At 40.4% G+C, this 57,671-nt stretch carries 42 protein-coding genes (1 of these 42 only partly in view); 24 read left to right on the plus strand and 18 right to left on the minus strand.

Translation table 11 applies throughout. The features are described 5' to 3' along the window. Positions 1-215 precede the first annotated feature (215 nt). The 8 genes from ABWU87_RS00225 (at position 216) to ABWU87_RS00260 (ending at position 11,888) form a co-directional block, all read left to right on the plus strand. Positions 216-1,157: a T9SS type A sorting domain-containing protein gene (locus ABWU87_RS00225; protein ID WP_353332142.1), complete on the plus strand. Its 942-nt coding sequence runs from the start codon at positions 216-218 to the stop codon at positions 1,155-1,157. A 116-nt stretch (positions 1,158-1,273) separates the two neighbouring features. Next, entirely contained in the window at positions 1,274-3,754 is a 2,481-nt protein-coding gene (locus ABWU87_RS00230) for a fibronectin type III domain-containing protein (RefSeq protein WP_353332144.1), read from the plus strand. An 85-nt stretch (positions 3,755-3,839) separates the two neighbouring features. Next, positions 3,840-5,804 (plus strand): NPCBM/NEW2 domain-containing protein, encoded by a 1,965-nt coding sequence (locus tag ABWU87_RS00235; RefSeq protein WP_353332146.1) that lies wholly within the window; start codon positions 3,840-3,842, stop codon positions 5,802-5,804. A gap of 9 nt (positions 5,805-5,813) precedes the next feature. Beyond that, a complete protein-coding gene (locus ABWU87_RS00240; RefSeq protein WP_353332148.1) occupies positions 5,814-6,890 on the plus strand; it encodes a DUF4434 domain-containing protein in 1,077 nt (358 codons plus the stop codon). 10 nt (positions 6,891-6,900) lie between these two features. Further along, a complete protein-coding gene (locus tag ABWU87_RS00245; RefSeq protein WP_353332150.1) occupies positions 6,901-8,304 on the plus strand; it encodes a sialate O-acetylesterase in 1,404 nt (467 codons plus the stop codon). A gap of 20 nt (positions 8,305-8,324) precedes the next feature. Then, positions 8,325-9,230, plus strand: a complete 906-nt coding sequence (rbsK, locus tag ABWU87_RS00250) for a ribokinase (protein WP_353332152.1) — start codon at positions 8,325-8,327, stop codon at positions 9,228-9,230. Positions 9,231-9,241: 11 nt separating this feature from the next. Continuing rightward, positions 9,242-10,795, plus strand: coding sequence for an ADP-ribosylglycohydrolase family protein (locus ABWU87_RS00255; protein WP_353332153.1), 1,554 nt, complete (start codon positions 9,242-9,244; stop codon positions 10,793-10,795). Between the two features lie 82 nt (positions 10,796-10,877). Further along, the gene (locus tag ABWU87_RS00260; RefSeq protein ID WP_353332155.1) at positions 10,878-11,888 is read left to right on the plus strand and encodes a GRP family sugar transporter; all 1,011 of its coding nucleotides are present in this window, start codon (positions 10,878-10,880) and stop codon (positions 11,886-11,888) included. 133 nt (positions 11,889-12,021) lie between these two features. Here ABWU87_RS00260 and ABWU87_RS00265 read toward each other — a convergent pair whose 3' ends face one another. From ABWU87_RS00265 to ABWU87_RS00280, 4 genes are all read right to left on the minus strand, one after another. Beyond that, complete coding sequence (locus tag ABWU87_RS00265) at positions 12,022-12,654, minus strand: cation transporter (RefSeq protein WP_353332157.1); 633 nt, start codon at positions 12,652-12,654, stop codon at positions 12,022-12,024. A gap of 85 nt (positions 12,655-12,739) precedes the next feature. Beyond that, entirely contained in the window at positions 12,740-13,153 is a 414-nt protein-coding gene (locus ABWU87_RS00270; RefSeq protein WP_353332159.1) for a Fur family transcriptional regulator, read from the minus strand. Positions 13,154-13,179: 26 nt separating this feature from the next. Continuing rightward, positions 13,180-13,728: a 3'-5' exonuclease gene (locus tag ABWU87_RS00275; protein WP_353332160.1), complete on the minus strand. Its 549-nt coding sequence runs from the start codon at positions 13,726-13,728 to the stop codon at positions 13,180-13,182. Between the two features lie 4 nt (positions 13,729-13,732). Continuing rightward, on the minus strand, positions 13,733-14,728 hold the full coding sequence (locus ABWU87_RS00280; protein ID WP_353332162.1) for a DMT family transporter: 996 nt from the start codon (positions 14,726-14,728) through the stop codon (positions 13,733-13,735). Between the two features lie 209 nt (positions 14,729-14,937). On the opposite strand from ABWU87_RS00280, the gene ABWU87_RS00285 reads away from it, so the two are divergent. The 14 genes from ABWU87_RS00285 (at position 14,938) to ABWU87_RS00350 (ending at position 39,817) form a co-directional block, all read left to right on the plus strand. After that, complete coding sequence (locus ABWU87_RS00285) at positions 14,938-17,181, plus strand: aconitate hydratase (protein ID WP_353332164.1); 2,244 nt, start codon at positions 14,938-14,940, stop codon at positions 17,179-17,181. Positions 17,182-17,208: 27 nt separating this feature from the next. Then, a complete protein-coding gene (icd, locus tag ABWU87_RS00290; protein ID WP_353332166.1) occupies positions 17,209-18,393 on the plus strand; it encodes an NADP-dependent isocitrate dehydrogenase in 1,185 nt (394 codons plus the stop codon). Between the two features lie 12 nt (positions 18,394-18,405). Then, on the plus strand, positions 18,406-19,755 hold the full coding sequence (locus ABWU87_RS00295; RefSeq protein ID WP_353332168.1) for a citrate/2-methylcitrate synthase: 1,350 nt from the start codon (positions 18,406-18,408) through the stop codon (positions 19,753-19,755). A 5-nt stretch (positions 19,756-19,760) separates the two neighbouring features. Further along, positions 19,761-21,017, plus strand: coding sequence for a mechanosensitive ion channel family protein (locus ABWU87_RS00300; protein ID WP_353332170.1), 1,257 nt, complete (start codon positions 19,761-19,763; stop codon positions 21,015-21,017). Positions 21,018-21,085: 68 nt separating this feature from the next. Next, positions 21,086-21,979 (plus strand): AraC family transcriptional regulator, encoded by an 894-nt coding sequence (locus ABWU87_RS00305; RefSeq protein WP_353332172.1) that lies wholly within the window; start codon positions 21,086-21,088, stop codon positions 21,977-21,979. A gap of 711 nt (positions 21,980-22,690) precedes the next feature. Further along, the gene (locus ABWU87_RS00310) at positions 22,691-25,807 is read left to right on the plus strand and encodes a SusC/RagA family TonB-linked outer membrane protein (protein WP_353332174.1); all 3,117 of its coding nucleotides are present in this window, start codon (positions 22,691-22,693) and stop codon (positions 25,805-25,807) included. 14 nt (positions 25,808-25,821) lie between these two features. Continuing rightward, positions 25,822-27,327, plus strand: coding sequence for a RagB/SusD family nutrient uptake outer membrane protein (locus ABWU87_RS00315; RefSeq protein ID WP_353332176.1), 1,506 nt, complete (start codon positions 25,822-25,824; stop codon positions 27,325-27,327). An 18-nt stretch (positions 27,328-27,345) separates the two neighbouring features. After that, on the plus strand, positions 27,346-28,305 hold the full coding sequence (locus ABWU87_RS00320) for a hypothetical protein (protein WP_353332178.1): 960 nt from the start codon (positions 27,346-27,348) through the stop codon (positions 28,303-28,305). A 422-nt stretch (positions 28,306-28,727) separates the two neighbouring features. After that, the gene (locus ABWU87_RS00325) at positions 28,728-29,915 is read left to right on the plus strand and encodes a glycoside hydrolase family 26 protein (RefSeq protein ID WP_434533895.1); all 1,188 of its coding nucleotides are present in this window, start codon (positions 28,728-28,730) and stop codon (positions 29,913-29,915) included. 320 nt (positions 29,916-30,235) lie between these two features. Next, a complete protein-coding gene (locus ABWU87_RS00330) occupies positions 30,236-31,921 on the plus strand; it encodes a DUF5060 domain-containing protein (protein WP_353332180.1) in 1,686 nt (561 codons plus the stop codon). A gap of 352 nt (positions 31,922-32,273) precedes the next feature. After that, positions 32,274-35,789 carry a glycosyl hydrolase 2 galactose-binding domain-containing protein gene (locus ABWU87_RS00335; protein ID WP_353332182.1) on the plus strand — a complete coding sequence of 1,172 codons (3,516 nt, stop codon included), beginning with the start codon at positions 32,274-32,276 and terminating at the stop codon, positions 35,787-35,789. Positions 35,790-35,985: 196 nt separating this feature from the next. Then, positions 35,986-37,164, plus strand: coding sequence for a glycoside hydrolase family 130 protein (locus ABWU87_RS00340; RefSeq protein ID WP_353332183.1), 1,179 nt, complete (start codon positions 35,986-35,988; stop codon positions 37,162-37,164). Between the two features lie 65 nt (positions 37,165-37,229). Continuing rightward, positions 37,230-38,618, plus strand: a complete 1,389-nt coding sequence (locus ABWU87_RS00345) for an MFS transporter (protein ID WP_353332185.1) — start codon at positions 37,230-37,232, stop codon at positions 38,616-38,618. A gap of 5 nt (positions 38,619-38,623) precedes the next feature. Next, a complete protein-coding gene (locus ABWU87_RS00350) occupies positions 38,624-39,817 on the plus strand; it encodes an AGE family epimerase/isomerase (RefSeq protein ID WP_353332186.1) in 1,194 nt (397 codons plus the stop codon). 350 nt (positions 39,818-40,167) lie between these two features. Here the strand turns inward: ABWU87_RS00350 and ABWU87_RS00355 are convergent, their stop codons facing one another. From ABWU87_RS00355 to ABWU87_RS00370, 4 genes are all read right to left on the minus strand, one after another. Then, the gene (locus tag ABWU87_RS00355; RefSeq protein WP_353332188.1) at positions 40,168-40,518 is read right to left on the minus strand and encodes a carboxypeptidase-like regulatory domain-containing protein; all 351 of its coding nucleotides are present in this window, start codon (positions 40,516-40,518) and stop codon (positions 40,168-40,170) included. Between the two features lie 89 nt (positions 40,519-40,607). Further along, complete coding sequence (locus tag ABWU87_RS00360) at positions 40,608-41,087, minus strand: toxin-antitoxin system YwqK family antitoxin (protein ID WP_353332190.1); 480 nt, start codon at positions 41,085-41,087, stop codon at positions 40,608-40,610. Positions 41,088-41,178: 91 nt separating this feature from the next. Next, entirely contained in the window at positions 41,179-42,432 is a 1,254-nt protein-coding gene (locus ABWU87_RS00365) for a hypothetical protein (RefSeq protein ID WP_353332192.1), read from the minus strand. A 45-nt stretch (positions 42,433-42,477) separates the two neighbouring features. Continuing rightward, a complete protein-coding gene (locus ABWU87_RS00370) occupies positions 42,478-45,195 on the minus strand; it encodes a TonB-dependent receptor domain-containing protein (RefSeq protein WP_353332193.1) in 2,718 nt (905 codons plus the stop codon). A 419-nt stretch (positions 45,196-45,614) separates the two neighbouring features. On the opposite strand from ABWU87_RS00370, the gene ABWU87_RS00375 reads away from it, so the two are divergent. Next, positions 45,615-45,767, plus strand: coding sequence for a hypothetical protein (locus ABWU87_RS00375; RefSeq protein WP_353332195.1), 153 nt, complete (start codon positions 45,615-45,617; stop codon positions 45,765-45,767). A gap of 199 nt (positions 45,768-45,966) precedes the next feature. Here the strand turns inward: ABWU87_RS00375 and ABWU87_RS00380 are convergent, their stop codons facing one another. From ABWU87_RS00380 to ABWU87_RS00425, 10 genes are read right to left on the minus strand one after another with little or no spacing between them, the layout of a single operon-like run. Then, positions 45,967-47,388 (minus strand): NADH-quinone oxidoreductase subunit N, encoded by a 1,422-nt coding sequence (locus tag ABWU87_RS00380; protein ID WP_353332196.1) that lies wholly within the window; start codon positions 47,386-47,388, stop codon positions 45,967-45,969. A 20-nt stretch (positions 47,389-47,408) separates the two neighbouring features. Further along, the gene (locus tag ABWU87_RS00385; RefSeq protein ID WP_353332198.1) at positions 47,409-48,896 is read right to left on the minus strand and encodes a complex I subunit 4 family protein; all 1,488 of its coding nucleotides are present in this window, start codon (positions 48,894-48,896) and stop codon (positions 47,409-47,411) included. Positions 48,897-48,914: 18 nt separating this feature from the next. Further along, on the minus strand, positions 48,915-50,831 hold the full coding sequence (nuoL, locus tag ABWU87_RS00390) for an NADH-quinone oxidoreductase subunit L (protein WP_353332200.1): 1,917 nt from the start codon (positions 50,829-50,831) through the stop codon (positions 48,915-48,917). Positions 50,832-50,843: 12 nt separating this feature from the next. Next, a complete protein-coding gene (nuoK, locus tag ABWU87_RS00395; RefSeq protein WP_353332202.1) occupies positions 50,844-51,155 on the minus strand; it encodes an NADH-quinone oxidoreductase subunit NuoK in 312 nt (103 codons plus the stop codon). Positions 51,156-51,161: 6 nt separating this feature from the next. Then, on the minus strand, positions 51,162-51,674 hold the full coding sequence (locus tag ABWU87_RS00400; RefSeq protein WP_353332203.1) for an NADH-quinone oxidoreductase subunit J family protein: 513 nt from the start codon (positions 51,672-51,674) through the stop codon (positions 51,162-51,164). A gap of 6 nt (positions 51,675-51,680) precedes the next feature. Further along, positions 51,681-52,187, minus strand: a complete 507-nt coding sequence (locus ABWU87_RS00405; protein WP_353332205.1) for a NuoI/complex I 23 kDa subunit family protein — start codon at positions 52,185-52,187, stop codon at positions 51,681-51,683. 13 nt (positions 52,188-52,200) lie between these two features. After that, on the minus strand, positions 52,201-53,277 hold the full coding sequence (gene nuoH / locus ABWU87_RS00410) for an NADH-quinone oxidoreductase subunit NuoH (protein WP_353332207.1): 1,077 nt from the start codon (positions 53,275-53,277) through the stop codon (positions 52,201-52,203). Between the two features lie 16 nt (positions 53,278-53,293). Then, positions 53,294-54,913 carry an NADH-quinone oxidoreductase subunit D gene (locus ABWU87_RS00415; RefSeq protein WP_353332209.1) on the minus strand — a complete coding sequence of 540 codons (1,620 nt, stop codon included), beginning with the start codon at positions 54,911-54,913 and terminating at the stop codon, positions 53,294-53,296. 3 nt (positions 54,914-54,916) lie between these two features. Then, a complete protein-coding gene (locus ABWU87_RS00420) occupies positions 54,917-55,498 on the minus strand; it encodes an NADH-quinone oxidoreductase subunit B (RefSeq protein WP_353332211.1) in 582 nt (193 codons plus the stop codon). After that, positions 55,489-55,839, minus strand: a complete 351-nt coding sequence (locus ABWU87_RS00425) for an NADH-quinone oxidoreductase subunit A (RefSeq protein ID WP_353332213.1) — start codon at positions 55,837-55,839, stop codon at positions 55,489-55,491. Before ABWU87_RS00425 ends, ABWU87_RS00420 begins: the two co-directional genes overlap by 10 nt. 671 nt (positions 55,840-56,510) lie before the next feature. Here ABWU87_RS00425 and ABWU87_RS00430 point away from each other — a divergent pair. Then, on the plus strand, positions 56,511-57,671 hold the 5' portion of the coding sequence (locus ABWU87_RS00430; RefSeq protein ID WP_353332215.1) for a right-handed parallel beta-helix repeat-containing protein. The gene runs 675 nt beyond the window's last position; the window shows 1,161 of its 1,836 coding nt (coding positions 1-1,161); the start codon lies at positions 56,511-56,513; its stop codon lies beyond the right edge, outside the window.

A 57,671-nucleotide genomic window follows, 5' to 3' on the forward strand; every position in this document is an offset into this window, starting at 1 on the left:
AATCGAATGCAACGTTCTTGAAAGTTTGTATCCTATGGCTAGACAATCCATTCGGATATGTTTTTTTGAGAATGTTACATGTGAATTGGAATCCTCCAATAAGTGTTCTTTTCCGAACAAAAAAGAACTATCAATTTCTCTTGTAAAATTCTATAGATATAGAATATAACCTACATTTCTTCTAAACATTGTTTTAATCTCTTAAATTGAATTTTATGAAAAAAATAATTTTTACTCTTGTAATTCTTAGCCTTAATATTTGTTTTTCTTATAGTCAAAATAGAGTAGGCTGGTGGAAATTTGACGATTCAAATAACTTCTTGAAAGCAGAAGTAGGCAAACCACTGACTTTGGTTGGAACCGGAATTCAGCAAGCATCCGGCATTGATGCAAATAATGGTGCTATAACTATTAAGAAAGGCTCTTATTTTATTGTAGATCACGGCATTACTCCTAAGGAAAATGAACAATTGGTGAACAATTTTTCTATAGTGATAGATTTCAAGGTGCCTTTTATAAATACGTGGTACACATTCATTCAAACTGATTCAACCAATGTTTCTGACGGTGAATGCTTTATTAACACTTCCGGACACATTGGTGCATATGCACCAGGATACTCTGATGCATCAGTTTCTCCAAATGTCTGGTATCGGTTGGTAATTACTGCCTATTTAAATTCTCCTTATATTTCCCAAAAGTACTATTTAGATGGAAATTTGGCAAAAGTATGTAATGATCAATATATGGATAACCGTTTTTCTTTAGATAAAAAGTTATTGCTATTTGCTGATAATGATGGAGACGATGCAGATTTTGATATTGCTGAAGTTGCATTGTATGATGGCACTTTGAGTGATACTCAGATTGCAGTTCTAGGCGGAGCAGGAAACACCCCGACTGGCATCTTGAATGCTCAACTTAATGAAGAAAGTGATGCCATAATATTAAATCAGGCATCGGACTTCATTTCTATTATTACATCAAATAATAAGGAAATTCAAAATGTTGTAATATACGATTTAAATGGGAAGGCACTTATTAAATCAATGACAAACGACACAAAAGTAAATGTGTCGGGACTTGAAAAAGGTATTTATATTGTTAAAGTTAAAGTAGATGGAAAAGATCATTTCATGAAATGTCTCAGAAACTAAATCATTCCATTTGGGAATAAGAACACCTCTCCATATACATCATTTATTCTTATGCATAATTGTTTATGGAGAGGGTTTGTTTATTACCAATTTTAATTTCCATGAATTTATAAGATATGAAAAAGTTAGTAATAACACTGATATTATTCAGTTTGAATTTTTGTTTTTCTTTCAGCCAAAATAGAGTGGGATGCTGGAAGTTTGATGACTCAAATAATTTCCTGAAAGCAGATGCGGGATTTCCATTAACTTTAATTGGAACAGGGTTGCAAAAAGTTGACGGACCAGATGCATCAAATGGGGCTGTTACGATTAAACCTGGTACATATTTCGCTGCAAACAATAGTGTACTTCCAAAGAGCGGTGAGAAAAACGTAAATGATTATTCTATTGTAATTGATTTTAAGGTTCCTAAGTTAAATACATGGTATACTTTTTTCCAAACAGATATGACAAATGTTTCTGATGGAGATTGTTTTGTTAATCTCACAGGAAATATTGGTACCTACGATACTGGATACAGTACATTTGCAATTTCTCCAAATCAATGGTATCGATTAGTAATATCCGTTGGTTTGGGCTCTTCTTATAAGTATTATCTGGATGGCAACTTAATTAAGATATGCAATAATCAATATCGCGATGCCCGTTTCTCATTAGATAAAAAAATATTATTATTTGCAGACAATGATGGCGAGGATGGAGCTATAGATGTAGCCGAAGTATCGATCTACGACGGAGCATTGAACGATGCGCAGGTATCTGAAATGGGAGGTTATGGTCATACAAGCAAATATGTGTATGATATTCCTGTAGTTAAACCCTACTTGCAAACTCCGGGTTCTGATTACATGTACATATCCTGGCAGGATACATCGACAGTAAAAACTCAAGTGAATTATGGAACCACTACATCTTTAATTGATAGCAAAACCGGCGGTAATGAAATGGTGTATTGTTACCCTTATATATGGCATACTGTGAAGCTAACAGATCTACAACCTAATACTAAGTATTATTATCAAGTGGTCAGTGGTAGTGGAACTTCTCCGGTATATTCATTTAGAACCCAGCCCGATCCGACTTATTCCGATGGTCACATTCGCTTTTTGCTTTTTGGCGATACCCAGCAAAATCCAAATCTGACAACGATTGTTGTAAACAGTGCTGTAAATCAAATGAAAAACCTGTTTGGAGAAAATTATGCTGATAGTTTGAATTTTGTTTTGCACACAGGCGATTGCTTACAAGACGGCAATAATATTGGAGCATATACAACCGAATTCCTGCATCCGATGGAACCCCTTAGTTGCCGATTGCCATTTGCTATAGCTGCGGGAAATCATGAAATGGATAGTCCTCTCTTTTATAGATATATGAAGTTCGATGATATATCGCCATTTTCTACTCCTGAAGGAATAGCGGAACGTTTTTGGTCTTTTAAAGTTGCAAGAACCTTATTTGTTGGGCTTAATGCAAATATTGTCTACACATTTGGTGATCAGGAAAAAAACTGGTTTGAACAGGTACTGAATGATGCCGAAAATAGTCCTTCCATAGACCGTGTATTTTGTTTTGTTCACCAATGCCCTTACAGTGAGTTGTGGCAAGCTGGGCAGTCCCAATATTCGCAGCAGATTCTGAGTATAATGCAGAAATATTCGAAAGCTCAACAGCTCTCCTACGGTCATACGCACGCATATGAGTACGGAGTCGCATCTTCTTTGGCTGCCAATTCAAACGGTGACATAAGTTTTGCTTGCAACGGTGGTGGTGGTGGTGACAGGGATTATTTCTCTGCTTCGGCTGTTGATCTGCCTTTGGTAAATATGTCTTATGGCAGAAACTTTTTTGTATATGCTGATATTGACGTAAAAAACAAATCGCATGTGTTTAAAGTTTACGATGTAGGTGACTTGGCCAAGAATTCTGTCCCCAAAATCACATTGATGGACTCTTGGTACCGTAAGCTGAATCAACCTAAGCCTGAAATGCCTTCGTGTGTGTCGACAATTCTAAAGAATGATAGCATTTATTTATTGTCTACTCCATTTAACGGGGCTGATAGTTTAATGACCATTCAATTTCAAGCCACCTCAGTTCCTGGAAATTATTCTGCCCCCATGTTAGATCTCACCAAAGATTGGAGAAATATTTTTGGTATTGACAATAAAGGTAGTTTGATTGATTTAAATAAAGGATTAAATTTGCTTAAACAGACATTTTCTGTTGCTCCATTAACAGATGGTAATATGTATGGGTGGAGAATCAGGTATCGTGATCACAATTTGAAATGGAGTGATTGGTCTAATGAGCAGTCTTTTAAATATAACTCCTCAACAGGCATTAATTGCATTCAAAATAATGATGAAAGCAACATAAGGATTGTGAATCCTATGAGTGATTTTCTTTTAATATCAATTTCTGAAAATCAGGTAGTTAAAAATGTTGTTCTTTATGATATTAATGGGAAGGCTGTGTTACAATCAATGAATAACAATGTACGAATTGATATAACAGGAATTAAGAACGGTATTTATATTGTTAAAATCAAAACAGATAAAAAAGATTATTATCTTAAATGTGTAAAAGAATAATTTTATAGTAATTAATAAAAACATCTTTTCATCAGAGATATCTTGAATTGTTCGTGAAAAGATGTTTGATAAAAAAGATCGTATTATGAAAAAATACAACTTTTTATTGATTCTTCTATTTTTGCCTCTTTGTGCCTTTTCTAAAAAAGTTTGGTTAGATGAACTGAACGTTAATTATCTGTTGCAGGATTGGGGGAGTGCCCAAGTAAACAAATCTGTTCTAGGAACTTCTTTGGAGGTGGCAGGAACAAAATATGAGCGAGGAATTGGTACACATTCAATCAGCCGTTACCTATTGAACTTGCACGGTAAAGCTAAGTCAATATCAGGTTTGGTTGGAGCAGATGATAAAAATGATTTTGGCGGGAAAATGGAATTTATGATTATTGCCGATAAAAAGATTATATGGCAGAGTGGAATCATGCAAAAAGGAACACCTGCAAAACCATTTTCTGTTAATCTAAAGAATGTTCAAAAAGTAGCCTTGCTAGTAACTGAAGGGGGAGATGGGATTATGTATGACCATGCCGATTGGTTGAATGTGAAATTTGAAACATCCGGCAACATAACCCCTGAAAGTGTTTTGCCTGAAAAAATAACAACAGAAAAGTATATATTAACCCCTAAAGAAAAAGAAATCCCCAAAATAAATTCTCCAAAAGTTTTTGGTGTAAGACCCAATAGCCCATTTTTATATACCGTAGCCGCTACAGGAAAAAGGCCGATTGCATTTACGGCGTATCAGCTTCCTGACGGTTTGTCTATCGATAAAGAAACGGGTCGGATAACAGGTCTCTTAAAAAAAAGAGGTACATATAATGTGGTTGTCAGGGCTGATAATGAGCTAGGCGGTGATTTCCGGATTGTTAGGATAATTGTTGGTGATAAGATATGCCTGACTCCACCTATGGGCTGGAACAGCTGGAATTGCTGGGGATTAAGTGTCAACGATCAGAAAGTGAAGAATGCTGCCGATTTTATGAGTCGAAATTTGATAAATCATGGATGGACATATGTTAATATCGATGACGGATGGGAAGCTGAGAAAAGAACGGAAAACAACGAGCTTCTTGGTAATAGTAAGTTTCCCGACTTTAAGGACTTAAGTGATTATATTCATTCTAAAGGGTTGAAGTTTGGCATATATTCATCTCCGGGTTCGAAAACCTGTGGTGGTTACTTGGGCAGTTATAAGCATGAAGAACAAGATGCCCGGACTTGGGCCAATTGGGGAGTTGACTATCTTAAATATGATTATTGCTCATACAACGAAGTTGTTCCTGTTCCAACAGAAGATCTGATCAAGGAACCTTATGCCATAATGAAAAAGGCATTGGATCGGGTTAATAGGGATATTACTTATTGTGTGGGGTTTGGTGCGCCTAATGTATGGAATTGGGCACAAGAAGCTGGTGGCAATTTTTGGCGAACCACAAGAGATATTACCGATGAGTGGAATGTTGTTACCGCCATAGGATGCTTCCAGGATGTATGTGCTTCGGTAACCAAACCTTCATGTTTCAACGATCCGGATATGCTGGTAGTAGGAAGATTAGGAATGGGATGGGGAGCAAAAGCCCATGATTCTTATTTGACTCCGGATGAACAATACTCTCATATTAGTCTTTGGTGCTTGTTGTCTGCCCCATTGCTTATTGGGTGCGATATGGACAATATGGACGATTTTACTTTGAATCTGCTTACGAACGATGAAGTTATCGCTATTGACCAGGATCCAGCAGCAATGCCGGCAAAAAAAATACTTACAGAAAACGGACAGATATGGTATAAACCGCTGGAAGATGGTTCTGTTGCAGTTGGATTTTTCAATATTGATCCGTATGCTATAGTCTGGGATCAAAATGAAAGTGTTCAGATTCAGACTATTAAATATAAAATGGCCTTGAATATGACTCAACTGGGTCTGAAAGGGAATTATATGGTACGTGATTTATGGAGGCAGAAAGAACTTGGTCTTTATAACGACTATTTCGAGACCGATGTACCTTATCACGGGGTTACTTTAGTGAAATTTAGTCCAATTAAATGAAAATAAAAAATGAACAGACGAGATTTTTTACAATTAATGGGTGTTGGCTCAGCAGCATGTCTTATTCCGGGAGAATTACAGGCCAGTTTGTTTAATTCAGCTACAAAATCTCCTAATATCAAACCAATCTCAGGGTCTTGGTTTGAGTTCCAACATTGTTTGCCCTCTGAAGGGAAGTATTGGGACCCGGCATTAGCTAAATTTACTGCAGAACAATGGAAAGAGAAAATTCGCGAAATAAGTGAGATAGGATTCGAGTATCTGGTTTTACAGGAAATCGCTCAGGATGGAGAAGCTTATTACCCATCTAAATTAGCACCTCAACGTAGGTTAGGTTGCGATGATCCGTTTGAAGTCATTCTTTCTGCCGCCGACGAAGTGGGTATCAAATTCTTTGTTGGGAATGATTTTTGGGGCGATTGCCAGAAAGGAGATTTCCTAATGTCGGATCCTGGGATAAGGAAGTTTCGAGCTAAAACAATGGAAGAAATTACAGAAAAATACGGACATCATAAAAGTTTCTACGGATGGTATTTCCCGAATGAATCATACCTCTTACCTTATTTTAGCGATGCATTCATTGATTATATGAACGATTGTTCGAAGACGGCAAAGATGTTAATGCCTAATAGCGTAAACATAATAGCCCCTTACAATATTAAGGCTGAAAAATGTGATGATCATTTCATAAAACAGCTGGAACGGATGAATATCGATATCATAGCATATCAGGATGGGGTAGGAGTCAATTCAACTAGATTGGGTGAACCGGCAAAATATTTTGAGAATTTGCATAAAGCCCATCAGAAAGCTTCAAGATCGAGAATATGGGCCGATATGGAACTGTTTTATTTCGAAGAAGGAACCAAAGGAAATCTATTGCCGGCTGATTTTGAAACACGGATATTGAAACAGATGGAAGATCTCTCTCCATTTGTTGATAAAATACTGTGTTATCAATATATCGGATGTATGAATAAACCTGGTTCAAAAGCTTATGCCGGTCATGAAAACCAAGAGTCTGTAAGACTATATAATCAATACAAACAGTGGCTGGATTCTAATCGTGTCACTGATAAAAAATGAATTTGAAATAATGAAGAAGTTAATTAAAGTATCAGCGTTGATAATCTCTTTCTTTCTGCCTGAAGCAACTTGGGCTCAAGTGCAACTTCGTTTGCCTTCCATATTAAGTGATCATGCTGTTTTGCAGGAATCATCTGATTGTAAATTGTGGGGATGGGGACCGGGAGCTCAGACACTGAAAATTGTTTGTAGCTGGAACGATAAAGATACAACCTATGTACCTATTGATGCAAGTTGTATTTGGGAGGCAACGATTAAAACTCCTGCAGAACCGGGACCATTTAATATTAAATTCATCTGCGGAAAACAATTGGTTACTATCCAAGATCTCCTTTTAGGCGAGGCTTGGTTGTGCTCCGGGCAATCAAATATGGAGTTTAATAGCAAATGGGGACTTAGCAATCCGGTAGATTTAAATACTAGCGCGAATAATTCCATTCGTTTTTTTGAAATTGAGAAAGATTATGATGAATATCCCCGCAGCGATTGCAAAGGTAAATGGGTGGTTTGTGACAAAAACACAATACCCAATTTCAGTGCGATAGGTTATTTCTTTGGTAAGAAATTGAATAAGGTAATAAATAAACCAGTAGGATTAGTGGGCTCGTATTGGGGAGGAACATGTATCCAGGCCTGGATGCCTAAAGAATCTTTTGAGAGTGATAGTATAAAAATGTTTGCATCCAATATTGAGGCGTGGGGCTGGGCTCCCAAAGGGGCTTCCGGATTGTATAATTCAATGATAAATCCCGTATCCAAATATAAATTTGCAGGAGTTCTATGGTATCAGGGTGAAGCAAATGTGGATAGCGATTATAATGACTACTCAAAACTTCTTTCTTCTATGGTTACAATGTGGAGAAGCAAATTCAAAAGTGATCTTCCTTTTTATTTAGTTCAGATTGCCCCATGGAATGGCTATGCAGGGATTAAGGCGGCATACCTAAGAGAGCAGCAGGAGCTGGCGTCTAAAAACCTTCCCGGTGTAGGAATGGTCTCAGTTGCTGATCTGGTTGATGATTTAAATGATATACATCCTAAAAACAAGGAAGATGCGGGAGAAAGGCTTGCGAATTTTGTTGTTTCAAAACAATATTTTCCTCAATCAGAGTTTAATCATCCCTGCATTGAAAGTTGGAATATTTCAGGCAGTAAAATTGTCTTGAATATTAAGTCATCGGATAAGTTACGAGTGTTCGGGAAGAATAAACTCGGTACTTTTCAGATTGCTGGTGATGATAAGATCTTTCATGAAGCAACAATTGTGAAAAATGTAAAGAATAAGATTGTTATTGAATCAAAAAAGGTAATCCGACCAGTTGCTTTCAGATATTGTTTCACAAACGATGCAATTCCTGATTTGTTTGATGTTAATGGTCTTCCTTTACTTCAATACAGATCAGATAATTGGTAATGAAATACAAATAAAATACTATGAAAAGATCAAAACTTTTAGTCGTTGGAAGTGTAAACACTGATATGGTTGTTAAAACTCATTGTTTACCTAAACCCGGAGAAACGGTTCTGGGAGGCACATTCTTAATGAATGGAGGCGGCAAGGGGGCCAATCAGGCTGTTTCCGCGGCACGGTTAGGTGCCGATGTCTCTTTTATATGCAAAGTCGGGAACGATACGTTTGGAGAGAGAGCAAAGAAAACATTCGAAGATGAGGGGATAGATACCTCGAATTTGTTGTTCGATCCTGAAAATGCTTCGGGTGTTGCTCTAATTACTGTGGATGATCGCGCTGAGAACTGTATTGTTGTTGCTCCCGGAGCAAATGCGAACCTGCATGCGTCAGACATTCCTGATTTGCCGGATTTGATCAAACAGGCCGATTATGTACTGATGCAACTCGAAATACCGATGACGACCATTCAGACTGTAGCTGATATAGCACATAAGAAGAATATACCTGTCATCCTGAATCCTGCCCCGGCTCAGAAGTTATCAAATAATTTGCTGGATAAATTATTCCTGATTACTCCAAATGAAACGGAAGCCGAGATTATCTCAGGAGTTAAAGTTACAGACGAGGAGTCGGCATTACAGGCTGCAAAAAAGATATGTGATTTAGGTGTTGCTTGTGTTGTAATTACCTTAGGGAAAAAGGGGGCATTGATCTACAAAGATTCTCAACATGAAATAGTTCCATCAATTAAAGTTGAAGCAGTCGATACAACCGCTGCCGGAGATGTGTTTAACGGGGCATTGGCTGTAGGGCTAATGGAGAAGATGCCATTAAAGGAAGCTGTTCGGTTTGCCTGTAAAGCAGCGGCCATATCGGTGACCCGTATGGGGGCTCAAACATCGGCTCCTTATAGAAACGAAATTGATTAAACTAAGATATTATGATTAAGAATAGATTATTGATATGTTTTTTTGTACTGGTCTATGTGGCTCATTCAGCGTCAGGTTTAACATTGAATGACGAAGGAGCAAATATTCCCCATAAATTGACAATGTCGAAAAGTACGCTTTTGGATAAAGTGAAAGGTGGATGGGCTGGAAAAACAATAGGTTGCACTTATGGAGGGCCGGTTGAGTTTCTATATAATGGAACAATGGTTCAGGACTATGTTCCATTGAAATGGAATGATGAAAGTGTTAAATGGTATTACGATAATTTCCCTGGACTTTATGATGATGTTTATGTGAATCTGACCTTTGTAGATGTCTTTGACCGTTTGGGCCTTAATGCACCTGCCGACTCCTTTGCCATTGCTTTTGCTCATGCCAGTTATCCTCTTTGGCATGCCAATCAGGTAGCCCGAAACAATGTTTTGAACGGTATAATGCCTCCAGCTTCTGGTAACTGGTTGAATAATCCTCATGCCGATGATATTGATTTTCAGATCGAATCTGATTTCGCTGGCATTATGTCACCTGGCATGCCGAATGCATCTTCTGCCATTGCTGATAAAGTAGGTCATATTATGAATTATGGAAATGGATGGTATGGAGGAGTTTTTGTTGCCGCCATGCTTTCAATAGCTTATACATCAGATGACGTAGAGTACATTGTTTCGCAAGCATTAAAAACAATACCTGCAAAGAGTACTTTCTATCAATGTATCAGCGATGTCATCAAATGGCATAAACTATACCCCAGTGATTGGAAACAGACCTGGTTTGAATGCCAAAAGAAATGGAGCAACGACATTGGATGTCCTGACGGAGTTTTTGTTCCTTTGGACATTGATGCTTTAATCAATAGTGCTTATGTTGCAATTGGTTTGTTATATGGAGGAGGAGATTTTGCTAAGTCATTGGAAATATCTACGCGTTGCGGACAGGATGCAGATTGCAATCCATCAACCGTAGGGGGTATTCTGGGGGTTATGCTTGGGTATAGTAAGATACCCGAAGTTTGGAAAAAACCATTATTGGGAGTGGGAGATCGGATGTTTTCACATTCAAACTTCTCTTTGAATAAAACCTACAGTGTAAGTTATAAACAGGCATTAGACGTAATCTCAGCGAATGGAGGTAAGGTAACAGCCAATAATGTTGAAATCAAATGCCAGACGCCAGTAGCTGTTAAATACGAACAAGCCTTCGAAGGGCATTTCCCGAAAGATAAGTTGTCTATCGGGAAAGCTTTGGATAAGGTCCTGGATGTTGCTTTTACCGGAAAAGGGGTTGTGTTTAAAGGATATGTGCAATGTTCGGATAATAACTATATCGCAGAACTTGGCGTAATGGTCGATGGAAAGGATATGGGAGTGATAAAATTGCCTGTTTCCACTCAAGATTCCAGAAAAGTAGATCTGTATTGGATATATCAATTGAAAGATGAGATGCATAAAGTCAGCTTTAAATGGCTGAATCCAAATCCAAATGCTCAGGTTTACTTTGGAGATGCCATAATTTATGCAGAGCCATCTGTGATTGACCAATTTTAGAATGCAGCTTCCCTAAAATGCATTTTAAATCACAACTATTTTAATTAGTTAACCCGATTATTTAATTATTAAATTGAAAAATATGTTTATTGTAGAGAATTATTTATTAGCGGTATTACTTTGTATAGTAACTATGTTTTGTTGGGGATCTTGGGGGAATACTCAGAAGTTGGCTTCTAAATCATGGCGCTATGAGCTTTTTTATTGGGATTATGTAATTGGTATACTCATTTTATCGCTTGTTTTCGGATTTACCCTTGGAAGCTTCGGCGAACATGGAAGAGGTTTTGTTGAGGACCTGGCGCAGGTGAATAGTGGAAATTTCTGGAGTGCGTTTATCGGAGGTATAATATTTAATGCATCGAATATCCTGTTGGCATCCGCTATTTCACTGGCTGGCATGTCTGTGGCATTTCCAGTAGGAGTTGGGCTGGCTTTGGTCTTAGGGGTATTTATAAATTATATCGGAGCCCCTAAGGGCGATCCGATAATCTTGTTCCTGGGCGTAGCGCTAATCATGGTTGCCATTGTATTTAATGGTGTTGCCTCAGGTAAAATGACGAAGAGCGATGAAGAAAGTAAAACGAAGAAAAAAGGCCTTATTGTAGCAATCTGTGCCGGTGTTTTGATGTCTTTCTTCTATCGTTTTGTAGCTGCCGCGATGGACTTGGAGAATCTTGAATCGCCAACCGCCGGCATGGCAACCCCCTATTCGGCTCTTTTTATTTTCTCATTGGGTATATTTGCCAGTAATTTCATCTTCAACACCATCGTCATGAAGAAACCTTTTGTTGGCGAGCCTGTTAGCTACAGCCAATATTTCAAGGGACACATCAAGACTCATGTCGTTGGTCTTTTGGGAGGAATTATCTGGGGACTTGGTACTGCTTGCAGTTACATTGCCGCAGGTAAGGCAGGTCCAGCTATCTCGTATGCATTAGGACAGGGTGCCACTATGATTGCGGCCATGTGGGGAGTCTTTATCTGGAAAGAGTTTAAAGGGGCTTCAAAAACAATCAATGCCTTGTTGACTCTGATGTTTGTCCTATTCATCACAGGTTTGGTCATGATTATTATTTCTGGAGGAAACTAATAATCTTTTTTGGATTTCGTGATAAAAACCAAGTAAATTAAAAGGGTTGAACTTGCAAAAAGTTCAACCCTAACTTTTGAGTCTAAATTAGCTTACCGGCCAGTAATTATTATTAAACTAACCGGATATGCTATTAACAGCAGCAACTGCATTCTATTCCTTTAGCCTTTTCAAAAGCCTCTTTCCCTTCGCTGACGGAGAAATATATCAGTCCGGCTGCACCAATCACATCAGCATATGCAAAGCCTGTAATTTCATATATAAGGCTGGATACAAGCAGAACTACAGACATGTACACACAAACTTTGGTGCAATTGCTGTCGGCAATAATAGGGTCGGAATTTAGTTTTTTACCAACTTTTCTCTTTGCAAGCATCAACCATACCATTGTGAGGATTGATAAGGATGATATAATTATCCCCCAGAGTGTTGTTTCCGGTTTGTGATGAGAAACTATGTTTGTTATTATTCCGGCTAGTAATCCTATCGATAAAAGATAAAAAGCAGTGCCGGTAATTTTTAATGCTGTTTTTTCGAATTTGCTTCTATGGCTTTGCGGATTCTGTTTGATACGCAAAATCATTACAGCTATTCCAATGCCGGATAAGACCTCAATAAAACTGTCAACTCCAAAACCAAATAAGGCAAGGGTCTCGTCCTCGTATCCAAAGAGCATTGAGAATACTCCTTCGGCAATATTATACAAGATTGTGAAAAGGCTTAATAGCCATGCTTGTTTATACAATTTTTGCTCTGAACTTGTCATGTCGATAAATCTGTTGTAGTTTATACTTATTAATAACAATTATTGTCACAAAAATAGGCATAAATAACATGCAACAGTAGTGCATTTATTTGTGGCACTGTGGACAGATTCCTTTTATTACAAAATTGGCAGTTTTGAATTCGAAATTATCAGGTAGTTGAACAAATGGAACCGGAATATTCTCTAGGCAGAATGTCTTTTTACATTTCATGCACAGAAAATGTACATGTAAGTCTTCTAGCTTGCAGGTGCAGTTTTCTTGGCATAAAGCATATTTGACGGCTCCTGAGCCATCGTCAATCTTGTGTATTAAATTGTTCTCTTCAAATGTGTTGAGTGTCCTGAAAAGGGTAGTCCTTTCTACTTTATTGAATTTCTGTTCCAGATCATATATACTCATAGCCTCTGATTGAGAATGCAATTCTTTCAGAACCAGAATTCGCATGGCTGTAGGTTTAATTCCTCTATTTTCAAGTATTTTTTCGAAGTCGCTGTTCATGACTGAATCCTTGTTTTCATTAAGCTTTAATAGTTCCGCTTTACAAAATCATGCAATTCCTCAAAACTCTCGGTCCGAGTTTCCTGAAACATGTTGATGGCAATCCTTGCGCAGGCTTCCGCATCGGCCAGGGCATGGTGATGCTGCTTTAAATCGTATCCACAATGTTGGGAAACAGTGTGCAGCTGATGATTTACCAATCCTTTGTGCATCTTTTTGGAGAGGCGGCAGGTGCAATAAAACTGGTAATCAGGGTAAGAGAGGCCATAGAGGTTGAAAACGGCTTTCAGGCACCCTTCATCGAAAGGACTGTTGTGGGCAACCAGCGGCAACCCGTTCAATCTGGATGAAACGTTTGCCCAGACATCGGGGAAATCGGGCGACTCCTTGGTGTCCTCAAATGTCATTCCGTGAACCTGGGTGGTCCAGTATGTATAAAAGTTGGGACGTGGACGGATAAAGCTGTGGAAGCGGTCGGTTATAATCCCGTCTTCTACTATAATGACCCCTACACTGCACACACTGCTGCGCTGTCCGTTGGCTGTTTCAAAATCGATGGCGGCGAATGATTCCATTTTCTTATGATTTAATATTTTGATTCAGATCTTTTCTATAGAGTTCTTCCGGTCTTTCTTCCTCTGTTCGTTGTCTGTTCTGTGTCAGAATATAGGCATCCATCTGTGCTTTGGACCGGCTTTGAGTCACAATGTAGACTCCCAGAAACACCAGCACAATGGCACCGGCTTTCGACCAGCCTAAAGTATCCATCCCGATGGTAACAGCAATAAACGAAGCGACGATGGGTTGGATATAATTATACATGCTCACAATGGTAGGACGTAAATTCTGCTGCCCAATCATCACTAGCAGATACGCCAGGCAAGTGGAGCCTAACACCACAAAAGCAATTCCTCCGTACACATGCAATGATACTGCAGAGAAATTGATTGCAGCCACATCTGAATAAGAGAAAGGTGTGAGGCAGATAGAAGAATAGATAAACATCCATTTCATGAGGGTAACAGTGGAGTATCTCCCGAACAGGTCCTTAAATACTGTAAGATAGATGGCAAAACTTAGCTGACTGGCAAGGCAAAGCAAATCGCCCCAGATATTGCCGGCTTTGCCGGTTGTGACACTGTGGCCGCTTAATATCAGTAGCATAGCACCTGTGGCACCCAGAAAAATACCAATAACCTTCTTTCCTGTCACTGGTTCTTTAAGATAGAGAGCAGCTACAATCATGGTGACAATGGGAGCCATTGTACAAATGATAGAGGCATTGATGGGGGAAGTGAGTGAAAGTCCGAAGACGAAAGTTCCCTGATTTAAAACAATGCCGAAAAGAGATGCGAAGAACAACCTCAGTAAATCTTCGTGGCATACATGTTCACGTTTTGTGAAAATAGAGAGCAGCCAGAATATAATTGCTGCGCCGAAACAACGAAAAGTAGTGAGAGACAAGGGTGTAATTGAAGAATCTAAAACCGATTTAGCAATAGGAGCATTCAATCCCCAGATAATATTTGCCATCAGTACAGTTATGTGACCCTTGTATTTCTTATCGTTATTCATATTGTCTCTATATATATTCCGGCAAAATTAATTCTTATTAATAAGATGGCAATATTGTTTTAATGAATTGTTTTCTATGAAAATATTAATTAACTTTGCGAAAGTGGCACTAAAAGGTGTTTTAGATGTTAAAAGGTGCAATAATATGCAATTAATAAAACAAAATGACGCCAATAACGCCTAATTGACAACATTAAAAAATAAATCTTATGGTGCATGATATTGAAATGCTAAAGAGATTTTACTCCACTTTTACAGACCGGGTATTCATTTCACGTAAGAACGTCGGCAGGTCTCTCACTTTAGCTGAAAAGATTCTATATGCTCACCTGTTTGACGAAAATCAGGAAACAAGTTATAAACGCGGTGAAGATTATGTAAACTTCCGGCCCGATAGAGTAGCGATGCAGGATGCTACTGCTCAGATGGCGCTATTGCAGTTTATGAATGCAGGAAAAGAGAAATCGGCCGTGCCGGCAACCGTGCATTGCGACCACCTGATTCAGGCATACAAAGGGGCGAGTGAAGATGTTGAAACGGCAAACGTTACAAACCGGGAAGTATACGACTTCCTGCGGGATGTTTCTTCCAAATATGGCATCGGGTTCTGGAAACCGGGTGCGGGAATAATCCATCAGGTGGTACTTGAAAATTACGCTTTCCCCGGAGGAATGATGGTTGGTACCGACTCGCATACGCCAAATGCAGGTGGATTAGGAATGATTGCCATTGGTGTGGGGGGTGCAGATGCTGTGGATGTAATGACTGGGATGGAATGGGAACTGAAAATGCCAAAACTGATTGGGGTGAAGCTGACCGGAAAACTCAGTGGATGGGCTTCTCCTAAGGATGTGATACTGAAACTGGCAGGAATATTGACCGTGAAAGGCGGAACCAATGCCATTATTGAATATTTCGGCGAAGGAGCAACTTCTCTTTCAGCTACCGGAAAAGCGACTATATGCAATATGGGAGCGGAAGTGGGCGCAACAACCTCTTTGTTTGCGTATGATGCTCAGATTTCCGACTATCTTCGTGCAACGGAAAGAGCGGAAATAGCCGATATGGCCGATGCTATTGTTACCGATTTACAGGCAGACCCGGAGGTGTATGCCAATCCGGAAAACTATTTCGATCGGATTATTGAAATTGATCTGTCTGCATTGGAACCCTATATTAACGGCCCGTTTACTCCAGATGCCGCGACTCCGATTTCGGAATTCGCAGCAAAGGTTATTGCCAACGACTATCCGCGGAAGATGGAGGTGGGACTGATTGGTTCATGCACCAACTCTTCCTATCAGGATATCAGTCGGGCGGCCTCAGTGGCGCGTCAAGCTATTGAAAAGAAAATAAAAGCAGAGGCTCCTTTGATTGTGAATCCAGGCTCAGAAAGAGTCTATCAAACTGCACTTCGCGATGGAATGATTGAGACTTTTGAGTCGGTAGGAGGAACCATAATGGCCAATGCTTGTGGTCCTTGTATTGGCCAATGGAAGCGTATAACAGATGATCCGACCCGTAAAAATGCAATCGTAACATCTTTTAATCGGAATTTTGCCAAACGGGCCGACGGCAACCCAAATACCTATGCATTTGTGGCTTCGCCGGAACTGACTATGGCACTGACCATTGCCGGTGACCTCTGTTTCAATCCGATGAAAGACAAGCTGACCAATGCTGATGGTGAGCAAGTGATGCTGGATGAACCAAAAGGAGAGAATCTCCCGATAAAAGGGTTTGCACAAGGAGACAGTGGATATATGGCTCCAGCTGGTGCTGCAACAGAGATAAAAATTGATCCTGCATCCACTCGCTTACAGGCGCTTCAGCCGTTCCCGGCATGGGATGGCAATGAACTGCTGAATATGCCCCTTTTGATTAAAGCACAGGGGAAATGTACAACAGACCACATCTCAATGGCCGGACCGTGGCTACGCTTCCGCGGCCATCTGGAAAATATTTCAGATAACATGTTGATGGGAGCGGTGAATGCTTTTAACGGAAAGACGAACACAGTTTATAACCGCTTGTCCGGAGAATACGGAGCGGTATCAGCCGTGGCAAAGCAGTACAAAACTGAGGGTATTTCTTCAATTGTAGTGGCGGAAGAAAATTACGGAGAAGGTTCTTCTCGTGAACATGCTGCCATGGAACCGCGTTTCTTAAATGTACGCGTGATTCTTGCCAAGAGTTTTGCACGCATTCACGAAACAAACCTGAAAAAACAGGGTATGTTGGCGGTTACTTTTGCCAATAAGGAAGATTATGATCGCATTCAGGAACATGATATTATTTCCATTGTGGGGCTCGGTTCTTTTGCTCCGGGACGCTCATTGATGGCGATTGTGAAGCATGAAGATGGAAAACAGGAGAGCTTTGAAGTGCTGCATACCTACAACCAGCAGCAAATTGGCTGGTTTAGAGCAGGATCGGCATTAAACAGTAAATAGAATTATTAGGTAGAAAAGGTTCAGGATATGAAAATTACGAAAGAAAACGGCCGGCTTATAATACCCGACTGTGTTACCGTACCCTTTATTATGGGAGATGGTGTTGGAGCGGAGATTACTCCTGCTGCACAAGCTATTGTCAATGCAGCAGTAAGAGCTGCATATCAAGGTAAAAAAGAGATTGAATGGATGGAGGTCTTGGCCGGTGAGAAAGCTTTCAATGCTACCGGTTCCTGGTTGCCTGATGAAACCATGCAGATGTTCAAGGATTACTATGTGGGAATAAAAGGTCCGCTAACTACTCCGATAGGCGGTGGAATACGTTCCTTGAATGTGGCGCTCAGGCAGGAACTCGATTTGTATGTTTGTCTGCGTCCGGTGCGTTGGTTCAGCGGAGTTGTTTCTCCAGTAAAGGAACCTCAAAAAGTGAATATGCATATTTTCCGCGAAAATACGGAAGATATCTATGCCGGTATCGAGTGGGAACAGGGTACACCCGAGGCGGAGAAGTTCTATCGTTTTCTTCGCGATGAGATGGGCGTAACCAAAGTGCGTTTCCCGGAAACCTCATCTTTCGGTGTGAAACCGGTTTCAAAAGAAGGAACCGAACGGTTGGTACGTGCAGCTATCCGCTACGCCTTGACCAACAATCTGCCAAGTGTAACACTTGTGCATAAAGGAAATATCATGAAGTTTACCGAAGGGGGATTCAAAAAGTGGGGATATGAACTCGCTGAACGGGAGTTCGGAAACGAATTGCGCGAAGGCAAAATCGTAATCAAAGATGTGATTGCCGATGCTTTTCTGCAAAACACATTACTTATTCCTGAGGAATATTCGGTTATTGCTACCCTGAACTTGAATGGCGACTATATATCTGACCAGCTTGCAGCCATGGTTGGCGGCATTGGTATAGCTCCGGGAGCCAATATAAACTATGACTCGGGACATGCCATTTTTGAGGCAACTCACGGAACGGCTCCGAACATTGCGGGACAGAATTGTGTTAATCCTTCGTCACTACTCTTGTCTGCTGTAATGATGCTTGAGTATTTTGGATGGAACGAAGCTGCCAATCTTATTACATCGGCTATGGAACAAGCTTTTGAAAAAGGTAAGGCAACTCATGATCTGGCTCGTTTCATGCCGGGAGGCATCTCCCTCTCCACAACAGAGTTTCGTGACTTATTAGTTTCTATCATTGAAAAATAAAATCGCACCATTATGAAAAAAGAATATGTTATTTATAAATTGTCAGAGTCGGTTAAGACCACGGCACGGATAGACAACGAACTGTTTACCCTCTATGGCGTAAAGCGTGGCTTACGCAACGAAGATGGTACGGGAGTTTTGGTGGGGCTGACCAAAATTGGTAACGTAGTAGGTTACGAGCGTATACCCGGAGGTGGGCTCGAGCCCATTCCCGGAAAGCTCTTTTACCGCGGACTGGATTTGGATGATATAGCTCATGCCGTAATGAAAGAACATCGTTTCGGCTTTGAAGAAGTAGCTTACTTGTTGCTTTCGGGTAATCTGCCCGATAAAGAAGAGTTGGTTTCATTCAAAGAACTGATTAATGAAAATATGCCCCTGGAACAGAAAATCAAGATGAACATACTTGATTTGGAAGGGAATAATATTATGAATATCCTGGCTCGCAGTGTGCTGGAAATGTATACCTATGATACTAACCCGGATGATACCTCGCGTGATAACCTGATGCGCCAAAGCATTGAACTGATTTCGAAGTTTCCTACGATTATTGCTTATGCCTACAATATATTACGGCATGCCACCTTTGGGCTATCCTTGCACATCCGTCATCCTAAAGAAGAACTTTCAATTGCCGAAAACTTCCTCTATATGCTGAAAAAGAAGTATACTGATCTGGAAGCACGCACGCTCGACTTGCTGCTGATATTACACGCAGAGCATGGTGGTGGTAACAACTCTACCTTCACCGTGAGGGTTACTTCTTCAACCGGAACAGATACCTACTCTTCCATTGCTGCCGGCATTGGCTCGTTGAAAGGTCCGTTGCACGGTGGTGCCAACATTCAGGTAGTGGATATGTTTAATCACCTGAAAGAGAATATTCAGGACTGGACCAACGTGGAAGAAATTGATACATACCTAAATCGGATTCTGAATAAGGAAGCTTATAACAAGAGCGGACTTATTTACGGTATCGGGCATGCGGTTTACACCATCTCCGATCCACGTGCAGTGTTGCTTAAAGAGATGGCGCGCGACCTTGCCAAGGAGAAAGGCAGAGAAGAGGAATTCAATTTTCTTGAACTGCTGGAAGAACGTTCGCTGGAATGCTTCAATAAGTTTAAGGGTGAAGGGGCCAAAAAGGTATGCAGTAACGTTGATTTCTATTCCGGATTTGTATACGAAATGATTGGCTTGCCTTCGGAAATCTATACTCCGTTGTTTGCCATGTCGCGTATTGTGGGATGGACGGCACATCGTATCGAAGAACTGAACTTTGAAGGAAAGCGAATCATTCGTCCTGCTTACAAAAATGTGTTGGATATTCAGGAATATGTACCTTTATCAGATAGGGTTTGATTAACATGGAGAATGTAATAACTCAATGGATAAATGATTTTCTTTGTCTGCTAGGTTTCTCAACCGGTGCGGCAAATACATGGGATCGGTGGGTGACAATAGCTTTAATTGTCGGGGTTGCGTTATTGGCAGATTTTATTTGTCGGATCATATTGCTAAAGGTGGTCAAAAAGCTGGTAACCAAAACCAAGGCAACCTGGGATGATATTATTTTTGATGAAAAGGTAATGACCAAACTGTGCCACATAGTGGCTCCGGTAATGATCTATTTCATGTTTCCTATTGCCTTTCCAAAAAGTTCCGACCTCTATACGCTGGTGCTGAAGATTTCGGAAGTTTATATTATCGCCGTAGTCATGCGGTTTGTGATGGAATTTTGTCAGGCAGTATACTTTGTATATAATGAGAATGAGAAGTATCGCGACCGGCCGCTGAAAGGCTTGTTGCAGACGGCTCAGGTGGTGATATTCTTTATAGGTGGCATTTTGATTTTCAGCGTGCTGTTTGATAAATCGCCCGGGTCGCTGCTGGCAGGATTGGGTGCTTCGGCAGCCATCCTGATGTTGGTTTTCAAAGACAGCATTATGGGCTTTGTATCGGGCATTCAGCTTTCGGCAAACAACATGGTGCGTCCGGGCGATTGGATTACCATGCCTAAATACAACGCCGATGGTACAGTGATCGAAGTTACCCTGAACACCGTGAAAGTGAGGAACTTTGATAATACCATCACCACCTTGCCACCCTATGCACTGATAAGCGACTCTTTTCAGAACTGGCGGGGAATGACAGAGTCGGGAGGACGACGGGTGAAACGGTTTATCAACATAGATATGAACAGTGTGAAGTTCTGCAGCCCCGAAATGCTTGAAAAGTTTCGTCGGATCTCTCTGCTGAGGAGCTACATAGATGAGACGGAAGAACGGTTGAAGGCTTATAATCAGGAGTGTGGTGTGGACGACTCCGTGCTGGTGAATGGCTTTAGACAGACAAACCTGGGTGTGTTCCGGGCCTATCTGGAGTTTTATTTGCGCAGTCTTTCGGGAGTGAATCAGGAGATGACTCTGCTGGTAAGGCATCTGCAGCCTACAGAGAAAGGAATCCCGATGGAACTCTATTTCTTTTCCAGCTCGAAAGAGTGGGCTGTTTATGAAAAGATTCAAGCGGATGTGATGGACCACGTGTTGGCTGTTGTTCCTGAGTTTGACCTCGCCGTGTTCCAGAATCCGACAGGAGCTGATTTCAGGATGTTGAAAAATTAACATAGAGAATATTGTATCTTTAGTAAAGTATTGTACTTTTGCTGTATAATACTTTATTAACCTATACAATGGTGAACTCAAACACAAGTCATATCATTCGTGAAATAACACCCTTATCTGACAAAGACTGTTTTTATATTGCTGAACGTTATAAGAAAGAATTTACCTATCCTATTCACAATCATCAGGAATTTGAACTGAATTTTACTGAAAAGGCATCTGGCGTTAGACGCATAGTAGGAGATTCTGTAGAAGTGATTGGAGACTACGATTTAGTACTGATAACCGGTAAAGACCTGGAGCATGTATGGGAACAACACGAGTGTCATTCTGAACAAATACGGGAAATAACGATTCAATTTTCATCCGATTTGTTCTTTAAAAGTTTTATAAACAAGAATCAATTCGACAGCATCCGAAAAATGTTGGAAGAGGCACAAAAAGGGCTTTCTTTCCCAATGTCTGCCATACTCAAAGTATATCACTTGCTTGACTCCCTGGCTTCCGAGAAAGAAGGGTTCTACGCTGTGATAAACTTTCTAACGATACTCTACGAACTTTCTCTTTGTAATGATGCGCACACCCTTTCCAGTTCTTCTTTTGCTAAGATCAGTGTTCATTCAGACAGTCGTCGCGTTCAAAAGGTACAAGATTATATCAATGAACATTATAAAGAAGAAATCAGGCTTACTCAATTAGCCGACATGGTTGGAATGACGTCGGTCTCTTTCAGCCGTTTTTTTAAACTTCGTACTGGTAAGAATCTCTCAGATTACATAATAGACATTCGTTTAGGGTATTCAATCCGCCTGCTTGTAGACTCAACTCAGTCTGTTGCCGAGATCTGTTATGAGTGTGGCTTCAATAATCTCTCCAATTTTAATCGAATCTTTAAAAAGAAAAAAGGATGTTCTCCCAAAGATTTCCGGGATAATTATCGAAAGAAAAAGATCGTTGTTTAATCATTCCTGATATATTTTTATTGTTCTGTACAAAAGATTGCATTCTTCTGTACAGAACAATTGTTTCTTTTGTACAAAAGAATGCAATCTTTTGTACAAGATCTTATTAATCATTCTCGTGTGGTTAAAATTGTATTATGAAAAGATAAATAATGCGTGGAATTTGCATTTTATAACCTCTAAATTTGTACCCATATTGATAGCTACATATGCTAAATTTTAAACCTTATACTATTATAGTCTATTTTATCTGTAATTCCTCGCTCTTTTTCTATTGCATATAGGAAGAATAATTTGGTGATGGAATTGTTTGTTTTCAAAAGTGGTAGCTTTGGACATTTATGAGAGGGTAAAAATATACTTTAGTTTATATTATAAACATGATTTAATTTTATTTTAATTGGCTAAGATGGTTGCCTTTCTTTTGGTCTAAGGTATTTTTAGGGATTGAACAGTCTTATCAGTCTTTCTACAGAATATCTTTTTCGGCAAAAAGAAATTGATTACAGTGGTGAATCTTTATTGAAAAAACGAATCCCATTTTTTCAACCAATGCAACAATTAAACCTATCAATATAATAATAGTGTTGTCACTTACAGATTGTTAAAATCGTATAACTAATAGATAAAATTATACTTGTTTTGGGGATTGTGGGGTGATACCTTTGTAATATCTTATAAAATAATTTCTATAAATTAATATCTAATAATATGAATAAAAAAACAAAAAAATGGCTGCATTTCATTTTATCCTACAAACTAGTGATATTATGTATGCTTTTTAGCTCTTTCCAAACAGCACATGCTGTTGTTAATCAAAATTCCGATAAAATTACAGTTTCAGGTAACGTAAAAGATGGAAAAGGAGATCCTCTGATTGGAGCTACTATAAAGATAAAAGGTCAGGCAGTTGGTACAATTACTGATTTTGATGGTAAATACCAATTAACCAATGTACCTAGAAATGCAATCCTTGAGTTCTCTTATATAGGAATGGTTGGTAAATCCGTTTCTGTTGGAGGAAATAGAGTAATAAATGTTGTTTTAGACGAGTCATCTGTTCAATTGGATCAAGTTGTTGTTATTGGCTATGGTAGCGTCAAAAAAAGTGATTTGACGGGGTCTGTAGCTTCTATAAAAACAGAAGCTTTAAAAGAGATCCCAGCCAACTCTGTTGAAGGGTTGTTGCAAGGACGTGCTGCAGGGCTTCAGGTTGTTAATTCTTCTCAAGACCCAGGAGCAGGTTCTACACTTCGTATTCGTGGTGGAAGTTCTCTTCGTGGATCAAATTCTCCTTTGGTTGTTGTTGATGGTTTTCCATTAGGAGATGCCGGAGACTTAAAACAAATCAATCCTGCAGATATTGTTAGTATGGAAATACTAAAAGATGCTTCTGCTTCTGCTATTTATGGTTCGCGTGGTGCGAATGGTGTTATTATGATTGTTACAAAGAGGGCTAAAAAGGGAATAACCAGTATAACTGTAAAGCAACAAATTACAGTTTCGGAGTTTACCTCTGACTTAAATTTATGGCGCGACCCGGTATTGATGGCATCACTTAGCAATGAAAGTAGAATCAATGGTGGTTTTACTCCTTTATATGTTGGTGAAAAAAGTTCAACTGGTATTTATTATCCTTCTATCGAAGAACTTCAAACTACATGGAAAACAAATACAAGGTGGGATGATCTTGTATTCAGAAATAAGCCGGTTTCAAACAATACCACTGTGACAGTTTCCAGCTCTAATGAAAAAACGGTCTTTAATTTAAGTGCAAACTATTATACTGATAAAGGTATGTATATTAAAGATGATTATGCGAAAGGTGGTTATAATTTAAGTGTAGATCATAATGTATACGATAACTTTAAAATTAAGTTTTTAAATATTCTTTCTCGAGGAACACGTAATTCTAATGGTGGATTATCATACTGGAGAAATCCTATTTTCCCGGTTTATGATGAAAAAGGAGATTATTACCTAACTAATGCAAATGACTTTGATCACCCAATAGCTATCAGTGACCACAGAATGAATAAAAGTAAAACATTAGATGTTATTTCTTCGGCTGCATTGGAGTGGCAGGTATTACCTTGTTTAAAATTGACTTCTCAACTAAATTATAAATATGGAACATCAGTGAGTGATAGTTATCAACCCAAAATATATACTGAAGGTGGACAATTTAATAATGGACTGGCAAGTATAAATAACTGGGAAGGACATAATTTGGTTTCGGAGAATTTTGCAAATTTCCAAAAGACATTTAATAAACATGACTTTGGAGCAATGCTCGGTTATTCTTATGAATATAATATGTCAAGAAGTTCTGGCTTGGTTGCAAAAGATTTTGTAAATGAGGCTTTGGGAAATGAAAATATGAGTGCTGGTAATCCAGAAAAAAACGAAGTATCAAATGGATATTCTAAAACAAACTTAATATCCGGAATGTTCCGCCTGAATTATGCTTATGCTAATAAGTACCTCATGACATTAACTGCTCGTAGTGACGGTTCTTCTAAATTCGGCGAAAACGACAAATGGGCAATGTTCCCTTCAGGAGCACTCAGCTGGAAAGCTCATGAAGAAGAATTTATTAAGAAATTGAATGTTTTCGATGAGTTGAAAGTACGTTTTAGCTATGGTATTTCGGGTAACCAGGGAATTAGTCCTTATCAAACACTAAGTCGTTACGGCACAGGCAAATATTATGATGATGGTAAATGGGTTACAACAATTGGTCCCGGATATGTTTCCGGATGGACTGGTCCGGGATGGATATACAGAGTATGGAGTGGTATACCAAATCCTGATTTGAAATGGGAAACAACTGCACAGGCAGATTTAGGTATCGATATGGCGTTCTTTAACAGGAGACTAAGATTGACTCTTGATGTTTATGATAAGCAAACCAAAGATTTGTTGCGTGAGCGTAATCTTGCACTTTCTTCCGGTTATGACAAAATGTGGGTAAATGATGGTAAAATACAGAATCGTGGCTTTGAAGTGACAGTCGATGCTGATATTATAAACACGAAAGATTGGAAGTTTGGAGGAACATTAATCTATTCTCTAAACAGAAACAAAGTAAAAAGTTTAGGTAATACATTGGAATCTGGACTAATCACAGACCCTATGACAGGCATGTTATTTGAATATTCAGGAAATAACCTGGAACAATATCGTGATTATACCAATATCTTAGCTATTGGTCAACCGGTAAATGTATTTTATGGATACAAGACAAATGGTATTGTTCAAACACTAGAGGAAGGTCTGAAATCCGGATTATCCGGAGATAACGCAAACCCAGGTGAATACAAATATCTGGATTTAAATAATGACAAACAGATTAACGAAAGTGATAAAACAATTATAGGTAATCCTAATCCTGATTTTATGGCAAGTTTGGCTTTAAATCTTTCATGGAAAAAGTTCGATGCTAGCATTTTCCTAAATGGGGTGTTTGGCCAGGATGTATTAAATACTCAAGCATTTAATCAGCCAAGTAATCAACCATTCCGTTGGACTCCAGATAATCCTACAAACGCATATCCAAGCTTGAGAGAAGGACGTCAGGTTAAAATTTCTGATTGGTGGATTGAAGATGGCTCATTCCTGAGAGTACAAAACCTAAGTTTAGGCTATACGTTTGATCTTCCAAAGAAAACAGTTTTATCAAAAGCGCGTATCTATGTTAACGCTTCCAATCTGTACACCTTCACTAAGTTTAAAGGATATGATCCGGAAGTTGGGTTGAATGGGGTATATGGTGGAGGTTATCCACGCCTTAGAAAATGGACTTTTGGTATTGATTTAACCTTTTAAAAAACATGATAATTATGAAAAATAAAATAAAATTGTTTGCCATTTGTTCAGCTTTAGCTCTTGGCTCATGCAATTTAGATGAAAAGCCTTATGGCTTTTATTCCGAAGATAATTTTTATAAAACCGCAGCCGACGCTGAAGCGGCTCTTACTTATGCTTACGGAACACTTACTTATTTGGAATATTCCAGAACTATTTTTTTCCTTGGAGATATTGCCAGTGAAATAACAACAACTAAGTCGGACGCTAGTGTTGACAATCAGGATTTGAATAACTGGAAAGTAGATAATTTTAAAACAAACGGATCGCTAGAGAACTTTTTTAAGTATGCATTCATCGGAGTAAACAGAGCAAATGCGGTAATTCAAAAGGTTCCCGGTTGTGATTTCAATCAATCTTTGAAAGATCAGTACCTTGGGGAAGCTTATTTTTTGAGGGCATGGAATTATTTTAATCTGGTCCGTAATTTTGGACTTGTTCCTTTACATAATACTGTGACTGGAACCTTAAATCAAACTTCAACTCCTTTAGCACCCAATATGGATGCAATGTATGATCTGATTCTTTCTGATTGTCGTAAAGCAGCTGATTTGTTATCAGTTTATGATGCACCGAGAATTGGACGTGCAGACAAAGTTGCTGCTCAGTCACTTGCTGCTAAAGCTTACTTGTACGTTGCATCTGCAAAAGAACACAATGTGCCTTTATACAAAGACATGAAACGTGATTTTAATGCAATGTATGACAGTGCCGCTTATTATTCAGGAGAAGTAATCAATAAACAATCGGTTTATAAGTTTGAGAACTCTTTATTGGATATCTATGATGTTGAAAAGCCAAGAGGTTCTGAACACATATTTATTATGGCGATGGATCGATCAGGCTCAACTGAAGGTGAATATTCCAAGATTTCAAAGATGTTTATCCCCTATATTGACGGAGCTACACTTTACCTGAAACAAGGTGATTCAAATACATATATACCAACACATGACGGTTGGGGAGAATATCGTACAGAAATTAACTTCTACAATAGTTATGATCCTAACGATAAACGGAAAACAGATCTTATCGTCAGCAAAGTATACAATGCAAATGGTACATTGAAAGCCGAATATCCAAGTAAGATACCGTACCCTTTCTGTCGGAAGTTTATAGATCCAAAATTTGATGCTGATAAAACAAGCACTCGGCCATTCTTAATCAGATTTTCTGATGTAGCATTAATTTATGCAGAAGCAGCTGGACCCACTAGTAAATCTTATGAACTAGTAAACTTTATTCGCCACAGAGCCAATTTAGGCGATTTGAAACCAAATCTCGATAAAAATGATTTTAGAAAAGAGATTTTTAAAGAACGTACTTTTGAATTAGCCTTTGAAGGTGACCATATGTATGATCTTCGCCGTTGGAACCGCATAACTAAAGATGTTCCCGAGGCAGCAGGATTGAGTGAGGATAAAGTCACTTTCTATCCAATACCTCAGGCTGAAATTAATTTGAACGGAAGTCTTAGATAAATTAAATTAGATAATTATATGAAAATAGTAAAATATATATTAATTGCAGTTGTGGCATTGGCACAACTATCATGTGTGAAAGATCCATTGGAGGATGTAAAAGATGGAGGATGGAATCATGAAAGGTCAATTCTAAATATTAAATTTGAAAATCAAGTTGGAACTGCTACTATTGAAAATATTGATGCTACTACAGGTCAGATAACAGTAGCCATAAATGTGACTGCAATTCCCGATTTGTCAAGTGTCAAGCTAAATAAATTAGAGACATCTTATCAAGCAACTTCATCTGTTGTGGTAGGTGAAGCGATGAATTTTGAGAATAATTCAAGAACTGCTTCATTAACCGTGACGTCAGCTACTGGTGAAAAACGTGATTATACAATTCATGCAACTGAATTCACTGAATCTCTGGTTGGAACTTGGAAAGTGAATAAATTAACTATTTTTGGTGGTACTGGTCCCGAATATGGTGGTGGAGCTGTAATGCAACTTATTGACAAACCATGGTGTTGGTCTAGTAATTTTGGTCCGGATAAAGAGTGTGACAACTCTCTGACATTTACAATGACTGGAATTTCAGATGACGGAAATACAAGCGGTAAATGTGTTAATAATGCCGGAGCAGATGGTAAATATGCCGATTTTATATTTGTTGGAAGTATGAACAAAGATAATCCTGGAGTAGATCTGGATTTAAAAAAATATTATCGTCAAATACCTGAAGGAGAAAGTACATGGGTACGAAATTATGCGGCTGGGACAATTACTTTCACCGATGCTAATGGAAGAGTTACCACAGGCTCATTAGTTGGACCTGGAACTGAAAATTTGGGTAATGGTCTGTCGATGACTATTTCTAACAATGCTTTTGCATTCAATATTAATGGTACGGATGATTGGAAAAACATATATAGTGACTATGATAAGTTTGCAAAGAAAGTACGCAGATACTGGATTTCTGTTACAAAGTCCTGATCCTGTGTAAATTCAGAAGCTATAATTAGATTATGAAGCAATTCATAATCTAATTATATGCTGATATGCTTCTAAAATATGGTTACGATTTATCTATCCTTGTTAAGTAAATGCTTTTAATAATCGTATATTAACCTAGGAATGGATAGCGCATAAGTACAATTATTCTTTTGTCTAGTTTTCTGGAACTACTGCTGTATATGTTATGGCTGCATAGAAATTTGATTATGAAATTAAAAGAAGCAGCCAAGCAATGACGTGTAGCTCAAAGAGTACGTACATGAAGTTTTACTATTATATGGGTGTTCTGAAAAGCTTGCTCTAATAATTTAATGAGATCTGCTTAATCTTTGGCATGTCAAATTTTAATCTAATATTAATATGATACCCGTTTTATGAGTATCGCAACTCTATATTTACACATGAAAAAAGCATATGTATTATTATTGATGCTTACCTTATTCTCTGTTTCTTGTATAAAAGGAAATCCATCTGATATTCCGACTGAAGGAGAAACAAATCCACCATCAACTATTAAGCTTAGTATGGTAGACAAAAATGCCACTACTCAAACAAAAGCATTGTATTCTCAATTATGGGCAATACAATCTAAAGGCTTTATGTTTGGTCACCACGATGATCTTTGGTATGGACGCAAATGGTACAATAAACCTGAAGGGTCTGATACGAAGGATGTCTGCGGAGATTATCCTGCTGTATTTGGTGTTGACTTTGCTGAAATAATGGATGATAGATGTCTTACGTCAACTTCCCAAGCAGAGAATGCAATTCGTAAACGGTGTATATTGGAAGCTCGAAGTAGAGGAGAAGTGATTCTTGCATGTTGTCATTTGAATAATCCATTGACAGATGGTGATGCATGGGATAACTCAAATAATAAAGTAGTAAAAGAAATTCTGACAGAAGGAAGTGCTACCAATATTCGTTTTAAAACCTGGTTGGATAGACTGGCTATATTTGCTGCTGAATTAAAAGATGATAAAGGTAATTTGATCCCGATTATTTTCCGTCCATTCCACGAACATACACAAACATGGTCATGGTGGGGACAATCGTGCACAACTAAAGAAGAATTTATTGGCTTGTGGAAATTTACTGTTAATTATTTGCGCGATACGAAAGGTGTCCATCAATTTATATATGCCATTTCTCCACAAATGGATGTTCCAAAGACAAAAGATGATTTTCTGTTCCGTTGGCCGGGCGATGATTATGTAGACTTTATAGGAATGGATTGTTATCACGGGTTGAATCCAAGCACATTTACTACTAATTTGAATGCAATTTCGACAGTTTCTAAAGAAAAAATGAAACCTTGTGGAGTTACCGAAACAGGAGTCGAAGGCTTTAAAGATAGTGATTATTGGACAAAGCAGATTTTAACTCCGGCTACTGGACAGGCTGTCAGCATGATTGTAATGTGGCGAAACAAGTATGATCCTCAAGAGACTGGAACTCATTATTATTCTGTATTTCAGGGTCATCCATCAGTGTCTAACTTTATAAAAATGTATAATAGCCCTATATCTTTATTTAGTAAAGATCTTCCGGATATGTATAAAATGGCAGATGGTATAACAATTAATTAGGGGTATTTATTGATAAAATAATAGATAAATATAAGTCAGGTATTTAGATCTCCTTTACATCAAAAGCGAATGATATTAAGTTTGAGCCAAAAGAAAAAATTAGATATTCCATTAGATAGCCTGTTTATATGCATGTATTACAGTGAAATAAAAATCTATTTATGAATTAGATGCCATTATGGCTAAATTGTTTACAATTTTACCAAGATTTATGTTTAACAATAAAATATGTCGTAATTTGAAAACCGATGCATCATTTAAGTCGCTGTAAAATGTTATTTTTCAGTGAACCTTAAATAATATTACTAAATTAACTGTTTATGAAAAAAAATATTGCTTCTTTTTTTGTATTATTTCTAATAACGCAAATTGCTTCAGCTAATTTTAATAAAGTCACCGTAATTATGGGGAAATTTGCTCTGTATGAAAAGGTAGAAATCAATGTTAATCTTACTGAAAACTGGCAGAACCCATATTTGCAGGAAGACATTGCTTTGGATATGGAGATTATCTCTCCTTCAGGAAGGATGATGTTATTACCTTGTTTTTATGTTTCGGGTGAAAGTGGTAAAGAATCGTTGTGGAAAGCTCGTTTTACTCCACAGGAGTTAGGAAAATATCAATATAAATTCGTAATCACAAAAAATAAGCATCTTGCGTATTCTACGGGTTATAAAAAAATAGCGATCATCTCTTCCGGCTCTAAAAATGGCTTTCTTCATGCGAATGACAAATGGACTTTCCGTTTTGACGATGGAAAACCATTTCGTGGAATAGGTGAGAACATTTGTTGGGAATCACGAGACAGCGATGACTCTAAATTTTTCAAGGAATTAAATCAGAAGTCAAAATTTAATTATGAGTATATGTTACCAACTTTGGCAACCAATGGAGGTAATTTTTTTCGGACTTGGATGTGTTCTTGGAATCTCCCTATTGATTTTAAAAATGGGTTTAATAATAATCGTTACCAATCCTCAGATGAATACTATAATCCCAGTGCATTAATAAAAATGGATCGATTGATGGAACTCAATGATTCATTACATTTGTATATGATGCTCACTTTGGGTCCGGGCGCCTACAATAAGCGCGAAGGCGGATTGGTTGATTCGGCTGCAGATTTTTTTGTGAAACAAGAAGCCAAACAACGATATAAAAACAGATTAAGATACATAGTAGCTCGTTGGGGATATAGCACAAGTATTGCTGCTTGGGAGTTTTTTAACGAAGTTGATAATGTACAATTCGGTGACCCTGGTCATGCCATTAATGGTGCCGATATTGTTGCCTGGCATGATGAAATGAGCCGGTACCTTAAATCAATCGATCCTTATAATCATATATGCACCACAAGTATTTCTCACCGTGACATTGATGGCTTAAATTCTTTGAAGTGCATTGATGTAAATCAAAAACATATTTATCGTAATACATCTATTATCCCTGTCGAGATTAACAGATATGTGGAGAAATTTGATAAACCTTATGTTATTGGTGAATTTGGCTATGAGTGGGATTGGAGTAAAAACTTCAATGACTTTGCCGAAAGTATGGATATGGATTTTCGTCGTGGTTTATGGTACGGACTTTTTTCACCTACACCTATATTACCCATGAGTTGGTGGTGGGAGTTTTTTGATAGTCGCAACATGCAATCTTATTTAAAAGGCGTTCGTCAAATTAGTGATATGATGCTGGCCGCTGGAGATGGTTCGTTTCAACATGTTCCTGTTAATGCCGGGAACTGTCAGGCTTTTGGTGTGAAATGTGGATCAACTTTTTTTGTTTATCTATTAAACGCCAATTTGGATCCAGCTTCTGTAATAGTGAATATTCAAACGAAGATAGATGGCAACTATTCCATACAATCGTTCGATCCAAAAACTCTTATTTACAAGGATGTAAAAGTTCACTCTTCTTCAGAGAATGGATTAAAAATAAATGATTTATATCTCGAATCCCTTCGAGAGCAGGTCATAATCATTACTCCTTCTAAAAAATAGAAATAGAGTTTCAAAGGTGAGTTTGCAACTACTCAATATCCTTAATAATTAGCCAGAAGTTATTGACCACAACATTTGATCATAAAAGGATTTTGCTTTTTTTCGCTATGTGGATTGTAGAGTGATGTTGGAAAAAAGTTTTAGTCCTTTTTTATGATCGAAAAAGTAAACCAATCTTCTGTATTTACTTTTTCTGGCCTGATAACTCTTTTGGAGATGTTGCTTTCAATTGTTCCTTGCATTATGCTAAAATACTAGATAATTGTCAGAAAAGTATCATTCATGGAAAAAATAATATTACTCTATTGCTAATAAAAGGACTACATTTGTTCTGTAAAATAATAATAATGTCATGAGAAAGATTTGTCTTATTGTTTTGTTGCTCATTTCATGTAAAAGCAGCTATTCACAAACTAATTACTATACAAGAGGTATCGGTGTTTATCCGGGTAATCCACAAGAAAATTTTTCACCTAAATTGGTTCCGGATAATGAACACTATCGGAATGTTGCAAAATTAAAGAGTGCATATCACTCCTCGAGTTACGATTATAACCTCACAGCTCAGTTAATTACAGATGGTACAATTACTGATAAGCAGCCACCGTATATTAATGTATCAACCCCAAAGGGTGATTTACCTAAAAATGAGCGAGAATGGCTTTTTGATAGAGGCCCTTATTCAGAATGCAATATAAGTGGCGACAATGTTTACTTGCAATTAGCATTAAATGACTGCCATACATTGATTAATAAAATAATCATCAATGGTAGAGTTTCGTTTAACCAACAGAGAAATAATGGCTATGAGATTGTTTGTTATGGTTCTAATGATAAAAAGAATTGGAAAGAACTAGGTAAGAACAAAGGGAATGAATTTATAGGAAAAGAGCAGGCGCAGGCCGATTCTCCAGGAAAGAAATTAACCAGGCATTTTAACCAGACAATCACTTTCAATAAGACTGTAGATTACATCTATTACAAAATAGCTCTAAAGATGGCAGGTGCTCAAGAATGGAAAATTAGTGCTTGGGATTTTTATTGTAATGATAAGCAGGTGTTGATAACCCCATCTAAGTACTTTAATAGCACATGGATGAGTGCCGGTAATAGTAATGAATGGGTATATGTGGATTTTGGCGCTCCTGCCGAGTTTGATAAGGTTAAGCTTTATTGGGTAAACAAAGCCATAAAAGGAAAAATTCAGATATCTGATGATGCAGATAACTGGAAAACAATTGCCAATCTTCCTGGTGGAAGATTTAAAACGGATGAAATTTCCGTAAGTAAAACAAAGGCTCGTTATGTGCGTGTGACAATGGATAAGTCAGCTGACGGGAATCAATTTGTACTAAGTGAACTTGAGGTTTATGGTAAAGGAGGATTAGTGGCAGAACCTAAATCTCAACCCACAGCTACTAACCAGCATGTGTTCCTCAGCGGTGGAAACTGGCAACTACAACGAGCTTCGAATGTAAAAGGAAATGGTACTGAAATATCAAAAATAGAATACGAACCATCGGACTGGATCAGAGCAACCGTGCCTGGCACAGTCTTGTCAAGCTATTTTAATGTAGGTGCACTGCCAAATTCTAATTATGCTGATAATCAGATGCAGATTTCTGAGTCTTTCTTCAATTCTAATTTCTGGTATCGTGATGAATTTGAAATACCTGCTAACTACAAAAACGGACGTATTTTCCTAAACTTTGATGGCATAAACTGGAAAGCAAACATCTTTGTGAATGGCCAAACCGTAGGACGTATTGATGGCGCTTTTATGCGTGGCAAATTTGATGTCACTGATGTTGTAAAACCAGGACAAAAGAATGTAGTTGCTGTTGAAATTATTAAGAATGATAATATAGGTGCGATAAAAGAAAAGTCAGCGATGAACCCTGACAAGAATGGGGGGATTTTAGGAGCAGATAATCCAACTTTCCATGCTTCGATAGGTTGGGACTGGATTCCTACTGTTCGTGGTAGAAATATTGGTATTTGGAATGATGTGTACCTCTCTCATACAGGTGATGTTACTATTGAGAACCCATTTGTTCGCACAGAATTGGCATTGCCGGATACAACCTCAGCAAAGATATTTATTGAACTGACATTGAAAAATCACAAAAACGAACAGGTTAATGGTAAACTTGCTGGTAAGTTCGGTGATATTACTTTAGAGCAAGAAGTCAGCTTGGCACCTCAGGAAACGAAAGTAATTAAATTGGATCCATCAAACTGTGCTGCGTTGAAACTTCAGAATCCTAAATTATGGTGGCCTAAAGGATATGGCCCGCAGTATCTCTACGATTCCAGCTTCTCTTTTAATATTGATGGAGCTGTATCTGATAAGAAAGAGTTCAAAACAGGTATCCGCCAGATGACATTTGATGATAGTAATAACGTTTTGAAACTTTACGTCAATGGCCGCCGATTCATAGGCCGTGGTGGAAACTGGGGATTTAGTGAATCAAATTTAAACTACCGTGCACGTGAATATGATATTGCAGTTGCATATCACGCGGATATGAACTTTACGATGATTCGCAACTGGGTAGGGCAAGTGGGCGACGAAGAATTTTACGAAGCCTGTGACCGTTATGGCATCATGATTTGGCAAGATTTCTGGTTGGCAAATCCAGCTGATGGTCCTGATCCAGATAATGCTGAGATGTTTATGGCCAATGCAGAAGATTATTTAAAACGCATTCGCAATCACTCATCAATTGCTCTTTATGTAGGACGCAATGAAGGTAACCCACCCGAAGTTATTGATAATGCTCTTCGAAAAATGATACCTCAGGTTCATCCGGGAATTCATTATATCCCCAACTCTGCAGATGGCGTTGTTAGCGGTGGCGGTCCATACAGAGCATTACCGGTTGAGGAGTATTTTACAATGAAAAGTGGCATTGACAAATTTCACAGCGAACGTGGTATGCCTAATGTTATGAACTATGAAAGTCTGTTGCTCACCTTTGGGAAAAATAACGTTTGGCCCCAGAACAGCCAATGGGGATTTCATGATTACACATTAGAAGGAGCACAACAATGCGCAACATTCAATGATATGATTGCTAAAGGGTTCGGTAATATGAACGATGCAAAACAATTTGCTGAAAAGGCTCAATGGATTAATTACAATGGTTATAGAGGTATGTTCGAGGGACGTAACAAATATCGTAAGGGATTGCTCTTATGGATGAGTCATCCTTGCTGGCCGTCAATGGTATGGCAAACGTACGATTACTTTTTGGAACCGACCGCTGCCTACTATGGATGTAAGAAAGCTTGTGAACCACTTCATATTCAATGGAATCCTAGCACGAACAACATTGAAGTTGTAAACTATAGTGCAGGCACTCATGCTGATCTCACCGCAAAAGCAGAGATTCGTAATATGGATGGTAGTATTCAATGGACCAAAGAAACAAAACTTAGCAGCAATGAAGATACCACTGAAAAGTGCTTTATGCTTGAATTTCCTCAAAACCTATCGGCAACCCACTTTATCAAACTAAGTTTGATTGAAAATAATCAAGTTGTTTCGGATAATTTCTATTTGAGAGGTGCAGAAGATGGTAATTTTCAAGCAATAAATCAATTACCGAAAGTAGAGTTGAAAAGCAGCACCAATGTTAAGAAAGTGAATGGAGAATGGATTATGACCACAATTTTGAAAAATGATTCGGCTACACCAGCTTTAATGATTCGACTTAAAGTTGTTGGTAAAAAGAGTGGAGAACGTATTCTTCCTATATTCTACAGTGACAATTATATATCATTGATGCCTGGCGAAAATAAAGTTATTACAATGAGATTCTCTGATGCGGATACACGAGGGGAAGAACCTATCGTCGTTTTTTAAATAAGTGATTATGTCCTGTGGTAAAAAAATATCCTTTGGCATATCTGCTTGTACGGAGAGATGGTTGTGAGAATAAATATCACTATAATGCTCCATGTCAGGAACAGATATCAAGAAAAGATTTTAAATCATTTTTTTTAATGCCTCAGACTCTTTTTTGTAAGGATTTAAATAATATGTTAAAGAAATAATTTGCATGAATAAATTTGATGAAAAGGTAGATAAACTTCTGAAAGATCAAGAAGCTTTACTTGTACTTAAAAATGAGAAAATACCTAATGGTAATGGCCTGTTTACTCGTTATAAATACCCCATACTAACAGCTGAACATACTCCCGTAACCTGGAGATATGATTTAGATGAACGCTCTAACCCATACCTGATGGAAAGGATTGGAATGAACGCAGTCCTGAATTCGGGCGCAATCAAATGGAATGGGAAATATATCCTTCTGGCCAGGGTAGAGGGAGTTGATAGAAAATCGTTTTTTGCAGTGGCCGAGAGTAACAATGGAATAGATAATTTCCGCTTTTGGGATTTTCCCTTGACTATTCCCGATACAGAGAACCCTGCTACAAACATCTATGATATGCGTCTCACCTCTCACGAAGATGGATGGATTTATGGCATATTTTGTGCCGAGCGACTTGATCCGAATGCTCCGGCAGGTGATCTATCTACGGCTACGGCAACTGCCGGAATTGCCCGAACAAAAGATTTGATAAACTGGGAACGGCTGCCCGACTTAAAATCCAGAAGTCAGCAACGTAACGTAGTGCTTCATCCTGAGTTTGTCAACGGGAAATATGCACTTTATACCCGCCCCCAAGATGGTTTTATTGATGCCGGAAGCGGCGGGGGTATTGGCTGGGCTTTGATTGATGATATTACCAAAGCTGAAATTAAAGAAGAAAAGATTATTGATCATCGTTACTATCACACGATTAAAGAAGTGAAGAACGGAGAAGGCCCTCATCCAATTAAAACGCCCCAAGGATGGCTCCATCTAGCTCACGGAGTAAGAGGATGCGCTGCCGGTTTGCGTTATGTTCTTTATCTGTATATGACCGATCTGAAAGATCCTTCAAAACTGATTGCGGCTCCTGGAGGATATTTTATGGCTCCAGTAGGAATAGAGCGGATAGGAGATGTATCGAATGTGCTTTTCAGTAACGGATGGATTGCTGACGATGACGGAACTGTGTACATCTATTATGCCTCTTCCGATACCCGGATGCACGTGGCAACCTCAACCATTGAAAAGTTGGTGGATTATTGCATGAATACTCCGGAAGATGGATTTACAACAACAAAATCAGTTGAAACTTTGAAGAAACAGATTGAGAAAAATCTTAGTTTGCTGGCAAATAAATAACTCTTTGTATCGTTTATGTCATTGACAAACTTGTCAACCTGAGATCTAATTTTTGAAATAATATCATGATAAAACTAACAGAAAAAATAGGCTACGGTCTGGGAGATATGGCTTCTTCCATGTTTTGGAAGATTTTTGGAATGTTTCTTCTTTTCTTTTATACGGATGTTTATGGTCTGGCACCGGCAGCAGTGGGAACCATGTTTTTGGTGACACGAGTCTGGGATTCTTTTCTTGATCCGGTCATTGGTGTTATAGCCGACCGAACGAACTCCCCGTGGGGAAAGTTCCGGCCTTATTTACTTTTTGTAGCTGTACCCTTCGGAATCATAGGTGTCCTTACGTTTGTAACACCCGATTTCAGCATAGAGTGGAAACTGGTGTACGCCTACATCACATACACGTTGATGATGATGGTTTATTCAACGATTAATGTTCCGTATGCCTCCTTGCTAGGGGTTATGACCCCCAATCCGAAGGAACGAACCACCCTTTCTTCATATCGTATGTTCTTTGCCTATCTGGGTAGTTTTATCGCCTTGTTATTAATCCAGCCACTGGTTGAGTTTTTCTCCAAAATGGGAGGAACAATCAATCCTCAGCTTGGATGGACCTATGGAGTTGGAGTCATTGCTGTAATTTGTGTAGCACTGTTTCTGGGTTGTTTTGCCTTGACCAAAGAGCGGGTGAAACCGATAAAGAAAGAAGAAAAGAGCACGTTAAAAGAAGATTTGCTCGATTTGTGGCACAATCGTCCCTGGTGGATATTGTTGGGAGCAGGTATTGCCGCATTGATCTTCAACTCAATTCGTGACGGGGCAACAATTTATTATTTTAAATATTACATATTTGAAGATAACTCGCTTAAAATAGCGTCACTGGGGGTAACCGTAACATGGACCTCCCTTTATCTGGCACTGGGACAGGCCGCCAATATGGTAGGGGTAGCATTAGCTGCTCCTGTGGCCAATAATATCGGGAAAAAGAACACCTATCTTGCGGCAATGTCTGTTGCAACGATCCTTAGTATCGTTTTTTTCTGGTTTACCCGTGAGCAGTTGGTGCTTATATTCGTATTCCAGGCATTGATCAGCATTTGCGCAGGGATTATTTTCCCGCTCTTGTGGTCTATGTATGCAGATATAGCTGATTATTCCGAACTGAAATGTGGTCGTAGGGCTACGGGACTCATCTTCTCTTCTTCTTCTATGTCACAGAAATTAGGCTGGACATTAGGGGGAGCATTAACCGGATGGTTACTGGCTTATTTTGGATTCAAGGCAAATGTGATTCAATCGGATTCGGCCATTATCGGAATTAAGATGATGCTGAGCTTCCTTCCTGCACTTGGCACAGTGCTTTCGGTTATTTTCATTTCTTTCTACCCGCTGAGCGAGAAGAAGGTGAAGAACATCACTTTGCAACTGGAGGAGCGTCGTAAGGATTTAAACTAAGAGGTATGGATATGATAACGAATTTAAAAGCAGAGGTTCTTGATGTTCTGCAGAATAACATTCTTCTGTATTGGCAAATAAAGATGCAGGATATAGATAACGGTGGCTTTTTCGGACAAATGACGGGAGAAGAAAGTTTAAATCCGGAAGCTGAAAAAGGAGCGATACTCAATGCACGTATCTTATGGACTTATTCTGCAGCATATCGTCTACTGAAAAAAGAGGAATATCTTACGATGGCAACACGTGCAAAGCGGTATGTTATCGACAAATTCTTTGATAAGGAATTTGGAGGGGTTTATTGGTCTCTTGATAAAAATGGTAACCCGTTGGATACAAAAAAACAAATTTATGCTTTAGGTTTTGCCATTTACGGATTAAGTGAATATCACAGAGCTACAGGCGATAAGGAAGCGCTGGATTATGCAATAAATCTGTTTCATTCCATAGAAAAGTACAGTTTTGATAAAGTAAAGAATGGATATCTGGAGGCGTTTACCCGCGAATGGAATGAAATAGAAGATATGCGTTTAAGCGAGAAGGATGCCAATGAAAAGAAAACGATGAACACGCATCTTCATATTCTCGAACCATACACCAATCTTTACAGAGTATGGAAAGACGAAGAATTGAAGAATCAGATAAAGAATCTAATTGTTGTTTTTCTCGATAAAATATTAAATAAGGAGACTAACCATTTGAAACTATTCTTTGATGAAGAATGGAACGGGAAAGATCATATCGTTTCGTATGGACACGATATTGAGGCTTCCTGGCTTATTTATGAAGCTGCTTCTGTTTTGGGAGAGGATGAATTATTGAAAAGAGTGGAGAAAGTAATACCTAAGATTGCAGATGCTGCAAGTGAAGGTCTTCGCGGGGATGGAGGAATGGTCTATGAAATGAATCTGGAAACGAATGAAGTCGATGCGGATCGCCATTGGTGGGTTCAGGCAGAAACCGTGGTGGGATTCTTCTACTTGTATAAACATTTTCAACGGGAAGACGCTCTTGAAAAAGCAGTTGCATGCTGGAACTACATAAAGAAACATCTTATTGATTATAGTAATGGAGAATGGTACTGGAGTATCAAAGCAGATGGCACTGTGAATACAATAGATGACAAAGCAGGATTCTGGAAATGTCCGTACCATAATGGACGTATGTGTATGGAAATTATAGAGAATAATATTTTATAAAATACTAAATACGATTTCTTAATAGCATAGAAGAAATCCAAGCGGATGTGATGGATCATGTACTGGCAGTAGTTCCTGAGTTTGAACTCGTTGTATTCCAGAATCCTACCTGGGCAGTTTTCAGGATGTTGAAGAGTTGATTCTCATTTACATATAGCTATATAATTATGAAGATGAGTTTTACTTTTCTTTGAGTAAACAGTGAATGACAACATTCGTTTGATAACATCAGCCCTGAGAAAATAATAATTGGCGTGAACTATCAGTCAATGACCGTTCACGCCAGCTTTATTAGACTACAAATTAACTTTTTTGTAAATAATAAGACCTAATTATATGTATTCTATAACCTATTGTTTTAATGCAATCTGAATGTTTTTATTTTCCTTATTACTAATAGCAACCTTAACCACTTCAGGCTTGTACGAAATCATGTTAACCTGAATTTCGCACTCTTTTCCGCTTACATTCTCAATGGTGAAATTGCCATCCAGGTCGGTGAAAACTTTTTTACCATTAACTGTTACTGTTGCACCCACCAGGGTTTCGCCCGCTTTCAGGTCAGTTACTTTACCGCTTAGGGTGTAAGTAGAAACTGCAGCTGTCTTTTCTGCTGATTTAGGCTCGTCTTTTCCCTTTGCCTGTGAGGCTGTTGCACCGAAAATCAATAAAGCTGCCGCGAGAGTTAAAGTCTTTTTCATTTCTATCTAAATTAAATGTTCTTTCTGTTTTGTATTGCAAAGTAAAAGAACTTGTGTTATAAAAATGCTACACCGATAATACAAAACTGTTAATATTGTTTGGATGATATCAGCCTGCCGTTTTCATCCCACATGTTCCATATACCGCTCTTTTTCCCGTTATCGTAATGCATCTCGTAACGAAGCTTTCCATCTTCATCCCAAATACGCCACAGTCCGTCTTTCTCTCCTTTCTTGTAGCGTGCCTCTCCAACCAGAATCCCTTGCCGGGTGTAGGTTCTCCAGGTTCCGTGAAACACACCGTTGTAATACGACCGTACTTCTTCAATTTTTCCGTTGGGAAAATAGAGCAGATAGATGCCTTCGGGACTTCCGTTCTTGATAAACATTTCCATCTTCAACACTCCGTCGGGGTAGTATTCGGTATATTCACCGGTGTAGAGCGTGCTTTGACTCTCGTCGGTGTAGTATATTCCATCAATCACCGTAAGCTTTTTCTGATTCTGCGCATGCAGGTTTAAGGCAAAGGTGGCAGTCAGCAGGAGGCATACAATAAAGATTCTTCTCATAATTCTATTCTTTTTGGCCTGTAAGCCTGGTTATATAAAAAGAGACTGCACCCCATTACTTACGGATGCAGTCTTTCCTTGTTTGTATCTCTTATTTCAACGTCCAGCCTGCAGTCCAGTCGTCGTTTGCATTGACTGCACCTTTGAATAGGGCTTTTGTGAAATAGCTGTCTACAGTGCTCATGTCTTTACCTCCGTCAATTGTTCCTACGTATCCGTTTGTAAAGCTGAATGTCTGGTTAACTGCATTTCCTGTTTTGGTATCCAAAGCCAGTGCTGCGCCCGATTCGTAAGAATATGCGTTTGCAGTGTATACATATTGTATTTCAGACTTGCCGTCGATGAAGCTTTGTTCTGTTTCGGCAGTAGCAGTTGTTATGCACTTAGGTTTACCGGTAACAAGCGAGTTGTAGAGCTTAACATAAGTTCCGGCACGAAGTCTGATACCTCTTTTCTGAGCATTGGTATCGTTGTTGCCAATCAATGTAAGGTTGGCAAGAGTTGGGCACGAAGCCGGTTTTCTTGCGAAGTCGTCCGAGCGGGTATCTGCTTCGATAAGGCAGTCGCCGTTTGCAGTACCGGTTGCATCGGGAGCGCTTTGATCCTGAACGGCAATCCAGAATTGGCCTCTTCCTACCCATCCGTCGGTCCAGTCGAACGAATCGTCTTCACTGGCGGTCGATACAAGATATTTAGCGTCAACCGTACCGCCGAACCATTCAAAACCATCATCGGCACCTTTGTAAGATTGCAGGTGGTCTAGTTGAGTACCTCTACCTACACCGTAGAACGTGAAACCGTTTGATTCTTTATCCGCGTTGAAAGCGAAGCCGGTGTATTCCAGACGTACGTAAGAGAGCACTCCCGAATTGTCGTTCGCATCTGTTCCTCCGAATGGAGCGTCGCCAATTTCCGATTTTGTTGCTCCGATAAGATTGATAGGAGCTTTACCGCAGATGTGGATACCACCCCATGCTTTCGGCTCTTTCAGTACAGAGGTCATTACAACCGGTTTGTCTTTTGTTCCTTTGGCATTGATCTTACCACCTTGTTCAACCAAGATGTAATCACATGCTCCGTCGATAGCGCGAGTCGATTCAATTGTTACTCCCTCCTGAATAATCAGGTTACCGCCATTCTTTACATGATATCCTCCGGTTAAAGTATATTTCTGTCCGGCAAGCAGTGTGCGGGTTCCGGTCAATTCTCCTTTCAGTTCGTATCCGTTCGGATCGGCTTTTGTTTCAATTGCATTGTCGTTGTCACTGCTACAGCTTGTTGTCAACGTACTCATTGTCAATGAAAAAAGTACAAGAAAACTAATTTTCAAAAAGTTCTTTTTCATAAATCCTTTAATTAAAATGTTAGTTATTACTCTATGTTATTGAGGTTAAAAATTGTATGTGAATCCCAGGTCGAAGCTTGTGCCGTCCTTATGATACTTTACAGTCTCCACTTTGCCTGTGCCTGATATTTTCTGTGTAAACTTCCGGTCCTGATTAATCAGGTTCTTTGCCTGGAACTTGAATTGAAGGTGCTTATTAACACTGTATCTGCCTATAAAGTCGAGTGCGTTGAATGCCTTCTCTTCCACGTTGTTTACGTTGTTGATACCCACTGTATGAATGCGCGGCCCTTGCAGGTTGTAAACCAAAGAGAGTGACAGCATTTTATCTTTCGAAAATTTAGGAGAGTAGTTCAAGTCGGCATTAACCAGGTAGGGCGATGCTCCCTGCAGCTGTCTCGATTTGTCGGTATAAATACCATCTTCGGGCAGTGTAATCTTGGTATAGATATACGAAGCATTGAAATCCAGTTTCAGGTACTTTGCCAGCTTCTTTTTCATTTCCAACTCTATTCCGGCTACCATTCCTTTGTTCACATTGCGGAAGCTTTGTATGGCCGAACCCGAATATTCCTGAATACATTCGATAGGAGAGTCGAGGTATTTGTAGTAAGCCGATATTGAGTACATTTCGCCGGAGAGAGGGAATATCTCATAACGCAAGTCGATGTTGTAGTTGTATCCGTTCTTGATATCTGCATATCCTCTCACAATTTCTCCGCCATACGATTCCTGGTATTCAAACGGAGCCATCTCAATGAATGATGGGCGGGTTACGGTGCGTGATGCACTAAGTCTCATGCTGCTTTGCTTGTCGATGGTATATTTCAGGTTCAGTGCCGGGAAGAGATCGTCGCTGTTCAGTTCCGCCCGCTTTTCGGCAGCGGCATCGTTCCAGTATCTTACCCATTGTTGTGAGTGTTCGTAGCGTACACCTGCTCCGGCCAACAGTTTGTCCATCGGCGAGAATTCAATTTCGGCGAATCCGGCATAGAGGTCGTTGCCTGCAAAGTATTTGTTACGTGGCTGCGAGCTCTTGTTGATGTAGATGCTTCCATTCCGCAGATTCTCGAAATTCAGGTAGCTGTCCGTGTTGTATATATCCGTAATCACCGGTCTTATTCCATCGACGTTGTAGTAGAAGTTTGCCGAGTAGTAGTCTCTTGATTTGCTTTTGGCGGCTCCACCGATGCGGATGAAGTTACTCTCCGAATAGTTATTGGTGAAGTTGTATTTTAGTTTCATGTCGCCTACCCATTCGTTTTCATCCAGCTCGCCAAAGTAGCGCATGGTTTCCTGTTGGTTCAGTCTGAACAGTGACAGCGTTCTGTTGTCTCCCTTGGCAAACATCACCTGACGGCGGTCGGGTTCGTCGCTGCTAGTCTTGCCGTAAGAGCCTTGCCAGTTAAGCAAAAGCTTGTCGCTCAAGGAATGTTGTCCTGCCAACTGATTATTTAGCAGTGCATAGATATGATAGATGCTGTTGCTTCCCCTCAGCAGAATACCCTCCGGATCTACTCCGTCGCGGTCCGAATAGCTGTCGTCGGTGCTCTTTACGTACATTACGTTGTATGTCAGTAAATCGTTCTTTCTTAATGTATAGCTCAACTGCCCCATGGCCGATGAAGTTGTGGCATAGGTGTACTTGTTGTAGTTGAACTTGTCCATGATGATTCCCTGTGCGTTTAGGGTTGAGGTGTAAGCATCTTTGTTGATTGTGTAATCGTTCTTAAAACTTAGGGCAGCACTTGCATTCAATGTCTGGTTGCCTATTTTCCATGATTTTCCCATTCCAAGGTCAAGCCCCAGCTCAGGCAATCCCTGTTTCTTACCGGCTCTGAAGGAAGTCTTGAAAGGATTGTTGCCGCCTGCATAACTCCTGAAATCGTCCGACCTCATCTTCTTTATATCCGAAGGAAGAATCAATCCGTTCATCCATCCCAAGTAGGGGCATCCTGTGTTGCCTTTGTCTGATGCATAGAAATCGGCGAATAGTGTGTTCAGCTTGCCTCCTGTTGAGGCTGATACGGTGAAGTAATCGCTCCCGATGTTCTCTTTCGATTCGATGTTGATATGTGCTCCCGAATAGTCGCCGAATGTAGAAGGCTGATACACCTTGCTCACCGTGATGTTCTTCACAACCGAAGTAGGGAAGAGGGAGAGAGGTATCAGTTTGTTGTCCGGATTCGGGGAGGCGATGGAGAGTCCGTTTAGTGTTGTTGTGCTGTAGCGGTCGCCCAGCCCTCTTACAAACAGCTGGTCGTTTTTTCCTTCAATAGAGATACCTGTAATCTTTTTCACCCCATCGGCCACCGTCGAGATACCTTTTACCGACATCTCTTTGGCTCCCAGGTTCTCGAGTGCGATGGTTGCTTTCTGACGTTCCACCATCAGTGCTTTTTCTGTTTCCAGATTCTTCCGGCCTAATACCACCACCTCTTTTAGTCTGATGTTGGCTGGCATCAGTACGCCGTCTATCTGTGTAGCTTGTCTTGCTTTTACTGTTACCCCCGTAATTTTCTGCGTGTCGTACGAAATATACGATATCTGAATTGTGTGAGTTCCCTGCGGTACTCCGTTGATGGTATATTTCCCGTCAAAATCGGTAATGGCTCCCAAGCTGCTGTTTTCCACCTGGACGGTAACCCCGAAGAGGGCTTCTTTGGTTTGACCGTCTGTGATGCATCCGGTTATTTTTCCTTTCTGTGCAAAAGTGGTCGATGAGATTAGAAAAGCGAATGCAAGTAAAATTGATTTGTACATACTTTCTTTATTTTGTGATAAAGTCATACTGATGTTAGTTTGTAGATTATGTGCCTTATTTTTCTTTTGCAAAGTTGAGGCAAGCAGGTTACATCAGTAAGTCAGAGCAGGTACAATTGGTTTATATATTTGCTACAAGTGTATTACGGTGTTATAAATGCATGAAGAAACAGTTTCACGCTATCGAAACTTGGTGGAACGGATAAATCGCTCTCAGATAGTGGGAATTGGCAGACAAAAAGTATTGCGTTGAAACATCGAAGAAATCGTTTATTTGGCTTTGTCCGTATGCAAAGAAATTGAACAGGGTTATTTATTGTCGATAGATTTTTATTCTCAGGCGTAAGAAAATTATTTTCAGGCGTGAGTTTTTTATTCTTAGGCGTAAGATTTATAGTTCATGATGATGCTTTTAAAACATGGAGGTTTTTTCAGAAAAGATGGTTACGTTTTCAGAAAAGATGGCGGAGTTTTCAGAAAAGATGGTGACGTTTTTTAAAAACGTGGTGGCAGTTGGCCATTTACTGAATGGACTTACGGTTCCCGAGGTTATTACTTCAACCGATTGGTGACCTTTCCTGGATGGGTTTACGTTTTCTGTTGTTATAACTAGAACCGATTGGCAATACAATTCTTATTCCTAAGCCGACTTGTCAGTAAATGTGTTATTTCTGGATTCGGTTTACATGAGTTCTGGTACAAACGACAAAGGGGCTGTCTTGTAGTAAGACAGCCCCTTTGCTTATTGATTTATCTATTCAGTCCGGTGGATTACATGCCGTAGCTTAATCCGTGGATTGTTTCGAATACGATGCTGGCGATACCCAGTCCCAGAATACCAAGCAGGCAGATAGCCAAGCTTACACGGGTAAAGTTGTCGCTCTTGAATGGCGCAATCGGAGTTTCGTTCTTGTTGATGTACATTGCTTTTACAACTAACAGATAGTAATACAGAGAGACTACCGTGTTAACCAATGCAATGAATACCAACAGCTGGAATCCTGCCTGGAATGCAGCCATGAAGATGAAGAACTTGCTGAAGAACCCTGCAAACGGAGGGATACCAGCCAGTGAGAAGATAGCCAGTGTCATGATGAAGGCCAGCTTCGGATTGGTTTGATACAATCCGTTGTAGTCGTTCATTTCCACCTTGTCGCTTCTTTGCTCAATGATTGATATGATACCGAATGCTGCCAAGTTAGCCACTACATACACCAGTACGTAGTAAACCAGCGAAGACATACCCAGCGTGTTTCCACCGATAACACCCAGCATGATGTATCCGGCCTGTGATACAGAAGAGAACGCCAGGAAGCGTTTCATGTTCTGCTGACGGATAGCAAACAAGTTGGCCAGTGTGATGGTGATGATGATAATCCAGTAAAGGATAGTTTGCCATTCTACCATCATTGGTCCGAATACCTTGGTCAGGATGGTGAGCAGCACGAATGCAGCCGAACCTTTAGACACAACCGATAGGTATGAAGTAACGGTGGTAGGAGCACCCTGATAAACGTCGGCTGTCCACAAGTGGAACGGAACCAGCGAAATCTTGAATCCCATACCGGTGAAGAAGAACACCAATGCCATAATCTGCATCAGGCTTCCGTTCAGCACAGAAGGTATATCGTTGAAGTAAAGTGTTCCGCAAGAACCGTAGATCATGGAAAGACCAAACATCAACAGTCCCGAAGAGAACATTGCAGTAAGGATATACTTGGCACCTGCCTCGGCAGAGTGGTGTCTGTACTTATCGAAAGCAACCAGAGCAGCCATCGGGATAGAAGCAGTTTCAAGTCCGATGAAGAACATCAGGAAGTTGCCTGCTCCAATCATGAAGTACATACCCAGCAGTGTAGAGAGGGTGAGTACATAGAATTCACCTTGCTTGATGTTTGTATCTTCACGTTTCAGCCAGGTGTTTGCCTGCATAAACACAATCAGAGTACCAAAAGAGAGAACGCTCTTTACGATGGTCATTATCGGGGTGTAGTAATACATTCCTCCGAACATTTCCGCCGGTTGAGAGGGGAACAGGTTAATCAGTGTATGAACGCCGAGTAACAAACAAGCTGTCAAAGAGAAGTGTTTGCGTGCCTTTTCTCCTGCCAACAAATCGAACAGGAGTAAAATAACAATAACCGCAATGAGCGACAGCTCCTCTTTCATATATAGAAATTGACTATAATCCATTTTTATCAGATTTTAATTCGTTATAAATTGGTTAGAGCATTTACTACCGGCATTACACTATCACTAATCATATTGCTGATCCAGAGAGGAGCGATACCCAGTCCGGCAACAGCTACAATCAGACAGATTACAGAGAATCTCTCATCCCAGGTAGCATCTGTCAGTTTCAGGTGTTCCGGGTTCTCAGGTGTACCATACAGGATTTTTCCAACCAGACGCAGGATATAAACCGCTGTGATTACAATTGAAGTTGTAGCAATAATTGTGATTACACGGTGGAACGTATCTGTGTGCTGGAATGAACCTACGAAGATAGTCATTTCGGCAACGAAACCGCTTAAGCCTGGCAGACCCAGGTTGGCGAGACCGGCGATTACATAGCAAACTGAAAGGAAAGGCATGATTTTCATCAAACCGCTCAATTCACGAATATCACGAGTGTGAGTACGGCCGTAGATCATACCGATCAAGGCAAAGAAGAGGGCTGTCATCAAACCGTGTGACAACATCTGGATAACGGCACCGGTGGTTGCAGTCTGGTTTACCATCAGGATGGCGAAAAGTACCAATCCGCAATGGCTTACTGAAGAGTAAGCGTTGATGTATTTCAAGTCCTTCTGAACAATAGCGCTGAATGCACCGTAAACCACACTGATTGAAGTCAGGATGAGGAAGATCCAACCCAACTGGTTGGCAGCTTCCGGCATCAGGTACATGGCTACGCGGAAACATCCGTAACCTCCCAGTTTCATCAATACTCCGGCGTGAAGCATAGATACAGCTGTAGGCGCTGAAGCGTGACCGTCGGGAGACCATGTGTGGAATGGGAAGAGGGCACCCAGAACCCCGAAACCTAAGAAGGTAAGCGGGAAGAAGATTAATTGCTGGCCAACCGGAATGTTGTGCAACTGAGCAATCTCAAGGATGTTCATGGTAGTAGCACCCGAACCGAAGTAGATACCGAAGATACCTACCATCAGCATAGCCGAAGCACCCATCAACATCAGGGTAAGCTTCATGGCCGAGTACTCTTTCTTACCGCTACCCCATACACCGATAAGCAGGTACATAGGGATAAGCGCTATTTCGTAGAACATGAACATGGTAAACAGGTCGATGATGATAAAGAACCCGAATACTCCCAGCGAGAGCAGACAGAACCAGAGGAAGTATTCCTTGGTTTGCACGTTCATTTGCCAGGAAGCAAATGTTCCGGTGAATACAATGATACCCGACAGCAGCAGCATGGCTACTGAGATGCCGTCTACACCCAGAGAGAATTTTATATTAAGTGGAGCATACCACGTCCAGTCTGATCTGAAAAGCATTTCTGCAGTATTGCCGGCACCGCGTTCTGCAAGATATAAGTAGGTAAGAACACCTGCCAGTATCAGCAGCAAGCTGGAACCTGCTACCATCACACCTCTGATTTGTTTGATGTTCCGGCTCATCCATAGCCCAAGCATCATTAAGAGAGGGACGATTACGAATAATATTAAAAAGTTCATATCTATTCTGTTTTATATTTAGATAAATAGAAGTAGTAATCCTATAATAATAACCAATGCACCGATAAGGAACACATAAGCGTATTGCTGAACTCGTCCCGACTGGAAGCCGCGGATAGAGAAAGATGCTTCCTGTGTACTCCATGCAAGGAAGTTCATGAATCCGTCAACTACGTGGCGGTCGAACCAAGCAATAGGAGTAGAGATGCAACGGAAGATAATCTTATGGGTGATAAACATCCAAACTTCATCAATATAGAAACGGTGAGTAGCTGCAGTATGTAAACTACGGAACTTCTTACCCAGCATATCGGGAATTGGTTGTTCTTCCTTACGGTAGAAAATGGTAGCAATGATGATTGAAATCACGGCAACACATACGCTGATTGAAGCTACAACAATATCCAAGTGGATGTGGTATGCTTCACCGTTGCTGCTTACAAGAGTTCCGAATGGAATGAAACCGGCAACTACTGTAACAGCAGCCAGGAACATCAATGGGAACGACATAGTAAGCGGAGATTCGTGTGGTGTATGTTCGTGCTTGTGTTCTTTACCCCAGAAAATGTTGTAGTATAGACGGAACATATAGAATGCGGTAAGACCGGCTACGAATGTCATCAACCAGCCAATCATTGAGCTGTATTTGAATGCAGCAGCCAGGATTTCGTCCTTACTGAAGAATCCGGAGAACGGAGGGATACCTGCAATAGCCAAACACGCAATCAGGAAAGTGATGTGTGTGATGGGCATGTATTTGCGAAGTCCACCCATGTCGCTCATTTCATTGCTGTGAACAGCGTGGATAATGGAACCTGCTCCAAGGAACAATAAAGCCTTGAACATAGCGTGTGTAAAGAGGTGGAACATGGAAGCCATGTAACCCAGACCTTCGTGAGCATCTTTTCCGGTACAAACACCCAGTGCCACGATCATGAAACCAATCTGAGAGATGGTTGAGAAGGCAAGCACACGTTTGATATCTGTTTGCACACAAGCAATCACTGCCGAGAAGAGTGCTGTGAAAGCACCGATATAGGCAATTCCTGCAAGTACATCAGGAGCATAATCAATAAACAGCGGGAACATTCTAGCCACTAAGTAAACACCGGCAACAACCATGGTTGCAGCATGGATAAGGGCAGACACAGGAGTTGGACCTTCCATTGCATCGGGCAACCAGATGTGGAACGGGAACATGGCACTCTTACCGGCACCACCCATAAACATCAGACCTAATCCCCAGGCAATTACGCTACCTCCAAGGAATGTTTGTCCGGCTGCGCTCTGCAGTACAGAGGTGCAGCTGCCGTTCATCAGTTCGGTGAAGCTGAAGGTGTTGCTGAAGAAAGAAAGAACCAAGATACCGGCCAGGAAGCCAAGGTCGGCAAAACGAGTTACGATAAACGCCTTTTTAGAAGCGGCAACCGCACTTGGCTTTGTGAAATAGAACCCGATTAACAGGTAAGAAGATACACCCACAAGCTCCCAGAAGATATACATCTGGAAAATGTTGGTTGCCAGCACAAGTCCCATCATTGAGAAGGTGAAGAGTGACAGGAACGCGTAGTAGCGTTGGAAGCCCTTTTCACCTTTCATGTAACCCATACTATAGATATGTACCATGAAAGATACGGTAGATACAACCACCAGCATCATTACAGAGATAGGGTCCAGTAAGATACCCAGGTCAATGTGCAGATGTTCGGTAAGGCGAAGCCATTCCATATTCAATGGAACCAGCGTCTCGAATACTCCATTCACACGCGGAGCAGTAAAATACTGAAATGCGGTGATGTAAGATATTACAGCAACAGTACCCAGGGATATTGTTCCGCATAGTCCTGCTACACTCGGCTTAAGCTTATGTCCCGCCAATCCTAAGAAAAGGAACATCAGCACCGGAAGCAGTAAAATAAATATTGTAAATTCCATAATGTCTCTTTTTTAATGTTTCATTTCCTCGAGGTCCTTCACTTGAATACTCCGTACGTTACGGTAGATATTGATGATAATCGCGATGGCGATAGCTGTTTCGGCTGCTGCAATCGCAATAGCAAAGAGTGCGAAGAAGTGACCTTCCAGCTGTTCCGGGAACAAGTAACGGTTAAATACTGCAAAGTTAATGTCTGTCGCGTTCAGTATAAGCTCTACTGAGATAAGCATGGCCAGCGTGTTTTTGCGGGTCAGGAATCCGAAGACACCGGCAAAGAGCATGATGGTGCTTATTATTAAATAATATTCTACTTGTATTTCCATTCTCTTTTATCTTTTACGTGCGATTAATAAACCTCCGATGATACAAGCCAGCAGGAAGACACTGATTGCTTCGAACGGCAACAAGTATTGGAACTTGCCACTGCCCATCAATGCTTCGCCAATCACTGTCATCGGCAATTCTCCGGCTTCGGCCGAAGCGGTTGGAACGAACCCGTGAGTAAGCAGGATAAACAATACGATGGCTGCACCGGCTACGGCTGTAACCAGACTGGCCACCACCTTACTCATTTTCAGCTTCTTGTTCATACTCTGGTCAGAGTTGGTAAGAAGAATCGAGAAGACATACAAGACGACAATACCGCCTGCATAGACCATTAACTGTACGGCTCCCAGGAACGTATAGTCCAATAGGAAATAGATAGCTGCTGTACCAAAAAGAACGAACAGCAGATAAGTGGCTGAGCGTAGAATTTTACTGGTGGTAACTGTCAGCACCGAGAATACGGTGATGAAGATTGCCACAACGAAAAATACTACTTGGTTAAGTGTAATATCCATAATCATTTACTTTTTTTCTACTGTTGAACCTTCGTTGACAGGTTTCTTTTTTTCAATTACTGATGAACCTTCGTTATTAAGTTGCTTTATCAGCTTGCTGCGTGTATAAACAGCATGTTCAAAAGAATTATCAAACTTAATGGCGTCGTGAGGACATGCGGTTACGCAAAGCTGACAGAACATGCAGCTTCCCAGGTCGTATTGATATTTAACTAATACTTTTTTCTTCTTACCCTCTTCGTCGGTAACCATTTCCGAAGTAATTTCGATTGTTCCGTTGGGGCAAGCCATCTGACAAAGTCCACAAGCCACGCACTTATGCTGGTTGTTTTCGTTATGAGGCATTACCAACGTACCGCGGAAGCGTTCCGAGATTTCGAGGGTAGCCCGGTTCTCAGGGTATTGCTCGGTAGTCTTCTTGCGGAAGAATACTGTAATGGTGGTCTTCATACCTATCAGCAAGGTTTTGATGCCGCCAAACAGAGAGCATATATATTGATTAAAACTATTCATATCTTGCTATTAATTAAAAGTGTAATCCAAATACAACAATGAGTACCATCAAGAACAGGTTGAGCAAACTGATTGGCACCAAAAATTTCCATTCCAGTCTCAGAATCTGGTCAATACGCAGACGTGGGAAAGTCCACTTAATCCACATAAGCAGGAAGACTACAAAGAAGGCTTTTGCAAAGAACCATACAAATCCGGGAATGTAATCCATGATGGCATTGAATCCGTCAAGACCGGAGATGTGGAACGGCATCCATCCTCCCAGGAAGACAGTGGCTGCTACACCCGATACAATGAAGAGGTTCAAGTACTCGGCCAAGTAGAAGAATCCGAAGTGCATACCCGAATATTCTGTGTGATATCCGGCTGTAAGCTCCGATTCAGCTTCCGGCAAGTCGAAAGGACCACGGTTGGTTTCGGCATTACCTGCAATCAGGTAGATAATGAATGCAATCAACGCAGGAATGTGTCCTTTGAAGATATTCCATCCGTCGGCCTGGTTTGCTACGATTTCAGAGAACGACATGGTTCCTGTAAGCACAACCATTGTAAGGATAGAAAGACCGATTGAAAGTTCGTAGCTGATAATCTGTGCACCACTACGCATTGCACCAATCAGCGTGAATTTACTATTACTACTCCAACCTGCCAGCAAGATACCTACAACTCCGATTGAAGATGCGGCCATCAGGAAGAATACACCGATGTTAAAGTCGATAACTTCCATTCCTTTGTTGATAGGAAGACAGGCAAATGAAAGGATTGAAGCAAGGATAACCAGGTAAGGAGCCAGGCTGTAAAGCAGGCGGTCTGAGAATTTCAGAGTAATGATTTCCTTGATCAACATTTTAAATACGTCGGCAAAGACCTGCAGAAGTCCGTATTTACCTACACGGTTCGGACCCAGACGACACTGGAAGAATGCACATACCTTGCGCTCCATATAAATAAGGATGATAGCAAGAATGGCATACATCAGCATAATGCACACGCCAACGACTACACATTCCAGGAAAATGGCTAAGCCTTCAGGCATGAATCCTGTCAGCAGGCCATGTATCCAGCTTGTAACTATACTAAAATCAAACATATCTTTAATATTTTATTTATCTATCAATATCAGGTACTACATAGTCGAGCGTTGCACCGATTGCAATAAGGTCGGCAATCTTGGCGCCGCGTGTGATGGTATCTACTGCCGAAACCAATGGAAGACCGGTTGAACGGTACTTCATACGGAATGGGAATTTGTCTCCGTGGCTTTCAATAAACACGCCAAATTCTCCACGGCTTGCTTCAACGGAAGCAAAGTAACTACCTTCGGGTACACGGATAATAGGTTTCATTTTCACTTGATAGTCTCCCGCTGGGATGTTGTCAATCAGCTGTTCGATGATCTTCATAGATTCAAGAATCTCGTCCATACGAACCATGTAACGCGCAAAGCAGTCGCCTTCAGTGTAAATAATTTCCTTGAAGTCTACCTTGTCGTACATTGCGTAAGGCTTGCGCTTACGGGTATCGCATGCCCATCCTGATGCACGTCCGGTACCTCCGGTACAACCGAATGAGATGGCATCTTCGCGAGAAAGGATACCTACATCTTTCATACGTTGCTGTGCAATGATGTTGCCTGTGAATACATCGTGGTATTCTTTTAGTATAGGGCGAAGATATGCGATGAATTCTTTTACCTTCTTAACGAAGTCGGGGTGGATGTCAGCTTGTACACCTCCGATAGTAGTGTAGTTCTGGATAAGACGACCGCCGGTAGTAGCTTCGAAGATATCGAGAATCTTTTCACGGTCGCGGAATCCGTAGAAGAATGCTGTCAGGGCACCTAAGTCCATAGCGGCACATGAATAGAACAAGAGGTGAGAGTCGATACGTTGAAGCTCGTCCATGATGGTACGAATGTACTGAATACGTTCTGTTACCTCTACGCCCATTGCCTTTTCAACACACATACATACCGCGTGACGGTTCTGGTGTGCTCCAAGGTAGTCAAGACGGTCGGTCAGGGCCAGTGTCTGAGGATAAGTCAGACTTTCGTTCATCTTTTCGATACCGCGGTGGATATATCCGCAATATGGTTCAATCTTTTTAATGGTTTCACCTTCCAGTGAAGTACGGAAACGTAGTACACCGTGTGTAGCCGGGTGCTGAGGACCGATGTTTACTACATACTCTTTTTCGTCGAAAAGAATGTTGGTCTTGTTCACCAGGTTACCCTCTTCGTCCAGAGAAAGCTCTTCGGTGGTATCCTCTGTTACCTCGTTGGTCATACGCAACGGGTTAAGCGAGTCGTCGTAATCCTTGCGAAGCGGATAGCCTACCCAGTCTTCACGAAGGTACAAACGGCGCATGTCCGAGTGGTTGATAAAACGAATGCCGAAGAAGTCGAACACTTCACGTTCGTTGAAATCGGCAGCTTTCCATAAATCGGTTACTGAAGGCAGTTCCGGATTTTCGCGGTTGGCAGTCATTGTTTTCAGTACAATGCTGTGACCGTGTGTTGTAGACTCCAAGTGGTATACCACACCCAGGGTTTCGCCCCAGTCCATACCTGTCAAGCTCAGCAGGAAGTCGAATTGCATGTCCTCGTCATATCTCAGGCGTTCGGCCAGTGTATGAAACGATTCGGCCGGAATGGTGGCAACCAGGTCGCCCTGTTCAGCAAACTGTGCTTCAGGGACAATTTCTAATATTCTGTCTTTTATCTTCATAGCTTATTTTTCTTCTTTCTCTTTGCGGTTTACTCCACCGAAGAATTTTTCGAGTTTCACTTTGCGCTGTAGTTGCATCATACCATAGTAGAATGCTTCAGGGCGTGGAGGACAACCCGGGATGTAAACATCCACCGGCATAATCTGGTCAACACCGTTTACTACGTGGTACGATTTCTTGAACGGACCTCCGGTGCAGGCACAGGCTCCAACGGCAATTACGTATTTCGGATCAGGCATCTGGTCGTAAAGACGCTTCAATACGGGAGCCATTCTGTCGGTGATGGTTCCGCAAACCATGATCATATCTGCCTGACGGGGGCTGGCACGTGCTACCTCAAACCCGAAACGGGCCATGTCATAACGCGCGGCACCGAGTGCCATGAATTCAATACCGCAACAGCTGGTCGCAAAGGTAAGCGGCCAAAGGGAGTTGCTTCGTCCCCAGTTGATGAGGTCGTCCAGTTTGCCAACAAGTACGTTGCCACCCTGTGCGTTGAGCTCCTCAACCATTTTTTCCAAATACTCATTATCTTTGAAGTCTTCATATTGCATAGACTTTATTTTGGGCTTCTTTATTTCCATTCGAGAGCTCCTTTCTTCCAGGCATAAGCCAGGCCTAAAATTAATACACCAAGGAAAAACAGAATACCGATAAGTCCGTTTACACCTAACTTACCCACAATGGTAGCCCAAGGGAAAAGAAATACGGTTTCAACATCAAACATTAAAAACAGGATGGCGAAGAGGTAGTAACCTACTCTGAACTGCATCCAAGACTTACCTCTGGTAGGAATACCACACTCATACGTTTCCCCCTTCTGTGGGTTGAACGAGCGCGGTGAAATCGCTTTGGCGATAAACAACGCCGCAGCAACCAGGGCGATTGCCGTGATCACAGCGACAATTAACATCATAAAATTCATAGTTCAATGTACATTAAAAATGTATAATATAAAAGAATGTTTAACAATAAGATATTTTTAGAGCTGAATTTCAGCTTTTTTAGAGCGCAAAGATACAATTTTATATTCGTGATTTGCAATCCTGACTAAACAAAAAGTTACTTTTTTATTCCGTTTTTATGAAATTGACAGAAAAAAGGAGACTTATGTTTAAGCCTTCCTTTGATGAAACCTGATAGATATTGATTTGTCAGTGAAGAAATGTAAACTACATTTTGGATAGCTTTCTGGCGAGCTGTTAACTATCTCATAATTAAGCGGTGATGAGTTTGGGATTCTTGTCCGGGCTATCATTTGCGCTTTATTCCCTAAAGGAGAGGATACCTCCGAATATCTTTTATTTCCGTCTGAGAGTCTAAATACAGGCTGTTTTATTTGAAACTATTTCCTGGATAATTAACAGACCAATTAATTAGCTCCAAAGGTGAGGTTAACGGATAAAAATGCATATTTTTGTATCCTGGGAGTCCTTGAATGCAATTTTGATACTCTCACATGACCAAATACCCAGGAGTAAGTAAGTATGATACGTTTTTAAGTCTCTAATTCTATCTCCTGTCACTTGGATAAATAGCAGAAATTATGTACAAAACATCCAATTAACACAACTAATAAATTAATTTATCTAACACATGAACAAACTAAATCTATGGCTGAGCGCCTTGTTGCTTTTCTGCAGCTGGACGTACTCTTCAGCCGGTCAGGTTATTTCGATTGCCGATTTCGGGTTGAAGCCCGATAGTAGGGTAAATGCAGTTCCCTATGTACAGAAAGCCCTCGAGGCTTGTCGTAAACAACCCGGAAGCACTCTGCTGTTTCCGAAAGGAAGGTACGACTTCTGGGCGCAGCATTCAACAGAAAGAGATTATTACGAAACAAACACTACAGACAACAATCCCAAGACACTGGCTATTCTGTTGGACAGTCTGAAGGATTTCACCCTCGATGGCAACGGCTCATCCTTTGTTATGCACGGACGTATGCAGCCGCTTACCCTGGACCACTGCTCGGACATCCGACTGAAAGGTTTTAATATAGATTGGGATATTCCGCTTACAGCTCAGGCAAAGGTGCTAAAGTCGACTCCCGATTATTTCGAAATTCAGATTGATACCCACGAATCACCATATATTATAGAGGATAACCGATTGGTATTCATCGGTGAAGGATGGAAAAGCGAGATGTGGGGCATTATGGAATTTACACCCGATACTCATCTGGTGGCACCCTATACAGGCGACCGCTTGGGATGGCGCAGATATCACGCCGAAGAGGTTTCTCCGGGCATTGTGCGTTTGAGCGACCCTAAAGTGGCGAAGGTATATCCCAAAGTGGGCAACTGGCTGGTGTTACGTACCAATGAACGCGACCATGCCGGAATCTTCCTTTTTCATAGCAATAATGTAAGCATGGAAGAGATTGACCTGTACCACTGCTGTGGACTGGGTGTGCTGTCGCAATACACCCGTGATATTACAATGATCAAGGTACGGGTGGTTCCAAATGCGGCAAAAAACCGTTACCTAAGCGGTCACGACGACGGTTTCCATTTCATGGGTTGCAGCGGTACCATCCGCATTGACCAGTGCGCGTGGGGCGGACTGATGGATGACCCTATCAATATTCACGGTACTTGTGTACGCATTGTGGAGATTCTGTCGCCAACCCGTATCAAGTGTCGCTTTATGCACGAACAAAGCGTAGGTATGGAGTGGGGACGACCCGGAGAGAAGGTGGGATTCATTGAAAACCAAAGCATGCGTACAGTTGGAACCGGTATTATGACCTCTTTC

It is taken from the genome of Bacteroides sedimenti, from assembly GCF_040365225.1.
Lineage (GTDB): Bacteria > Bacteroidota > Bacteroidia > Bacteroidales > Bacteroidaceae > Bacteroides > Bacteroides sedimenti.

Bases quoted from the DNA above. Each gene is read 5' to 3' on its own strand.
- ABWU87_RS00225 (WP_353332142.1), top strand. From the start codon at position 216: ATGAAAAAAATAATTTTTACTCTTGTAATTCTTAGCCTTAATATTTGT.
- ABWU87_RS00230 (WP_353332144.1), top strand. From the start codon at position 1,274: ATGAAAAAGTTAGTAATAACACTGATATTATTCAGTTTGAATTTTTGT.
- ABWU87_RS00235 (WP_353332146.1), top strand. From the start codon at position 3,840: ATGAAAAAATACAACTTTTTATTGATTCTTCTATTTTTGCCTCTTTGT.
- ABWU87_RS00240 (WP_353332148.1), top strand. From the start codon at position 5,814: ATGAACAGACGAGATTTTTTACAATTAATGGGTGTTGGCTCAGCAGCA.
- ABWU87_RS00245 (WP_353332150.1), top strand. From the start codon at position 6,901: ATGAAGAAGTTAATTAAAGTATCAGCGTTGATAATCTCTTTCTTTCTG.
- rbsK (WP_353332152.1), top strand. From the start codon at position 8,325: ATGAAAAGATCAAAACTTTTAGTCGTTGGAAGTGTAAACACTGATATG.
- ABWU87_RS00255 (WP_353332153.1), top strand. From the start codon at position 9,242: ATGATTAAGAATAGATTATTGATATGTTTTTTTGTACTGGTCTATGTG.
- ABWU87_RS00260 (WP_353332155.1), top strand. From the start codon at position 10,878: ATGTTTATTGTAGAGAATTATTTATTAGCGGTATTACTTTGTATAGTA.
- ABWU87_RS00265 (WP_353332157.1), bottom strand. From the start codon at position 12,654: ATGACAAGTTCAGAGCAAAAATTGTATAAACAAGCATGGCTATTAAGC.
- ABWU87_RS00270 (WP_353332159.1), bottom strand. From the start codon at position 13,153: ATGAACAGCGACTTCGAAAAAATACTTGAAAATAGAGGAATTAAACCT.
- ABWU87_RS00275 (WP_353332160.1), bottom strand. From the start codon at position 13,728: ATGGAATCATTCGCCGCCATCGATTTTGAAACAGCCAACGGACAGCGC.
- ABWU87_RS00280 (WP_353332162.1), bottom strand. From the start codon at position 14,728: ATGAATAACGATAAGAAATACAAGGGTCACATAACTGTACTGATGGCA.
- ABWU87_RS00285 (WP_353332164.1), top strand. From the start codon at position 14,938: ATGGTGCATGATATTGAAATGCTAAAGAGATTTTACTCCACTTTTACA.
- icd (WP_353332166.1), top strand. From the start codon at position 17,209: ATGAAAATTACGAAAGAAAACGGCCGGCTTATAATACCCGACTGTGTT.
- ABWU87_RS00295 (WP_353332168.1), top strand. From the start codon at position 18,406: ATGAAAAAAGAATATGTTATTTATAAATTGTCAGAGTCGGTTAAGACC.
- ABWU87_RS00300 (WP_353332170.1), top strand. From the start codon at position 19,761: ATGGAGAATGTAATAACTCAATGGATAAATGATTTTCTTTGTCTGCTA.
- ABWU87_RS00305 (WP_353332172.1), top strand. From the start codon at position 21,086: ATGGTGAACTCAAACACAAGTCATATCATTCGTGAAATAACACCCTTA.
- ABWU87_RS00310 (WP_353332174.1), top strand. From the start codon at position 22,691: ATGAATAAAAAAACAAAAAAATGGCTGCATTTCATTTTATCCTACAAA.
- ABWU87_RS00315 (WP_353332176.1), top strand. From the start codon at position 25,822: ATGAAAAATAAAATAAAATTGTTTGCCATTTGTTCAGCTTTAGCTCTT.
- ABWU87_RS00320 (WP_353332178.1), top strand. From the start codon at position 27,346: ATGAAAATAGTAAAATATATATTAATTGCAGTTGTGGCATTGGCACAA.
- ABWU87_RS00325 (WP_434533895.1), top strand. From the start codon at position 28,728: ATGAAAAAAGCATATGTATTATTATTGATGCTTACCTTATTCTCTGTT.
- ABWU87_RS00330 (WP_353332180.1), top strand. From the start codon at position 30,236: ATGAAAAAAAATATTGCTTCTTTTTTTGTATTATTTCTAATAACGCAA.
- ABWU87_RS00335 (WP_353332182.1), top strand. From the start codon at position 32,274: ATGAGAAAGATTTGTCTTATTGTTTTGTTGCTCATTTCATGTAAAAGC.
- ABWU87_RS00340 (WP_353332183.1), top strand. From the start codon at position 35,986: ATGAATAAATTTGATGAAAAGGTAGATAAACTTCTGAAAGATCAAGAA.
- ABWU87_RS00345 (WP_353332185.1), top strand. From the start codon at position 37,230: ATGATAAAACTAACAGAAAAAATAGGCTACGGTCTGGGAGATATGGCT.
- ABWU87_RS00350 (WP_353332186.1), top strand. From the start codon at position 38,624: ATGGATATGATAACGAATTTAAAAGCAGAGGTTCTTGATGTTCTGCAG.
- ABWU87_RS00355 (WP_353332188.1), bottom strand. From the start codon at position 40,518: ATGAAAAAGACTTTAACTCTCGCGGCAGCTTTATTGATTTTCGGTGCA.
- ABWU87_RS00360 (WP_353332190.1), bottom strand. From the start codon at position 41,087: ATGAGAAGAATCTTTATTGTATGCCTCCTGCTGACTGCCACCTTTGCC.
- ABWU87_RS00365 (WP_353332192.1), bottom strand. From the start codon at position 42,432: ATGAAAAAGAACTTTTTGAAAATTAGTTTTCTTGTACTTTTTTCATTG.
- ABWU87_RS00370 (WP_353332193.1), bottom strand. From the start codon at position 45,195: ATGTACAAATCAATTTTACTTGCATTCGCTTTTCTAATCTCATCGACC.
- ABWU87_RS00375 (WP_353332195.1), top strand. From the start codon at position 45,615: ATGGAGGTTTTTTCAGAAAAGATGGTTACGTTTTCAGAAAAGATGGCG.
- ABWU87_RS00380 (WP_353332196.1), bottom strand. From the start codon at position 47,388: ATGGATTATAGTCAATTTCTATATATGAAAGAGGAGCTGTCGCTCATT.
- ABWU87_RS00385 (WP_353332198.1), bottom strand. From the start codon at position 48,896: ATGAACTTTTTAATATTATTCGTAATCGTCCCTCTCTTAATGATGCTT.
- nuoL (WP_353332200.1), bottom strand. From the start codon at position 50,831: ATGGAATTTACAATATTTATTTTACTGCTTCCGGTGCTGATGTTCCTT.
- nuoK (WP_353332202.1), bottom strand. From the start codon at position 51,155: ATGGAAATACAAGTAGAATATTATTTAATAATAAGCACCATCATGCTC.
- ABWU87_RS00400 (WP_353332203.1), bottom strand. From the start codon at position 51,674: ATGGATATTACACTTAACCAAGTAGTATTTTTCGTTGTGGCAATCTTC.
- ABWU87_RS00405 (WP_353332205.1), bottom strand. From the start codon at position 52,187: ATGAATAGTTTTAATCAATATATATGCTCTCTGTTTGGCGGCATCAAA.
- nuoH (WP_353332207.1), bottom strand. From the start codon at position 53,277: ATGTTTGATTTTAGTATAGTTACAAGCTGGATACATGGCCTGCTGACA.
- ABWU87_RS00415 (WP_353332209.1), bottom strand. From the start codon at position 54,913: ATGAAGATAAAAGACAGAATATTAGAAATTGTCCCTGAAGCACAGTTT.
- ABWU87_RS00420 (WP_353332211.1), bottom strand. From the start codon at position 55,498: ATGGAAATAAAGAAGCCCAAAATAAAGTCTATGCAATATGAAGACTTC.
- ABWU87_RS00425 (WP_353332213.1), bottom strand. From the start codon at position 55,839: ATGAATTTTATGATGTTAATTGTCGCTGTGATCACGGCAATCGCCCTG.